The following is a 57,671-nucleotide window of genomic DNA, read 5'->3' as shown; positions in this document are numbered from 1 at the left end:
TTGGGGGCCATTGACCCTAACGATCCTAACTATTTAGGCATGTTAGGAATGCACGGCACAAAAGCGGCCAATTTAGCTGTTCAAGAATGTGACTTACTGATTGCCGTTGGCGCTCGTTTTGATGACCGAGTTACTGGAAAACTAAACGAATTTGCTCCTCATGCTAAGGTCATTCATTTTGATATAGATACAGCTGAAATTGATAAGCGTCGTAAAGCAAATGTCGCAATACTAGGCGATTTAAAGGTCAACCTTCCAGCATTGGAAATACCGTTAACCATTGATGATTGGCAGGCAAAATGTCAGCAAATGCAGGCTTATTTTGGCTGGCAATATGATCACCCAGGTGAAAATATTTTTGCTCCAGCGGTTTTGAAAGAAGTTAGCGATCGAATGCCGCGAAATACTTGTGTTACAACCGATGTTGGCCAGCACCAAATGTGGGCTGCACAACACATGAAGTTTGAAGACCCTACCAATTTTTTAACAAGTGGTGGCATGGGCACAATGGGCTTTGGTTTACCTGCAGCAATAGGCGCGCAAGTAAGTCGACCTTATGACTGCGTTATCGCGGTATCGGGCGATGGTTCAATCATGATGAATGTGCAAGAGTTGGCCACAATTAAACGTTTTCAGTTGCCGGTAAAAATTGTACTTATTGACAACAGTAAATTAGGAATGGTGCGCCAGTGGCAGGACTTATTTTTTAATGGTCGTTTAAGTGAAACGGACTTATCTGATAACCCTGATTTTGTGATGTTAGCGCAAGCGTTTGATATCAAGGCTAAACAAATCACTAAAAAGCATGAAGTAACTGGCGCAATTGAAGAAATGTTAGATCACAATGGCCCTTACTTACTTCAGGTAAAAATAGATGCTAAAGAAAATGTCTGGCCATTAGTGCCACCTGAAACAGCTAACGACAAAATGATGGAGAATACCTAATGAATCGTTATCAATTGAATATCACTGCAGATGATAAACAAGTTGTATTAGAGCGTATTTTGCAGGTAGCTCGCTACCGAGGATTTTTGATCAACGGTATTCATGCGCAAGTCAATACAAAGAATAGCGTCGGTATTATAGAATTATTGGTCAGCAGCGAGCGACCTATTGAGCTTTTAGTTGATCAAATTAACAAACTGATCGACATCAAGAGTGTCAAGGTAGACAATACGGTCATGCAATTAGAAAGCGCATAATTCAATCAAACAACAAGTAGTAAATTTCTGCTAATTCTGATGAATATCAGCACAATATTAGCGGGAAAAAAGATAAAAAATTAGGACGAAAAAATGGCAAAAGTAAATGCAGAATTAATTTGGTTTAACGGTGAACTCATGCCTTGGAAAAACGCAACTGTTCACGTTATGAGTCATGCATTACATTACGGCTCTTCAGTATTTGAAGGTATTCGAGCTTACAATACCCATAAGGGTACGTGTATCTTTCGCTTAGAAGAGCACATTAAACGTTTATTCGATTCGGCAAAAGTTTACCGAATGAACATTCCTTATACGCCAGAAGAAGTTACTCAAGCGTGTAAAGATGCAGTAGCACAAAATAACTTAGAAGCGGCATATCTTAGACCATTAGCATTTCTTGGTGACGTAGGTATGGGTCTTCGCCCACCTGCAGATGCAAAAGCAGATTTGATGGTTGCGGCGTTTAGTTGGGAAGCATATTTAGGTGCAGAAGCTATTGAAAATGGTGTTGATGTTGGTGTTTCTAGCTGGAATAGACTAGCACCTAATACTATGCCTACTGCTGCCAAAGCGGGTGGTAATTACCTTTCTTCACAGTTGATTTCTATGGAAGCTGGTCGCCACGGTTATACCGAAGGGATTGCTTTAGATGTGAATAACATGGTTAGTGAAGGCGCCGGTCAAAACTTATTTTTAGTACGTAATGGCGTAATTTACACGCCATTTAGTACAGCTTCAATTTTACCAGGTTTAACTCGTGACACGGTGATGCAGCTTGCTAAAAACCTAGGCTATGAAGTGCGCGAAGAACCAGTATCTCGTGAATCACTATACCTTGCTGATGAATTCTTTATGACAGGTACAGCAACAGAAGTTGTACCGGTTAAAACGGTTGATGGTATGCCTGTAGGTACAGGCTCTAGAGGCCCTATAACTAAAGCAATTCAAGAAGCCTTTTTTGGTATGTTTGATGGCAGTACAGAGATCCCGGAAGGTTGGTTAGAACCAGTTAAATAACAAACCCTAAACGTTAATTTTTTTGTTGGGAATGCTCACTTATGTTAGATACTGCGCCTTCCCACTTTGAACTTAACGTTTAATTTCTTGTTATTACGTCATCAATGGCCTGATTTGAACAGGTTAACATTGAATTTATAAAACAAACAAACAACGAAGATAGTAGGAAGAAAAATGCCAAAACTTAGATCTGCAACCTCCACTCAAGGCCGTAATATGGCAGGTGCTCGTGCTCTGTGGCGTGCCACAGGTATGACAGACAATGACTTTGGCAAACCTATTATCGCGGTGGTAAATTCATTTACTCAATTTGTACCAGGTCATGTTCATTTAAAAGACATGGGGCAGTTAGTTGCTGGTGCTATCGAAGAAGCTGGTGGTGTTGCCAAAGAATTTAATACTATTGCGGTTGATGATGGTATTGCAATGGGTCATAGCGGTATGTTGTATAGTTTACCTTCGCGTGATCTAATTGCAGATTCAGTTGAGTACATGGTAAACGCACATTGTGCTGATGCCATGGTCTGTATTTCAAACTGTGACAAAATTACACCGGGCATGCTAATGGCGGCAATGCGATTAAACATACCGGTTATCTTTGTTTCAGGTGGTCCAATGGAAGCAGGTAAAACTAAGCTTTCAGATCAAATTATTAAACTTGATCTAGTTGACGCCATGATTCAAGGTGCCGATCCGACCGTGTCTAATGAGCAGTCTGATCAAGTAGAACGCTCAGCGTGTCCTACTTGTGGATCTTGTTCAGGCATGTTCACCGCTAACTCAATGAACTGTTTAGCCGAAGCGTTAGGTTTAGCATTGCCAGGCAATGGTTCTATGCTTGCCACTCATGCTGATCGTGAACAATTATTCTTAAAAGCTGGCAAGCAAATCGTAGAATTAACTAAACGCTATTACCAAGACAATGATGAGTCAGCATTACCACGCAACATTGCCAACAAAGACGCGTTACACAATGCAATGTGTTTAGACATCGCAATGGGTGGTTCTACCAATACCATCTTACATTTGCTCGCTGTAGCACAAGAGGCTGATATAGATTACACCATGGAAGACATGGACAAATTATCACGCATTGTGCCGCAACTATGTAAAGTTGCTCCTTCAACACCTGACTATCATATGGAAGATGTGCATCGTGCAGGTGGTGTTATTGCAATATTAGGTGAGTTAGCACGTGCAAACCTGCTAAAGACTGACGTAACTAATGTGTTAGGTACAAACCTAACAGAGCACTTAGCGCAGTACGATATCAAAGTGACTGAAGATGAAGACGTTAAAAAGTTCTATCGAGCAGGTCCAGCTGGTATTCGTACTACCAAAGCCTTTAGCCAAGATTGCCGTTGGGACACGTTAGATGACGATCGTGAAAATGGCTGTATACGCTCATATGAAAATAGGTTTTCTACCGAAGGTGGTTTAGCAGTATTGTCAGGTAATATTGCTCTTGATGGCTGTGTTGTCAAAACTGCAGGCGTAAGCGATGACAACTTAACCTTTACCGGCCCTGCCCATGTCTTTGAAAGTCAAGATGATGCGGTAGCTGGTATTCTTGATGGCAAAGTTGTTGCGGGTGAAGTGGTTGTTATTCGTTATGAAGGACCTAAAGGTGGTCCAGGCATGCAAGAAATGCTTTACCCAACAACGTATTTAAAATCTATGGGTTTAGGCAAGGCATGTGCGCTATTAACTGATGGACGTTTTTCTGGTGGTACATCGGGTTTATCGATTGGTCATGTGTCTCCAGAAGCGGCGAGTGGTGGAGTTATCGCACTTGTAGAACAAGGCGATATTATCGAAATTGACATTCCTAACCGCTCAATTGTCTTGAAAATTTCTGATGAAGAACTCGCTGCTCGTAAAGCAGCAATGGATGCTTCACCTAATGGATGGCAGCCGAAAAATCGCGTTCGTCCAATTAGTTACGCACTAAAAAATTACGCAATGTTGGCGACTAGTGCTGACAAAGGTGCGGTGCGTAATCGTGAACTTTTAGATGGTAATAGCTAAACGAGGCTAAAAATGACATCGCCAAAACCCGAAGACAAACAGCAAAACCAAGAAGAGATAGCACTCGACTATTTACGTCGTATTTTGCTCGCTCCTGTTTACGATGTAGCAAAAGAAACTGAATTAACCTCGTTAACAAAACTATCGACCCGTTTAGGCCAGCAAATATACCTAAAAAGAGAAGATCAGCAGCCAGTTCATTCGTTTAAGTTACGTGGTGCATACAATAAATTAGCCAACTTAAGTGAAGCGAAATGTATTCACGGTGTTGTTGCGGCTTCTGCTGGTAATCATGCACAAGGTTTAGCTTTAGCGGCAAGTAAACTAGGCATCAAAGCAACGATATTTATGCCGATCACGACACCAGATATCAAAGTCGATAATGTCCGCCGATTAGGTGCAGAGGTGCGCTTAGTAGGTAAAAGTTATAATGACGCGCAATCAGCCTCTATTGAATGCGCACAACAAGAGCAGAAGACTTTGATTCATCCGTTTGATGATCAAGACGTTATTGCTGGGCAAGGCACTGTTGCAAAAGAATTACTGCAACAACAGTCTAAATTGGATGCAGTCTTTATCCCTGTTGGTGGCGGTGGGTTATTGGCGGGAATGGCTGTTTATTTAAAGCAGCTGCGACCTGATATCAAAGTAATTGGTGTAGAAGCAGAAGACTCGGCTTGCTTAAAAGCCGCCCTTGATGCAGGTGAGCCTACGGATTTAAGTCATGTCGGTTTGTTTGCTGATGGTGTGGCAGTTAAGCGCATTGGTGAACACACGTTTGATGTTATTAAGCATTATTGTGATGAAGTGATTACCGTCTCAAGTGATGAAATATGTGCGGCAATCAAAGATATCTTCGAACAAACGCGAGTGATCGCAGAACCTGCCGGAGCATTATCGCTTGCTGGTTTAATAAAATATTGTCAAACCAGCGAAGGGAGTGAGTCTTTAGCGGCGATACTTTCTGGCGCGAATATGAACTTTCATAGCTTACGCTATGTATCTGAGCGTTGTGAGTTAGGGGAACAAAAAGAAGCCGTGCTTGCCGTTACTATCCCAGAAGAAAAAGGTAGCTTTAAACGTTTTTGTAAGGCGCTTTCAGGGCGAGGCATTACCGAATTTAACTACCGTTATGCTGGTGCAAATGAAGCAAATATATTTGTAGGGGTTAAGCTCGGTGGAGAAGTTGAAGAACGTGTTGCGTTGCAACAAGCCTTAACGAAAGCAAACTATAAGGTTTGTGATTTTACAGACAATGAGTTAGCTAAACTTCACGTGCGCTATATGATCGGCGGCCAGAGCCCTGCTAATGTTGATGAACGAATCTTCCGCTTTCAGTTCCCCGAATATCCAGGTGCATTAGAGAAGTTTTTAGACACCTTAGGTGAGCACTGGAATATTACGCTGTTTCACTACCGCAATCATGGTGCAGCCTTTGGACAAGTGTTAGCAGGCTTTGAAGTAAGCGAGGAACAACAGTTGGCATTTTTCCGCCACCTTAAGGACTTAGGTTATGAATGGCAAGAAGAGACACAAAACCTTGCATATCATTCGTTTCTTAAAAACTAAATTAGATATAAAGTGAGGCCAATCCTCACTTTATATCTCAATACTGAACAATGAAATCTATTTTAATTGTCTTACTTTCTCTCTATATGTTGATGTCTTCGTCAGGACACGCTCAGCAATTATCGGCGAATGTAGAGCAGCTTGCTCAGCAATATTTTACGCTTTATACCAAGCGTGAAGACTTTGACAGCTTTATGGCATTTTATGATGACAATGTAGTACTCGAAGATATTGTGTACGGAAATCACATCGCGGATAAAAAAGCATTAAGACGGTTTTTTAACTGGACAGATCCAAAGTTTTCTATGATATCAGAGCATAACTTGGTACTTGAAAAAATGATTGTTGATCGCTACGAAGTTGTCGCAACGGGTTACTTTCCCGTATTTAACTATGACGATAAACCACTTGGCCCATGGCGGTTTATCATTCATTTAACTTTCAATGAACAGGGTAAGATTATTCATCAAGTCGACTGGATAAATTACACACCTAGATCGCAATTTTTAGGTGGCGATAACTTAAATAAACTAATCAATTAATGTAAACCTCTATCGCCTCTTATAGCTACAAGTTATTTAAATAGATTTGCAAAAAACTAAATCGCATGACATATTATGTCTTGCGATTGCAAAATCGTGTAAAAACAATCAAGAGGAGAGTTTTTATGTTAAATAACGGATTAACTACTAAAGCAGAAATAAATACAGATAAAATTGCCAAAAATATCAAGATAGGTGGCGTATTAGTTTTTGCGCTATTCATCGTTTGGATGGTGTTCTACACCATAGATGAAGGTCATGTTGGTATTGTGAAACGTTTTGGTGAAGCAACGACTCAAGTCAACCCTGGTTTGCATTTAAAAGTACCCTTTGCAGACTCAGTTGAAGAATTAGAAATTCGTACCCGCAAAAATGCTGAGGCACTGAAAGCGTCAACATTTGAGCAAATGCCGGTTCAAGCAGAAGTCTCAGTAAACTGGACTGTAATTCGTTCAGAAGCTTTCGAACTATATAAAAACTATGGCGGCTTAGATCAATTTGAAAACCGTATTCTTGATCCCCGTTTACGTTCTGCTGCAAAAGATGCATTAGCGCGATTTAAAGCAGAAGAAATTGTTCAAAACCGCGGGAAAGTGATTCAACGAATTGAAGAAACGTTGTTAGAGACCATGGCAGAGTTTCCTGTAAAGCTTGATAGCGCCCAGATTGAAAACCTAGTGTTACCTGCTAAATATTTACAAAGTATTGAAACTAAGCAAACCGAGAAAAACTTAGCAGCAGCAGAAAAACACCGCCTAGAGCGTCAGAAGCTAGAAGCGCAACGAGAAGTAAATACGGCCGAGGCGAAGCGTGATGCAGAGAAAGCTCGTGCAGATGGTTCTGCTTATGCAATAACGACAGAAGCAAAGGCTGAGGCTGAAGCCATTCGCATGAAAGGTTTAGCAGAAGCAGAAGCTATAAAGAAGAAAGCGGAAGCGATCAAAACGAGCAAAGTACTTGTTGAATATGTCAAAGCGCAACAGTGGGACGGTAAAATGCCTACAACTGTAATGGGACAAGGCCAAGATATTCTTTGGAATATGAAAGAAAAATAGTCACATTTAGTGCGCTATTGTATTTAAAAGCCAAGCGTTCGCTTGGCTTTGTATTTTCTAAATATCTTCTGATTTCATAGATAGAAAAATGTATTAACCGTTTAGTTACAATTTCAATTTTATCGCAAATTTACTACTTTCTAGCGAGATTATCTGACACATTCAAATTGATGCACTAGTCTGTTTAGATTCGAATAAATTAAATAGGCAAGATATGAGTAGAAAGTTAATTACAGTGTTACTGGTGTTCTCTTTTTCATTCGGTATTAGTGCGAGTGAGCATCTACGTCAATTGGAGATAGATAGCAGCAATACCACCAAGCATTCGACAAAAATCAACGGTAAAAAAGTTAGCTATTCAGCCACTACTGGCACCCAACCAGTGTGGGACAAAGAAGGTCACCCAACAGCTAGCCTGTTTTATACTTATTATCAGCGCACTGATATCAAAGATAATAGTACTAGGCCATTGCTAATATCTTTCAATGGTGGTCCTGGTTCAGCATCGGTTTGGATGCATGTGGCCTATACAGGCCCTCGCGTACTCAATGTTGATAATGAAGGTTTTCCGCTTCAGCCATATGGTGTTAAAACCAACCCTTATTCTATTCTAGATGTAGCTGACATTGTTTTTGTAAACCCAGTTAATACCGGTTACTCAAGAGTGTTACCAAACAAAGAAGGCAAGATGCCAAGCAAAGAACAACAAAAGAAAATGTTCTTTGGTGTTAACGCTGACATAAAGTACTTAGCAGACTGGGTTAATACTTTTGTATCTCGAACCAACCGATGGCGCTCTCCAAAATACTTAATTGGTGAAAGCTATGGTACGACACGTGTGTCTGGCTTAGCATTGGAGTTGCAAAACCGCCAATGGATGTATTTAAATGGTGTAATACTCGTTTCGCCAACGGATATTGGTATCGACAGGAAAGGCCCTGTAAAAGCGGCAAATCGTTTACCTTACTTTGCTGCCGCGGCTTGGTATCACAATGCGTTAGCAAGTGAATTACAAAGCAAAGACTTACTCGAGCTATTACCTGAAGTCGAAGGTTTTACCATAAATGAATATATACCGGCTTTAGCAAAAGGCGGCTTTATTAATGCAGAAGAAAAACAGGCAATCGCGACAAAGGTAGCGCACTATTCAGGGCTTTCAATTGATGAAGTTTTGGGTAGTAATTTAGATATTGCCACCAGTTATTTTTGGAAAGCATTATTGCGAAATCGCAAACAAACCATAGGTCGTTTAGATTCTCGCTATTTAGGTATAGATAAAAAAACTGTCGGCGAACGACCTGATTACAACTCGGAATTAACTTCCTGGTTGCACAGCTTCACTCCTGCAATTAACTATTACCTACGCGAAGAATTAGACTATGTAACTGATATTAAATACAACATGTTTGGCCCTGTTCACCCTTGGGATCGCACTAATAACAAAACCGGTGAAAATTTACGTCAAGCAATGGCACAAAACCCGTATTTAAATGTCATGATTCAAGCGGGTTATTACGATGGCGCAACGAATTATTTTGATGCGAAATATACCATGTGGCAGCTTGATCCTAGTGGGTTAATGAAAGAGCGGTTATCATTTAAAGGCTATCGAAGTGGACATATGATGTATCTTCGACATGATGATTTGCGAGACGCTAATCAAGATATTAGAGCCTTTATGAAAGCAACTTTGCCTAGTAAAGATAAAGCCGCGAAATACTAAAAATGCAAAAGGCACCTCAATGGTGCCTTTATAAATTGTTAAAGCTAAGCTTTAAGTTATTCAGCTGTGCTTTTGTTTTCAACTGCAGCTAATCGTTGCTCTAGCGCAACAACAGCAGCTTCTAACGCAGTGATTTTTTCACGTGTTTTAATTAATACTTGGGTTTGTACGTCGAACTCTTCACGTGTTACTACGTCTAGCTCAGATAATTTACGCTGAATAACGGTTTTAGTTTTTTCTTCTATTTCATTGGCTACTGACTTTACACCTGGTGGAATAGCATCGGTAACTTGCTTAGCAATTTCTTCTATTTTTTTTGCGTTAATCATTTGGGCTAACCTCTTTGTTGATACTGGCTATTGTAAACAAAACGTCGGATGATCGCATAATTTTTACTATCAAATACTGTTGTTGTTGGCAAAACAAGGTAAAATTTGCCGCCCGGTTTTATTAAGAGATTGAAATGAAGTTAAACCCTCGCCAAGAAGAAGCAAAGAAATACGTCAGTGGGCCTTGCCTAGTGCTGGCTGGCGCGGGTAGTGGTAAAACCGGTGTAATTTGTCAGAAAATAGCGTACTTAATTCAAAAGTGTGACTATAAAGCAAGAAATATAGCGGCAGTAACCTTTACCAATAAAGCGGCACGCGAAATGAAAGAGCGTGTGGCCAATATGTTAGGTAAAGATTTAACACGTGGTTTAACGGTCTCTACATTCCACTCTCTTGGTCTCGACATCGTTCGCCGTGAAATTAAAACACTGGGCTACAAGCCGGGTTTTACGTTGTTTGACGATCAAGACTCTTTGTCTTTACTAAAAGAGCTTACCGAACAAGAGCTTGATGGTGACAAAGACTTATTAAGTAAACTGCAAATGATGATTTCTAACTGGAAGAATGATTTGCTACTGCCGGATCAAGTGCTTAAAAACACTACAGATGCAGATACCGCAGAGTTTGCAGAATTTTACCAGCGCTATCATTTACACATGAAAGCCTACAATGCGTTAGATTTTGATGATCTAATACTTATCCCTACCTTGCTATTAAAGCATTACCCAGAAGTGCGTGCTCGTTGGCAGAAAAAAATTCAATATATGTTGGTGGATGAATACCAAGACACTAATGCCAGCCAATATGAGTTAGTTAAGTTAATTACTGGAGAGCGAGGAAGGTTGACCGTAGTTGGCGACGATGATCAATCCATCTATTCTTGGCGTGGCGCAAAGCCTCAAAACCTAGTGTTGTTGGGTGAAGACTACCCAAATCTTAAGTTAATTAAATTGGAGCAAAATTATCGCTCTAGTGGACGTATTTTACATTGCGCGAATATCTTAATTGCTAACAATCCGCACGTATATGACAAAGCGTTGTTTAGTGAACACGACTACGGTATGCCAATTCGTATTGTGCAGACCCGTAACGAAGAGCATGAAGTCGAAAGGGTGGTAGGTGAGCTAATTGGTCACCGTTTTATGAACAAAACGCATTATAAAGACTATGCAATTTTGTATCGTGGCAATCACCAATCGCGCTTATTAGAAAAGGCGCTGATGACCAACCGTATTCCATACAAAATTAGTGGTGGCACATCGTTTTTCTCTCGCTCAGAAATTAAAGATATCATGGCATATTTACGCCTGTTAGTTAATCCAGATGACGACAACGCCTTTTTAAGAGTGGTAAACGTGCCTAAGCGCGAGCTAGGTCCTGCGACGCTAGAAAAATTGGGTAACTATGCTAACAAGCGCCAAATAAGTATGTTTGCCGCTAGTTTTGAACTTGGATTAGAACAAACTTTATCGGGTCGTGGTTTACATAACTTACAGAAATTTACTCGTTGGCTTGTCGAGACATCGGACAATGCTGAGCGCGGTGAAACGCCAGCAATATTACGTTCTATGATCCGTGAAATGAATTATGAAGATTATCTTTACGATAGTTCACCAAGTGCTAAAGCAGCCGAAATGCGGATGAAAAATGTTACTCAGTTATTTAGCTGGGTGACACAAATGCTTGAGGGTGACGAGCTAGATGAAGCCATGACTTTGCCACAGGTCGTCTCGCGCTTAACTTTGCGAGATATGATGGAGCGCAATGAAGAAGAAGAGTTTGCTGACCAAGTTCAGTTGATGACGCTTCATGCATCAAAGGGCCTTGAATTTCCCTATGTGTTTTTGATTGGTATGGAAGAAAACTTATTGCCCCATCAAACTAGTATTGATGAAAATAACGTTGAAGAAGAGCGTCGTTTAGCTTATGTAGGCGTTACTCGGGCAAAGCGAGAGTTAATTTGCACGTATGCCAGAGAACGTCGCCAATTTGGTGAAGTGGCTCGAACCGAACCTAGTCGGTTTTTATATGAAATGCCGCAAGATGATCTTATTTGGGAAACTGAAAAATCAAAAAAATCGCAAGAGCAGAAACAACAAACAGCGAAAGCTGGTGTAGCTAACTTAAGAGATTTGTTAAAGAAAAAATAATTAAGAAGAGAAATTACGAGATTTTATTTCGCTAAAAATTTATTAAAAAAGCACTGATGCAATACTCAATGCTTTTTGGATTAGCTGAATTTATGATTTAGATTTATTTTTTTAATTTACGAGTAGTTATACCCAGCAAACCTAGTGCGAAAATAGCTAAAGTTGTAGGTTCTGGAATTCCTTGTCCGCCACTACTGGCACTGTTTACATTTAATGTGAGGCTATCTGAAACGCCTTGATTTTCCCAGGCCCACGTATAGCTTCCAATATTAAACCCCGCAGAAGCAATATTAGTATTAAGAAAAGTCATGCTTCCTATAATAGAACTATTTGATATATAGCCATCTGATAACCACAATTGATTTGTGGAGGAGCTAGGGCTTGAAGACTGTTCAAAAAATAGGCCTTCACCTGCAACAGTCCCGCTCAAAAGTGTAACGTTAGTACCTATTGAATCCCAATTAGGGATCGATGTGAAAAATAGGTTATAGTCGTCAAGCCCGCTTTGGTCTTGGCCTGCAATTCTAAAAAAACTCTGGCGATCATATCGAGTACTAAAAGACCTATTGCTATCTTGCAAGCCTAAAGTAGAGTCTAGATTTACTGAGCCAGACCAGCTAAAGACAAGATTAGATCCAACATTATCTACATTAACTATTAGCCCTGCGTTCGCAATTCCACTAATGGCTAGTATTGCACCGGCAACTAGGCCTTTTAATATTTTATTTTTCATTTGAGTTTCCTTTTAAACGCGTGTCCCAAAAAAGCCACTAATTTTGTGAGTTAGCTGAATCAATCAAATTACATGCCAATAAATTAATTAAGCTATAAAACAAATGCTTATATTGTTATTGGAATTTTAATATGGACGTTTGTAAATTATATGGACATTAGAATGTTACTAAAAAACTAGAGCTACTTAAAAGTAGCTCTATAGATAGATATTTGAAACGGCCCCTTAGCCGAATTCTGGTAGTAACTTTAATCAGCCATCATCGAAGCAGTTTTAGGCAATGCCAGTAACTCTGCAAATACTTGCCAGCGTTTTTCTGCACCTTCGGTGCCTGTTAAACGATCAACATATTGGCGTACTAAATCTTGACCTAAATTGTAATTTATAACATAAGCACGATTTGCCTCAATGAAGCCAATACGCTGAGTCGATTTTTCTTTGCTAGACAGGGCATATTTCATGAGTAATTCGATAGCTGCTTCTTTATCGATTTCGCCGTCCAAATAGCGCTTTGCCACCATATTATCTGCATAAGATAGTTCAGCAAGCTTGTCTTGAATTTGATAGTAACGTTCGGCTTGCTCTTTATCTAAGCCCGCGAGCGGAAATAACACGTCTTTTTCAAATGCCAAGCGCTCAGTTTTTGGAAATGCCACGTCAATGCCATAATTTGCGCTACCTTCTGCTAATAGCGACATTGGTGAATAGAGTGGATAAATGCTGTATTCAATCCAGCCCATTTTATCGACAAGATGTTGTTCCATTTGAGAATTGAAAACGTGATGGCCTGGGTAGCCCTCATGGCTTGCTAAATCAATGGCACGTTCAATATAGATAGGGAAGTCGGTGTTAAATTGAATTAGACTAAAATTGTTGCCTTGGTACCAGTTATAGCCACTCCATACTTTATCGGTAACATATTCGATGGTGAAGTTTTCATTACTTGGGAGAGCAATATAGTTTTTAGTACGCTTTCTCGCTTCATCAATTGCAGCAACAAATACTGTATCTAGCTTATCTAGTGGGATAATAAATTGTTTTTTATAGGCGTTTAAGCGTTCATTTAATGTACCTTTCCCAGGCACTAATAACTCTAGTTCTTGGAGTGATTTATTTAGCTCTACTTCTGTGGTGTTTGGAGAAATGGCGTCATATAAACCAAGTGATTCGTCATCGAATGTGATTTGCTCACCTTGTTGCAATCGAATAAACATGACAATAGAGTTGAGCTGAATTGCTAAGAATTGCTTTCGTAATGCTTGGCTAGCTTCTACTTGTGTTGAATTGAGTTTATTAATAAGATCGCGAGTCTCAGTCAAAAGCTCTGCTAATGGTTTCTTATGACTTTCTGCTTTCCACTCTTCTGGACCGTAATAGGCGTCAATGTAGGCACTATGGTGATGACCTACATCAAGCACTAACTTGACATATTTCTCTGCTATTGTATTAATTTTGTTCATGTTTTCTTTATTTTTATTAGGTTCTGTACAAGCTGAAAGCAATATGCTGAAAGCACATATAAATAGCATTAACTTTTTCAAAAGCTACTCCTTAGTAGCATTAAACTTGGCTTCATAGTAATGAGTGAAAGGTAGAATGTTAATAGCTAAAAATAAAAAAGCCGACATTTCGTCGGCTTTTTTATTATAAGTAATTTAATAGATATTAAGTTTTCTTAAATCGTTTACCTGCTAATAAGGTGCAAGCTAACAACATTAATACTATTGAACTAGGCTCTGGAATAGTTGGTGGTCCAGGCTGATCAAAGCCAAAGGTAACGATTTCCCATAGGTATGGGTTTACATCTGGAGCTGGTAATTTCACAGCATAGCTTCCGAAGCCACTAATAGCGGGATTAGTGATATCTACAAAGTTAAACGGGGCTACAAATGGCACACTTTCGTAAACGGTAAATTCAATTCCAGTAATGTTGTAGTCACCATCTAAGGTTAAACGAGGGCTGAACATAAAATCATCTGCGCCAGTAAATAGCTGGCCGAAGATATTTAAATTCATTGTAATGCCTGACAACACATTAAAACCTGAGCCTTGTACGGTCGCGGATGAATCATCGAAGGATATTTGTACAGAGCCTGTAGTCCCTAATTCAGGAACATCTTCAGGAGAAAGGCCGTTAACAACGACTACTTCTAAATCATGAGTAATTAATGTAGCGGTACTCGTATAGCTAACCAAAGAAAAGGCAAGCATTACTACTGAAATTAATAATTTTTTCACTGAAACCTCAACTAACATACATCTAAAGTTTTCGTATTTACGTAAATAAAAGCAAAAAGCATGCCTTCTATAATTTAGTATACAAAACAGGGTGTTAGTAGGCGCTGTAAAATAAACCGTCTATTAGTGTAAAATATTTCAACACTTTGCTGTTGATAATTGTAAAGAGTTAATACAATAAGAAGTGTTCTTCTAATACTTTACCGTTAAGTAAAATACTCAGGCTATTGATAGTCGTGTTGGCGATGGTCGAGATGGCTTCTTCAGTAAAGAAGCCTTGATGGCCAGTAATCAGTACATTGGGGAAGGTACTAAGTCGCGCAAAAATATCATCTTGTATAATTTCGCCCGATAAGTCTTCAAAAAATAAATTGCTTTCTAGTTCGTATACATCAATACCCAAATAGCCCAGCTTTTTGCGCTTTAATGCGGTAACGACTGAGTGACTATCAATAAGTCCGCCACGACTGGTATTAATTAACATGGCGTTGGGTTTCATATAGTTTAGTGATTGCTCGTTAATAATGTGGCGAGTTTCAGAATTAAGAGGGCAGTGCAAACTGATGATATCTGACTTAGAAAAAAGCTGCTCAAGTTCAACAAAATTAACACCTAAATTTACCGCTTCTGGATTAGGGTAAGGGTCGTTTGCAATGAGTTTACAACCAAAACCTTTTAATATTTTTAATGTCGCTAAGCCGATATGACCTGCACCTATAATACCAACTGTTTTTTTGTTCAAATTAAAACCCATTAAGCCGTCTAGCGAAAAGTTGTCTTCTCGTATGCGGTTATAGGCTTTGTGAAATTTACGGCTAAGGGTGAGCATTAAGCCTACAGTATGTTCGGCAACAGCTTCGGGTGAATATTCAGGTACGCGGCAAATTTTCATACCTAAAGATTGAGCACATTCAATATCAACGTTGTTAAAGCCAGCACAGCGAAGAGCAATAGTCTTAATCCCTAGCTCCGTTAGTTTATGGAGTACTTGAGTGTTTGCTTCATCATTCACAAAGATACAAATAGCATCAAAGTTGTGAGCAAGTTCGACTGTTTCGGCGCTTAACTTACTTTCAAAAAACTCAAACACTAAATCAGTGTTCTGGTTGAAGCGATTGATAAATACCTGATCGTATTTTTTGCTACTAAAAACGGCGACTTTGAACATATGAGTATTCCTTTTGCTTATGCAATAGTGTGGCGTAGGTTTGCCTAAATATCCATGAAACTAGTTTGAATGAAGGTGTGCTAATTAGTTAAGTTATTCCTCTAATAAATTACATAGCCAACTAGATTTATGCATTAGAGTAATGTTCGCGGTTTCCTAACCAACGCATAATAATAGCCTCGGCCTGTTTGGGGTGTTGTTGCCAAAGCAAGTATGCATGCTGTTGGACTTCCGGAATAATGTCTTTATCTCGAACTAGGTCGGCAATTTTTAGATCGGCAAGACCAGTCTGCTTAGTGCCTAACAATTCACCAGGACCTCTAATTTCTAGATCTTTTTGAGCAATAACAAAGCCGTCATTGCTTTCTCTTAAAACGCCTAAACGTTTAGTGGCTGTTTTAGATAGCGGTGATTTGTACATCAAAACGCAGTGTGATGCGACAGAGCCTCGACCGACACGGCCACGTAATTGGTGTAATTGCGCAAGCCCTAAACGTTCTGGGTTTTCAATAACCATCAGGCTTGAGTTAGGTACATCAACACCGACTTCAATTACGGTAGTTGCTACGAGCAAGTGAAGCTCAGCATTTTTAAATGCTTCCATTACTGCCTGCTTCTCAGCAGGTTTCATTCGGCCATGTACTAATCCAATACGTAGCTCAGGTAATACTTCCTGTAAATAAGTTGCAGTATCTTCTGCGGCTTGGCACTGCAAGACTTCGGATTCTTCAATTAAAGTACACACCCAGTATGCTTGGCGGTCATCTTGTGTACACCCTTGACGAATACGTTCAATAACGTCATCTCGTCGGGTGTCGGGTAGGGCAATGGTATTAATCGGCGTACGGCCAGGTGGTAATTCATCAATCACTGAAGTATCTAGATCAGCGTAAGCAGTCATCGCCAGTGTTCGTGGAATTGGCGTGGCGGTCATAATCAGCTGATGAGGGTACATATTATCGAAAGCGCCTTTCTCCCTGAGTGCCAAACGTTGATGAACACCAAAGCGGTGTTGTTCGTCGATGATAATTAAGGCGAGCTTATTAAAAGAAACCTGTTCTTGAAATAGCGCGTGAGTACCGACTGCCATTTGCATAGTACCATCGGCAATGCTGGTTAGTGCTTCATTTCTGGCTTTTGCTTTAGTTTTACCCGCTAACCAACCCACCGTGATACCAAGAGGTTCAAACCATTGTTGAAAATTGATGGCATGTTGCTCGGCAAGAATTTCAGTCGGTGCCATTAGTGCGACTTGGTAGCCTTTGCCTATCGCTGTTATCGCCGCAAGTGCTGCTACTAACGTTTTTCCTGAACCAACGTCACCTTGCACTAGCCTCATCATCGGTAAGTTTCGATTGAGATCAGTTCTAATTTCTTCGACTACCCGCTTTTGCGCATTGGTAGGGCTAAATGGCAGACTGTCTAAAAATGCACTGTTGAGTTTACTATCAAGCGATAATGACACTGCATCGTGTTTGTCTGCAGATTGTCTTAGCTTAAGCATACTAAGGTTATGAGCTAATAACTCTTCTTTAATTAGTCGTAACTGTGCGGGATGCTTACCATTTTCCAATTGCTCTGTAGAAACATCTGGTGGTGGTCGATGTATCAGTTTTAATGCTTGTGCCAAAGTATAGGGTTCGTTAGAAAATTCAGCCGGTAATAGTTCTTCGACACTACCGTGATCTAATCGCTTTATCGCTTGTTCGGAAATGTTACGAAAAGTAATTTGCCTCAAACCATCAGTGGTGGGGTAAACTGGCGTTAATGTTTCTTCGACAGCCGTTAATTCATTATCTTTATCGAGTTGCTTATATTCAGGATGTACAATTTGAAAGCTTCTAGGGCCGCGTTGCACTTCACCATAGCAACGAATTTCTGTACCAATAGATAGTGCATTTTTTTGGGCCGCAGAAAAATGGAAAAACCGTAAGTCGATAGAGCCGGAACCATCATTAAGGGTAATGACCAGCATTCGTTTACGGCCAAGCACGACTTGATTATTGGTAATCTCACCAATGATATTGGTATAGATTCCAGGCATAAGGTCACGAACAGCGGTTATTCTGGTGCGATCTTCATATCGCAAGGGTAAGTGAAAAAGTAAGTCTTGGACAGAGTTTAGCCCTAGTTTTGCAAATTTATCTGCCATCGCAGGTCCCACGCCTTTCAGTGAGGCGATGGTGACTTTTGCTAAATTGGTGAGTCCTTTCTCTGCCATGGCACTAGATAAATTATTCGTCGTCAATATCAGCCCAAGCTTCCTGGCTCATTTGCATTTTTTGCCACCAATCATCAGAGGCAATAATTTCACCGTCATCATTGATATGTGGGTAAGGTAAGCCTTTAGTGTTACATACTTTGGCGAAAATTGGGTGGCCACCTTCAAATAACATGCGCTGACGAGTATCTTCGTCAATGGTTGATTTTCCGTACATTCCTGCAAGTTCACGCTGGCGCTGCGCTTCATATAGCACAACGGCATTAGCTACTGAAACATTTAAAGACTGCACCATTCCTACCATAGGAATAATAATATCTTGGTCGGCCATTTCTTTGGCAACATCAGAAGCGCCAAACTTTTCTTGGCCTAATATTATTGCTGTTGGCTTAGTGTAATCAATCTCGCGAAAATCGACGGCTTTGTCAGATAGGTTGGTTACCAGAACTTGCATACCTTGTTTTTTGATTTCGGTAATAGCATCTTTCGTGTTGGTGTAATTGTGAACATCAACCCAGTTTTGGCTGCCAGCAGCAATGCCGCCAGATGCGCGCATTTGTTCGTTTTTCCATACTGCATGTACCGCACTAACACCAATGGCATCACATGTACGAACAACCGCGGCTAGATTGTGAGGTTTATGAACACCTTCCATACAAACCGTTAGATCAGGCTGGCGGTGGGCAAGCATAGAGAGAATTCGTTGGTGTCTTTCTGGTGTCATTTTATTCGTCACATTTCATATTAACACGGCGTTACTGATAGTTTCATTCGAAATCACATACTGGTTGTATGCTCATACGTTTAAAACTTTCAGTGCCTGTCTAATTACGAACTATATAAAAAATTCGCACTTAAACGGTTCAATTTTCGTTTGTCTAAATTGAATTTAGACAGTTGTAGATCAAGCCAAATTTTAGGCGACGTTTGGAATTTCCATGACACCGTCAATTTCAATATCTACACCTTTAGGGAGAGCCGACACTTGAATTGCAGCACGTGCAGGGTAAGGTTCTTGAAAATGTTTTGCCATAATTTCGTTAACTGTCGCAAAATTAGCGAGATCAGTCATAAAGATATTCACTTTCACCATGTCATTTATTGAACCACCAGCCGCTTCACAAACGGCAACAAGGTTTTTAAATACTTGCTCTGCTTGTTCGGCAAAACCACCCTCTATAACTTCCATCGTTTCTGGAATAAGAGGAATTTGACCAGAAAGGTATACAGTGTTGGTCACTTTTACTGCTTGGCTGTACGTGCCAATGGCGCTAGGTGCGCTGTCTGTTGATACAATAGTTTTCATAAATATCCTGCTATTTTCTATTTATTTCGAAGTACTTTTTGTACATCAACCATTACTTTAATTTTGCGAATAATATCGGCTAAGTGAATACGGTCGCGACAGGTAATTTCCATGTCGATGACATAAAGCCCAGTATCTTTTTCACCTGAATTTAATGAATGGACATTTGATTCACTTTTAGCGACTACATTGGTCAATGCGGCTAAAGCACCTTGATGGTTAACAATTTCTACACGAAGCTTAGCGATAAATTCTTTATCGATATCAGTATCCCATTTTACTGGGAATAATTTTGCTTCATGCGCTTTTACGTTCTTACAGTTAGCTTGGTGAACAATTAAGCCTTTACCTGGGCTCAAGTATGCAAGAATACTATCACCAGGGATAGGACGACAACATTTACTATAGGTAACTAGCATCCCCTCTGTGCCTTTTATTGGCATTTTGGTTTTTGTATTTGTTGCTTCTGTACTGTCTTCGGTAAATTCATCCGTTAAGCGGCGAGCAATACCAATACTTAACGCATTACCTAGGCCAATGTTAACGAGTAATTGATCAAACGTATCGTTACCTGTTTCTGAAACTACTTGATCAATCTTATCTTGTTCGATGTCTTCTAGTTTTGTTGTACCTAATGCATGACTAAGTAAACGAAGACCTAGCGCTTGTGACTCGTTTTCCTCTTGTGATCTCAAGTAGGTGCGAATTTGTAATCGTGCTTTTGCTGTTACCACGAAGTTTAACCATGTTGCATTAGGTCTTGCTGCCGGTGAGGTAATGATTTCGATGGTTTGACCTGAATCGATTGGTTGACTTAATGGGTATGGCTTACGGTCAACTTTACAACCGACACAAGAGTTACCAACATCGGTATGTACTGCATACGCAAAATCTACGGCAGTAGCACCCATAGGTAGTTCAATAATTCGCCCGTCAGGGGTAAATACGTAAATTTCTTCTGGGAACAAATCTGATTTTACGTTTTCAATAAATTCAAATGAACTACCGGCACTTTGTTGCAGTTCTAATAAGCTTTGCATCCAACGGCGTGCTTTCATTTGTGCTGTGGTGCCGCTGTCATCATTGTCTTGTTTATAGAGCCAATGAGCAGCTACGCCTTTGTCGGCCATCTGATCCATATCGTTGGTACGAATTTGAATCTCAACAGGAATGCCGTGTGGGCCAATAAGCGAAGTATGCAATGATTGATAACCGTTGGTTTTTGGGATTGCGATATAATCTTTAAAGCGAGTTTCAATTGGCTTAAACAAGTTGTGTACGGCGCCTAAAGCTCGGTAACAGTCATCTAATTTTTCCGGTACGATAACCCGGAAAGCGTAAATATCCATCACTTCGTTGAACATCAGTTCTTTATTCAGCATTTTGCGGTAAATCGAATAAAGGTGCTTCTCGCGGCCAATAACTTCGGCTTTAATTCCTACCTCTGATAAGCGTTGCTCAATTTCACCTTGGATATTGTTAATGATTTCTTTTCGGTTGCCACGTGCCTGCTTAACAGCGGAAAGTAATGCGCGAGAACGCATTGGGTAAAGTGCTTCAAAACCTAAAACTTCTAGCTCATTTTTAATATTATGAATACCAAGACGGTTGGCAATTGGCGCATAAATTTCTAATGTCTCACGGGCAATTCTGCGGCGCTTTTCAGGTCGAAGGGACTCTAAAGTTCGCATGTTATGTGTGCGGTCAGCAAGCTTGATCAGGATAACGCGAATATCTTCGGTCATCGCTAATACCATTTTACGGAAGTTCTCCGCTTGCATTTCTTCTTTGTTGTCAAATTTAAGCTTATCGAGCTTACTCACACCTTCAACTAATTCTGCGACAGTAGAGCCAAATAATTCAGCAAGCTCATCTTTTGTCACTTCAGTATCTTCAATTACATCATGAAGTAATGCAGCCATTAGCGTTTCATGATCAAGATTCATTTTCGCTAGATTCAGCGCAACAGCAACAGGGTGAGTAATATAAGGGTCGCCACTCGAGCGCATTTGACCATCGTGAGCATCGCGCGCCACGATATAAGCTTCTTTGAGTAAATCAATCTGTACTTTTGACAGATAACTAGAGACAAATTCTTTTAACGGCTCAAATAGATACACTCATTACTCCCAAATTTAAATGAAGTGATGTTAAAGAAAAGCGGGAATACTCGTAGGATACGCATTATTGGCGGGAATGCCAATACAGGTATAAAAAAACGCGTAAACGACTTAAGGCGTGAACGCGTTTTCTAGCAGAACAATGCGGGATTAACCTTGTTGGCCACCAACGATTGCTGCTACAGCTGCTAATTCTGCTGACTCTTGTTGAACCTGCTCGTGACGATCAGCTTCATCCATAAGGTCGTTAGAGATTAAGTCTGCTTCAATTTCACGTAAAGCCAATACTGTTGGCTTGTCGTTTTCTAATTCAACTAAAGGATCTTTACCGCCAGTGGCGATTTGACGAGCACGACGTGATGCAACTAACACCAAGTCAAAGCGGTTGCCGATTTTATCTACTGCATCTTCAACAGTTACGCGAGCCATTTAGCTACTCCACAATGATTAATTTCAAAAATAGCCGTCTATTATATACCCATGAGACTTTAAAGTACAAGATTTCAGCGAGAATTAAACAGGACTTGAGCAAGGCATTAATTGCCGATAATGGTGCACCCTTGTCAAAATTAATAACGCTGCAAAACCCTGTTAAAGCTCGCGGTATCGAGCATATCCATAAGCCCAAATCATCGTTGCGTTAACTAGAAAGGTACCTACATTCCTGCATTAACTCGCCTTGAGTTGTGCTTACTTAGAAAGCTCTGAAATATGAAGTTTCCTGGGTATCAAGTTCAATCATTAGCCAATAGGTCGTTGAATAAATCTTGATAAACAGTGGTTTGTTGGCTGCGTTTTAGCCTTTGATTGTTCACTATGGTGACTAAATCCGTTAATGCTGTATCAAAATCATCATTGACGATAATATAGTCAAACTCTTGATAATGTGAGCATTCTGACTGTGCTTGTGCCATGCGGTCAGCAATAACTTCATCGCTATCTTGGCCACGACCACGCAAACGGTTTTCTAATTCTTTTCTTGAAGGCGGTGCGATAAAAATTGTCGTGACATCAGGCTTCTTCATGCGAACTTGTTGTGCGCCTTGCCAATCAATATCTAAAAATACATCGATTCCTTGGCTCAGTTGTTCATCTATGGCTGCCGAAGAAGTGCCATAATAATTACCAAATACTTCGGCATATTCATAAAAAACATTTTCTGCTATTTGTTGTTCAAAGGTCTTTTTTTCAACAAAATGATAATGAACTCCATTTTCTTCGCCTGGGCGAGGATTTCGTGTCGTTGTTGATACTGACACCTGCATAGGGCGAGATGATTCGTGTTTGAGTAGGGCAGATATCAAGCTAGATTTTCCTGCTCCACTAGGGGCAGATAAGATAAAAAGGTTGCCTTTAACCATGTCATAAACTCGCAATAGAAAGAATGCAGCGCACTATACCTAAAACCTAAACTTTTGTCTTTAACGGGAACAAAAAAGCCGGGCAAGCCCGGCTTTTTTAAAAACATATGTTTTAAAGTACTTTAGCGATAGATTGAGCTAAGTAATCAACATTGCTTTGTGCGATACCAGCAATACTCATGCGGCTCGACCCTACCATGTAAATGCTATATTCATCTTGAAGTTGTTGCACTTGCTCAGGTGTTATTCCCAGGAACGAGAACATACCTTTTTGACGAACGATATGGCTAAAGTCACGAGTTACACCACTTTCAATTAATTTTTCAACTAAAAGCTGGCGATTACCGTTAATGCGATCGCGCATATCTTTAAGTTCACCATACCATTGGTGGCGTAATTCATCAGAGCTTAAAATTGTCTCAACAAGCGCTGCACCATGTGCTGGAGGCATAGAGTAAATACAACGAACTACAGACAATAATACTGAACTCGCAATGTCTGCTGCAGTAGTTGATGACGCAATAATGGTCGTTGCGCCAATACGCTCACGATACAAACCGAAGTTTTTAGAACAAGAGCTACAGACAATCATTTCTTCAACGCTGTCAGCCATTAAACGAAGGCCGTAAGCATCTTCGTCTAACCCGTCACCAAAGCCTTGGTAAGCCATATCAATAACAGGTAAGAAACCATTAGTTTTCGCAACTTCTGCTACTTGTTGCCATTGTTCTTGGCTTAAGTCCATACCACTTGGGTTATGACAACACGCGTGCAGTAGTACAGCGTCATCAGACTTAACTTCTTTAAGCGCAGCTAACATGCCATCAAAGTCTAGTTGTTTATTTTCGTAATCATAGTAAGGGTAAGTTTTTACTGTTAATCCCGAAGCGCTAAATAAACCTGTGTGGTTTGCCCAAGTTGGGTTGCTTACCCAAATGGTTGTGCCTGACTTACATGATTTAATAAATTCTGCGGCAACACGTAAAGCGCCAGTACCACCTGGTGTTGATACCGTACGTGCACGATTCGCCGTTAAAACATTGTGATTACCAAAAATTAGCTTTGCCATTTCCTCGTTAAACAAAGGCGAGCCAGTAGGGCCAATGTATACTTTGGTATCTTCGTTATCGTGACGGTATTTTTCTGCTTGTTTAACACAATCTAAAATAGCGGTGTGACCAGCTTCGTCTTTATAAACACCTACACCTAAGTCGATTTTTTGCGGATTCGCATCTTCACGATATTTTGCCGACAACCCTAAAATTGGATCGGCTGGCAAAGCCTTTAAGCTACCAAACATGACTCCATTTACCTTTTTGTTGGAGGAAGAAAAACGCCATCAGAAATTGATAGCGCAACTAAAGCATAAGCATAGCTATTTAGATGGCTAAATTAAAGACATTACCGTAAAAAATTAAAGCAAACTGTAAATTTAATTTGCCCTAAAAATTTACAGGGTTAATTACATCTTCAGTAATCGAAAATAATTCGTTAATTTCTCGTATTACAGAGTGTTGGTTAGCGCCGCAGCTAAGCCAATTAAACCGCCGAATACACCACCCCAAACCACAAGCCAACCCAAATGAGTCCGTATCATTTCTTGAATAATTTCTTTAACGAGTTGTGGGGTTAATTCATTCAAACGTTGTTCAATAATATCGCTTACCTTGTCTTGCATATGGGCAATATTGCTATCACCTTCTAAAGACTCTCTTAGATTTTGATTAAAAGTATCTGTTTGAGTGATTTCGGTTACAGCTGTTTTCATTCGCTCGATAAAAGGTTCTCGCATGGGTTGTAAAGCTTCACTACCCCCAACCATGGCTAACATACCCCCAAAAGAAGAGTTTTCAATTACTTCGATCATGCCGTCAAAAGCAGGATTTAAATCGACTTTTTCTATAACGGGTGCTAAATCGATGCTGGCCGCGCCGCCTTTATCATCCGATAAAAAGCGATCGATATTCTCTTTAGTGAAAAACTGATTCATCATGAGCTGGCGGATACCTACTTTAAAGTCTTCAAATCGAGCAGGAATTACACCTGAACCATACAGTCCTGGCACTTTCTCAAATAGCATATGTACTGCTAGCCAATTGGTTACGGCACCTGATAAGGCAAATAGTCCAACGGTAAAGAGTATGGGGTTTGAAAAAAAATGCCCGCAAATCACGAGTAATAATGCGATTAAATTGGTAATGGTGCTTTTATTCACCTTAGGCTCCAGCAGCAGTATTTTAGCAAAAGCAATGTTAGCAAGTCTTAAGTTCTAAAGACAATAGGGCAAAATACCGATAGAGTGCCTATAATCATTTAAAAAATTAAAATAAGACAATGAAACAACTAACGAAATTAGCAATTTGTTTAGCGTCGGTGTTAATGCTAAATAGCGCTTGTGCTGAAAACAAAACGCAGTGGCGGACACCAAACCTTGAAAACCTTGCGGTGATGACCCTACCGCAAGGCAAGGTTGTGATTGAATTGGCTCCCGAATTTGCGCCAAATCACATAGAACACTTTAAATCATTGATAAAGTCCGGCCATTATCAAGGAAATAAATTTTATCGCGTAATAGATGGCTTTGTAGCGCAGGCGGGGCCAGCAGCATACGTCGGGCAAGAAAAAGAAAAAACATTAAAAATTGAGCCAGAAGTCAGCATATTTCCTAATTGGGAGTATACTCAAGTACAAGCACCGGATATGTTTGCAGAACATACTGGTTTTAAACAAGGTTTTGCAGTTGGTGTTAGTGCAAGTGAAAAAAAGGCATGGTTAACCCATTGCCCTGGTGTGCTAGCTATGGCACGCGGTAACAAGCCAGATACCGCAACCAGCCATTTTTACATTACTAATGGGCAAGCGCCGCGATATCTAGATCGGATAATGACGGTTTTGGGCCGAGTAATCTATGGCATGGAACATGTCCAGTCAATTGTCCGCACTTCGGTAATTGAAGGGCAAGAGCCTGTTGATAGTGCTAGTTTCACTCAAATCGCCAGTTTTACATTGATGTCAGAATTACCTAAAAGTGAGCAAATAAATTTGCAGGTTGAAGATACAGAAAGCCCTGCATTTGAAGAAAAGTTGGCTAAACGTCGATCACGGCCAAGTGAGTTTTTTTACAAGAAACCACCGCCAGTATTAGATGTCTGTCAAGTGCCAGTAAAAACACGAATTAAAAGCTAGCTTAGTTTTAAAAAATAGTCATATAAAGGTCTTGTAGTCGTTATTTACATTGTTGATAAGATAGAAGAATGTTATTTGGGGAGTAGTAAAATAAATGTTTGTTTTAAAATCAAAATACGAACAATTAGCACAAGAAAACGAATCGTTAAGAGCATCAATGCATGATTTGCAGCAAGAGCATCAGCAATTAAAAGCTGAAGTTGAAGCAATGTCTGCAATTGAAGCACAGGAGACTTCCGTGCACAGTGGAGGTTTTGTGCAGGAAATGCTGGAAAATGCCGTAAGCTGTATTAACCAAGTAACGGGCATTCGTGAGTCGGTGCTTGTTGCTTTTCAGGCAATCGATGAAGAACGAAAATCTTCTGGTGCTATTCATGATACGTTAGATAGTTCAAGCAGTGCTATTGCTGAAATTGTTACTGATATGCAGTCACTTACTAGCAAAATGGGCAGTATGTCAGAACAAATCTCAGGCCTTTCCGACCGTGCCGATAGTATTAATAAATTTGTTGCGACGATTTCGAGTATTTCAGATCAAACTAATTTATTGGCACTAAATGCTGCAATTGAAGCAGCACGTGCCGGTGATGCTGGACGAGGGTTTAGCGTGGTAGCTGATGAAGTTCGCGCATTAGCAAATAATACCAACACCTCGGCAAAAGATGTTCAGGATTTAGTGGGTGAGATCATTCATTCAACCACAGAAACAGTCGATTCGGTAGAAAATATCCAGAATAGTAATAGCCAGTTATCCGACGGTGTTAATCAGTTAAATACAGATTATCAATCAATAATTAGCCAGTGTAGTTCAATGTCATCGACTATCGCCCAAGCGGCTATGGCATCATTTATTCAAACGGTAAAGCTCGATCATATTGTTTGGAAAGGTGATATTTATGCCGTTGCCGCTGGTTTGAGTTCTAAAGCGATAAATGAATTTTCGGATCATACGATGTGTCGATTAGGGCAATGGTACAGCAGTGAAGGTCGAGAACAGTTCAGTCAACATAGTTCATTTAAGCAGTTGGAGTCGCCACATCGCTCTGTCCATGAAAGTGGTGTAGCAGCCTTACAGGCTTTAGAAAATGGTGATCAAGCTTCGGCTTCTAATTACTTAGCGCAAATGGAAGCAGCAAGTGAACAAGTCATGCAGCTACTTGATAACTTAGCATCTTCTTAACAGTTATTTAGTTTGGCTAATGAATAAAAAAAGCGCGCGTTACTCGCATTAATTCGTGCGTGCGCTTTTTTTATAGCAGCAACCCCTCATCAATTGCAGTAAATCTTGCCGCCGATTCAATTAAGGAGTTCGCCGTTAGCTGCTCAACGCCAAAGACCTGAGTTTCAATGCCATGCTTAGCGGCAACATGTCGCAACAATAAATCAAAATCGCCATCACCAGAAAGCAATATAATTTTATCAACTTGCGCCGCTGCTTCCATAATATCTATGGTAATGCCGACATCCCAGTCACCTTTTGCTGAACCATCGCTGCGTTGAATAAAAGGCTTTAACTTCACATTAAAACCAATATGTTTTAACGCTTTTTGGAATTTATGTTGTTGGTCGTCACTACGCTGAATTGCATAAGCATTGGCGATAGCAATATTGTCGCTTTCTTGTATTGTTTGCCAAAACGCTCGGTAGTTAAATTGCCGGCCAAATGCGTGGCGCGTGGTGTAATAAATATTTTGTACGTCGACAAAAATAGCAACAGATTTCATTTAAATATCCAAGCAGAGGAATTACCACAGCTAATTAGGGCGCTAGCTGCTACAATACAGCCATTATCATATTGCTTTCCCTACCATTTATTAAGAGGTTTCTTTTGCAATCGTCTAAATTCTCTATCCTTACGCTGAAAAAGCCGTTACTCGACAACTTAACAACACTTGGTTATAGCGAAATGACCGAAATTCAATCGCAAAGCTTGCCATCAATTCTTAAAGGTAAAGACGTGATCGGCCAAGGGAAAACTGGTTCAGGTAAAACCGCAGCATTTGGTTTAGGTTTATTAAATAAGCTTGATGTGAAGAAATTTCGCGTGCAATCGTTAGTGTTATGTCCGACTCGAGAGTTAGCTGACCAAGTAGCAAAAGAGTTACGCAAATTAGCCCGTGCCATTCACAATATCAAAATTCTAACGTTATGTGGCGGTATGCCAGTTGGTCCGCAAATAGGGTCGCTAGAACATGGTGCGCATATTATTGTAGGAACACCAGGGCGTATTGAAGATCATTTACAAAAAGGCCGTTTAAATTTAATGAACCTAAATATGCTAGTGCTTGATGAAGCCGATCGCATGTTGGAAATGGGTTTTCAGAACTCTCTTGATGCCATTGTTGGCCAGTGCCCTGATGATCGACAAACCTTACTATTTAGCGCAACCTTTCCTGATAAAATTAAAGCCATATCAAGCAAAATATTAAAACAACCAGAACATGTAAAAGTGACTTCCGTTCACCAAGAAAGCACGATTGAACAAGCGTTTTACCGTGTAGACAGTAATGAAGACCGACTTGATGCCGTACAACGTGTATTGCTAGAACATCAGCCAGAATCAGCGGTTATTTTCTGTAATACCAAAATAGCGGTACAAGAAGTGGCTAACGGTCTTGCAGACTTGGGCTTTAGTGCATTGGCGCTGCATGGCGATTTAGAACAACGTGATCGCAATGAAACATTATTAAAATTTGCCAATAAAAGTGCGCTTATTTTAATTGCTACCGATGTGGCTGCTCGTGGTTTAGATATTGATGACTTAGAAGCAGTAATTAACTACGACATTACCCCAGATCCGGAAGTTCATGTACATAGAATTGGTCGAACAGGTCGTGCAGGCGGCAAGGGAATTGCGTGTTCAATTTATTGCGACAAAGACTCTCGCCGTATTGCTGATATTGAAACTTATCAAAATATGGAAATTGAAGACTATGTATTGCCAGACAACAGCGTATTTTCAAAGCGTCCGCCAAAACCTAAAATGACCACCTTACAAATTGACGGTGGTAAAAAACAAAAGTTACGTCCAGGTGATATTGTAGGTGGCCTAACGGGTAAAGGTGGCATCCAAGGAAATCAGGTAGGAAAAATTCAAGTATTTGATGTAAAAGCCTATGTTGCGGTAGAAAGTAAAGTGGCTAAAACTGCCGTGAAGAAAATTATGGATGGTAAAATGAAAGGGAAAAACTTTAGAGTAAGAATCTTACCCTAAAGCTCATATCTAAAACCCGGTTATAGAGTTTCGATTGTCTATATCAATGCAAAAACTTAGCTGTTGGTAACACCAAATCATCAACAGCTAAGGATACAATTAAGCCTTAAATATATGCGCTTTATCAGTCAGTTTATATTGACTTAAGTATTGGCGTATTGAACCAAATGAGGTCGTTCTAATTTTACCTCTATGGTCTTTAGTTGTTATTCCGTCTGAAAACATTCCACCTAACGCTAGTTTAAAACCACTTACCTTTACTCGTTGCGGTGTGAAGTACGCTTTGGTATTTGCTTTTAGCTGCTTCATATTGGTTGTGTCATAAATTGCGGCGTTAATAATATTTAGCGTATGTTCGGTACAGTTTTGGTATTTATTATTAAATGGGTTAGCAATTAATGAATACTTAGGGTTATGCATTTGTTTATCTTTACCATTGGCAATAACCTCAATAATTTTTGCTTGAAGCTCTGGGGTTGGTATTACAATGCCTGCTTTTAATTCATGAGCACCCCAGAAAAAATCTACTGGATAGTCTGTAACTAACGAGCTTTTACCGCTATTTTCAGCGTCTTGATAAAGGTTATGTATGGCGTAACCTTTCGCTTTTTTGCCGTCACTTAAGGTAATTTCTGAATACACAGCAATCGCGGTATGGGTAAATTCGATACCTTTTGGTAGTTTTGATTTTGGCTGACCAACTCTAGCGATGATGAAAGCGCGAGCGCCTTGCTGTGCCGCGTATTTTTCGACGTCCTTGGCAAACTTCGCAATTTCTTCTGGTTTAAATTTTGATTCTGTTGCTTGGTTACTGCCAGCATGTGAAAACGCTGACAGAACACAAAATACGAGTGTAAAAATATACTTTTTCATCATGATTCTCCTTATCTGTTGTTAGTCTATGGCAGCGTTTTTACTGATTCGCTTTCATGGCTTGATCAGGAGAGCGATCAACAGTAATGGTAATTTCAGTTACTTCTAGCGCTACTTTCTTCGCTGGTTGTACATTACGTGCTTTGCTTGTTGTAGCATCTGATAAGCCATCTGCAACCGCTACGCTTGCAGCACCTGCGCTTAAGGCAACACTGCCAGTCACTACAAGCGGAATAGCTACGGCAGCACTTGCTACTTGAGCACTACCTACAGCACCATGTGATACTGCTAAAGCAGAATGCTTACTCGCTTTACTGGAGTGGTTTGCTGATGGCTCAGCAAATGTCACAAAAGAAGTTAATAACACGCTTACACAAGTTAAATAAGTAAATGTTTTCATCATATTTTCCTTCACAGTTGAATTGCTATCTACCTTAGTGGTGCGTATTTAATGTGTAAACTAAGTTGGTTGATGTATTGTTTGAAAACACTTAAGGTATTAAAAAAATATACTTTCTGGCGAAAAGAGGGTAGCTATAAAAAATGAGTCAGATAAAACAAATCACTGAAACGCTCAAACAACTACTGAAACAGCATAAAGTCACTTACCGGCAAATTGCTGAGTCTTTAGAGTTAAGTGAAGCGAACATTAAGCGGGTTTTTGCGACCAATAGTTTTTCGTTGGAACGCTTGGAGCAAATTTGTAGCATTATCAATTTATCGTTATCTGATTTGTTTGCAATTTCGGAAAAACAGCAACAACAACTGACCGAACTTACGTTAGAGCAAGAGCAAGAGTTGATAGAAAACCCAAAATTGTTATTGGTGGCTGTACTAGTACGAGATTATTGGAATTTTGAAGAAATTACCGAGCACTATGAAATTGATCAGCATGAAGGCATACGGCTTATGGCAAAGCTGGATAAGATAAAGCTGATACAGTTACTACCCAATAACGATTATAAATTGCTGATCGCTCAAGATTTTCGATGGATCAAAAATGGTCCACTTGAAAAATTTATGGAAAAAGAAGTGCTTAATCGTTTTATGGCCAGTAAATTTGATGATGAAGACAGTTTTCGCTTCTATTTACGCGGGCGATATTCGCAAGCGTCAATTGATATTATTAAGCGCAAGCTCAATCAAATTACTAAAGATGCTGCAGAGCTAAATATTGAAGACAGTAGCTTACCGCTGGAAAAACGTAAACATATGGGAATGCTGTTTGCCATGCGCCCATGGGAACCGTCATTGTTTGAACAATTCAGACGACAAAAATAACGCAAGGAAGAAACTATATAATGCGAAAATTTACTTTTTATCTCGCCACTCTTTTTATCGCAGTTAATAATCCGGTCAGTGCTGAGCAGCATGATTGTGTGACCTTAAATCAGGATGTAGCGCATATTGAACAGCTAGCGAAAAGTGGTCAATATCGAAAGTTAACGTCTTCAGCAACGTCATCAAAAAAGCCCTTAAGCTTTGATTATCAGCTAAGCCGCAGTTTTGATGAATACTTAAAATTTGCCAAACAAAAAATCGTTAATGAGAATCCAAAAGCAGGCTTAACATGTCCAATTGAAACAGGCGTTACCAAAGCACTAAATAAATCTGTAGAGTCATTAGTCGTAGCAGATTTGGTTGCGCCTTTTGAATTAACGGTAACCGACAATAATAAAGGGGTTTTATTAATTCATGGCTTAACAGACTCGCCGTATTTATTTCATGATTTAGCCAGCTTTTACTATTCACAGGGTTTTAATGTTCGAACATTACTGTTGCCAGGACATGGCACTGCACCAGATGCATTGACGGACGTTGAGTATCAGCAGTGGCAGATTGCCACCGAGTTTGCCATTAATAAAATGCAGCAAGACTTTAAACAGGTCTATTTAGGCGGCTTTTCAACAGGTGGTGCATTAATTCTGGACTACTTGCTTACTAACTCAACAAAATCGGTATCATTTAAAGCAGAACAATTGAAAGGTGTCATGCTTTGGGCGCCTGCAAGCAAAGCTAAATCAAAATTTGCTTGGGCAGCAGGCGTTGTTGATTGGTTGCCGTTTTTAGATTACACCCATAAAGGTGCCGATATAGATTTTGCCAAGTATGAATCTTTTCCATTAAATGCGGGTGCACAAGTACACGCTTTGATGAATGCGCTAACGGATAAACTCGTTGTTAACAAAAATATTCCTGACATTCCGTTGCTAACGATTACTTCTGAAGTTGACTCAACGATAGAAACACAATCAACAATTGAGTTATTAACTGCGTGGCATAATGCACCTAATAGACAGTCTAGCGCATTAGATGAACTGTTTTATTTTGGACAGCCAAATTCGCTCAGCCAATTGCCTAAATCGTATCAGCGTGTATTAGCTCAATGTGACTCAACAAAGCATAATTATTGTAGCAATATAGTGAACGTGGCTCATACTTCAGTGACTAACTCGCCAACTAACCCTCATTATGGTTGGCAGGGCAGTTACCGTAATTGCGAAACTACGTTTGGCAGTGAACATTATCAAAGCTGTAAAACTACTAAACAAGTTACCTTAGGTGAGACCACGGCAGAGAACTTAACGAAATACCCCAACTTGCAGCGTTTAACCTTTAATCCAAACTTTGAACAAATGACTCAAGTGATCACGGAATTCATCCATAAAACGCAATAAAGTTTAGTTTAAGTATACTTTTGGTTTAAAAATCGTATCCTTTGCACAACTTAGTTTACATATTTAAACCAAAAGTAAATACTCGTTCTCGTCAACGCTACACGGTGGTAGCAAAATTTTTAAGGAGAAACGAATATGAATACTAAACCAACTAAAGCTTTTACTCTTACGTCAATCGCTATGTTAATTGCAGGAATTGCGGCATTTTGTGTTGGCTTAATGAATGCAGAAATGGCGCTAAACGAGAAAGGCTACTACTTAGCTATTTTGATTTTTGGCCTGTTTTCATTCGTTTCTCTACAAAAAACAGTACGAGACAAAATTGAAGGTCAAGATATTTCAAAGCCTTATAGCATTATGTGTTGGGTGGCGTCAGCTGCGGCAATCGCGTTATTAGTCGTAGGTTTAATAAATGCTGAATTGCTATTAAGTGAAAAAGGCTTTTATGCCATGGCTTATTTGTTAAGTGGCTTTGCCGCAATAACCGTGCAAAAAAATGTACGAGACAACCTAGCGATTGCCGCAGAGTAATTGCCAAAAAAGAAGCGACTAAATGTCGCTTCTTTACGTTTCACTGTTATAAATGTTTTTCTTTTACATACAATTTTGCTGTAGCCAATGAGTCGTTTCTTTTGCCAATTTTATTCTATTCCAAGAAAACACATGATCACCTTCTAACTCAAGATACGTCGCTTTTTTCGCGCCATTGTTAATGGCTTGTTGTGCTAAGTTATTACTGTCTTTCGGTGAAATAATAACAAGTTCACCGGCTTTAAAAACATCTTGTTTCCCTTGTATGATCATCAATGGTTGTTGCTTAAATTTACCCATTTGTGGCGCTAAATGAAACGCAGTTAAATTGGCTTTAGCTTCCTTTACCGCATCAACGAACGAATAGCCTTTTAACGGAAGTAATGGGTGGCTTAAATAAGGGTTGCCTAACACTTCATCGATATCGACCAAGTTGGCAACTGCCCCGCCAAGATCAGTTGGAGCAATAGCTAGCGTACAAGCTGTTTTTTGGTGCATACCTGAATATAGGGCGTTAAATCCACCTAGGCTGTGACCAACCAAAGTAATTTTGTTTTTATCAATAAACTCACTTTGTGGAAATTTACCGTCACGTATTAGCTGAATGACAGATGCAGTATCAGCGAGTTGATTGCCAATGCCATACTCTCCTTCAGCGCCCCAAGCGCCTCGATAATGAAAGAAAATTACATTAAAACCGGCCCGGCGGTAGCTTTGTGCTAAATCGAGGTTTTTCTCATTGCCAGGAAAGCCGTGCAATAGCACTACGGTTGGGTGAGGACCTTTACCATTGGCTTTATACATTATGGTTGGTAATGATGAACCATGTGACTTTATGGTGGCTTCAAACATTGACGGCGGCGAGCTAAAGTCTATTTTTGCTAAATCGTCGACAACAGGGGTGAATGTATTTGCTGAACTAGCGGCTGCCAATAACCAAAGCAAAAGTATAAAGCGCATAGTAAATTCCTTATTTTTATTACATAACACTGTAGGCTAATAATTGAGGAGCAGCAACGAGCAGGAAACTGGTAGCTGGCTTATTTACCGGTGACAAAATGACATTTGTTAAATAATTGTTAAAAGACGTTCCACTTTCTAGCGTGCATGTGGCATATTAGCCGGGATATTATTACCTCGGAAAATAAGAATGATAACTAGGAAAACCAACAAAGTAACACGCTTACTTACGTTACCTATTACAGCATTAGCTTTAATAGCCTCACTAGCTACAGTGGCTAAAGAAGGTATGTTTACACCAGAGCAGCTACCACTAATTAAGAAAGATTTAGTGGCAACTGGATTAGAAATTCCACCAGAGTCATTAACTTCATTAACTAAGTTCCCAATGGGCGCGGTTGTATCTTTAGGCGGCTGTTCAGCGTCTTTTGTTTCAGAGCAAGGCTTAGTAGTGACTAACCATCACTGTGCGCGTGGTTCTGTGCAATTTAATAGTACAGCGGAAAATAACTATTTGGAAAATGGCTTTGTGGCCAAGTCGTTTGACGAAGAGCTACCTGCAGCTCCGGGCTCACGCATTTATGTAACCGTTGACTTTAAAGATGTGACAAACGATGTGGTTGGTTCGCTAAGCAGTAAATTAACGGGGCGTGAACGTTACGATGCAATTGATCGCAACAAAAAGCGCATCATAGCCGAATGTGAGAAAGACGAAGGGCATCGCTGTTCAGTACCATCATTCCATCAAGGTTTAGAATATAAACTTATCAAGCAACTTGAAATTAAAGATGTTCGTATTGCTTATTCACCAGCAGACTCTGTTGGTAAATATGGCGGTGATATCGATAACTGGATGTGGCCACGTCATACTGGCGACTTTGCTTTCTACCGTGCCTATGTAGGTAAAGATGGCAAGCCAGCAGATTTTTCAAAAGATAACGTACCATTTAAGCCTGAGCACACGTTAAAAGTGTCTGCTGCTGGTTTAGATGACGGTGATTTCGTAATGGCTGCTGGTTATCCTGGAAGAACACAGCGTTATCAACGTTTAGTGACAGTAGAGCATGTTTTTGGTTGGTCATACCCACAATGGGTATCGTTAATTGAACAGTGGATTGGCACGATTGAGCGTGTAGCGCCAGAAGGTAGTGACGCTCGCGTAAAATATGAATCATTGCTTGCTGGTCTAAATAATTTTATGAAGAACACCAAAGGCCAGTTAAAAGGGGCTAAACGTGTAGGTTTAGTAGAGCGACGTGCACAACGAGAAGCCGAGCTATTAACTTGGATTGGCGACAACAAAGAACGTCAGCATTACCGTAAAGCTATTTCAGCGCTAGATGAATTAGAAACTGAAATCAGCAAGTTTAATAAGGCATCGTTCTTATATGACAACGCCACACGTTCACAAATGTTGAGTGCTGCAAAGCGTCTTTACCGTTTAGCTATTGAAAAACAAAAGCCTGATGCAGAGCGCGAATCTGGTTATCAAGAACGTGATTTTGATCGTATTAAGCAAAGCTTACAACGTATTGACCGTCGTTTTGATGCGGGTGTTGAACAAGCACTTTGGTTAATGTTTATCGAAAAATACGCTAAGCAAGATAAGTCACAACGTGTAACAGCCTTTGATAAACATATTGGCTTAAATGCAAAAGCATTTAACAAAGATAAAGTCGCTAAGCGATTAGCATCGTTTTATCAAAAAACAGAACTAAATAATGTTGATAAGCGTATTGCGTTAATGGATGCGTCAGTTGCTGATTTAGAAGCCAGCAAAGACCCGTTTATGCAATTAGCTGTGGCAACATTTAAGCATGGCCAAGAAGTTGAAAATACGGAAAAAGTACATGCTGGTAAACGCGCTAGCCTTCGTCCGCAGTACATGAAAGCGATTATTGCATGGCAAGATTCTTTAGGCTTATTAGCCTACCCTGATGCTAACTCAACGCTTCGCGTTACTTACGGTAATGTAATTGGTGGTTCACCGAAAGACGGTATGATTTATGAACCGTTTACCCGCGTTGAAGGTATTGTAGAAAAAGATACCGGTGAAGAGCCATTCAACTCACCTAAGAAGCAACTTGAGCTAATCAAAGATAAGAAATATGGCGACTATGCCCTGAAAACCTTAGGTACAGTGCCAGTTAATTTCTTAACTGATCTAGACTCTACTGGTGGTAACTCAGGATCGGCTACCATGAATAGTAAAGGTGAACTGATTGGTCTGCTATTCGACGGTACCTTTGAAAGTGTTAATTCAGACTGGGATTTTGACCCAAGAACAACACGTACTATCCATGTTGATTCACGCTATATGTTATGGGTGATGGAATATGTTGATGATGCAAAACACTTAGTCGATGAAATGGATATCGTTAAATAAAAAGCACTAAGCACATTTAAAAAAAGCTGAGTAATGGCAACGTCATACTCAGCTTTTTTATTTTGATTACTTGTACCAAATTTTAATAATCTCTAAATAACGCTCCCCATCGGGGGTTTTGACCACTATTTCATCATCAACTTGTTTGCCGATAAGGGCGCGAGCAACCGGTGAATCAATGCTAATTTCACCTTTTTTTACATCCCATTCATCAACGCCGACAATGCGATAAGTAAACTCGTTATCGTCTTCATCAATCACAGTTACCCAAGCACCAAAATAGGCTTTGCCTTCTTGTTGTTTTTCCGGATAGACAATTTGTAAGTCTTCTAGGCGTTTATTGAGAAAGCGTACACGGCGGTCAATTTCTCTTAAGCGTTTTTTACCGTAAATATACTCTGCATTTTCGCTACGATCGCCTAAAGCTGCCGCTTCCGATACAGCCTTTGTTACTTTCGGGCGCTCGTCTTTCCACAAATATTTCAATTCACGATCAAGCCGTTCATAGCCTTCACGCGTTATGTAGTTACTTTTTTTCATTTGATAACAAAATTAACTAGTCACTAATCTTTCGCAAAAGTATATACTTTGCCTCCATGTATATCTCAAGTTTTATCTTGCTAGAAAATTTCAAAGGTTAACTATGAGCCCAATTGCTCAACAAATTGCTCAAGAATTAAATGTTAAAACACCCCAGATAGAAGCGGCTATTCAATTACTGGACGATGGCTCTACCGTGCCATTTATTGCTCGCTACCGTAAGGAAGCAACACAAGGTTTAGATGATGGTCACTTGCGCACCTTGGCAACTCGCTTAGGTTACTTGCGAGAACTGGAAGAGCGAAGACAAGTCGTGCTGACCAATATTGCTCAGCAGAAAAAATTAACCGATGCTTTGAAAAAAGCGATTGAGCAGGCCGACAGTAAAACGCGATTAGAAGATTTATATCTACCATACAAACCAAAGCGCCGAACGAAAGGGCAAATTGCCATCGAAGCAGGGTTGGAGCCTTTAGCAGATAAACTATTTGGCGACTTACAGCTTAATCCAGAATTGGAAGCAAAAGCTTTTATCAATCAAGGTGCTGGTTTTGAAAATGCAGAAGCCGTACTCAATGGCGTAACGAGCATTTTGGCTGAGCGTTTTGCTGAAGATGCAGACTTGCTTGCTAAAATTCGTAGCCACTTAAAAAAGCAGGCGCATTTATCGAGCAAAGTGGTTAAAGCCAAGCAAAATGAAGCCGGAAAGTACAAAGATTACTTTAGCCATCATGAGGCGCTTAAATCTGTACCAGCTCATAGAATGCTTGCTATGTTACGTGGCCGAAACGAAGGCTTCTTACGTTTAAGTATTGATGTTGATCCAAATTCTGATAGCAAAAGCTATTGCTCAGCACACGATATTATTCAACAGCATTACCGATTGCGTATATCTCAACAAACCGGAGCTAAATTTATCGCTAGCGTTGTCCAGCAAGCGTGGAAACAAAAGCTATTGGGCCATTTTGAAACTGAGTGCTTTGGCGTATTACGTGATAAAGCTGAGCTTGCGTCAATTAAAGTGTTTGCGAACAACTTAAAAGATTTATTAATGGCAGCTCCAGCTGGAGCAAAAGTGACCATGGGTATTGACCCTGGACTGCGTACCGGTTGTAAAGTTGCGGTAGTCGATGGAACGGGTAAATTGCTACATACCGCAACTATATTCCCACATGAACCACAGAAAAACTGGGATAAATCGATGCGTACGCTAGTCAACTTAGCGCGTCAGCACAAAGTTGAGCTTATCGCCATAGGAAACGGTACAGGTTCGCGAGAAACCGATAAATTAGTTGCAGAAGTCATTGCACAGTTTGAAGAGAAAAAGCCAAGTAAAATTGTGGTCAGTGAAGCAGGTGCTTCGGTTTATTCGGCCTCTGAATTGGCAGCGGCCGAATTCCCTGATTTAGATGTTTCAATTCGTGGAGCGGTATCAATTGCTCGCCGTTTGCAAGACCCGCTCGCGGAACTTGTGAAAATAGACCCTAAAGCGATTGGTGTTGGCCAATATCAACACGATGTTAGCCAAAGTCTATTAACCGCATCGCTCGATGATGTGATTGAGGATTGTGTAAATGCCGTTGGTGTCGACCTAAATAGTGCCTCTGCATCATTACTGGCGCGAGTTGCTGGCTTATCTAAAACAATGGCGCAAAATATTGTCAATTACCGCGATCAACATGGCGTTTTTACTGAGCGAAAAGAGTTATTGAAAGTAGCTCGTCTTGGTCCCAAAGCTTTTGAACAAGCAGCAGGATTTTTAAGAATTCGTTCAGGCAACAACAAGTTAGATAATACCGGTGTTCACCCAGAAAGTTACCCCGTTATTGAAGCTATGATTAAGCAGCTCAATGTTGAGGTGGATAACTTAATTGCCAATGAGTCAGTACTGTCAAATACGCAATTTAGTGATTATCAAACCTTGTCAGTGGGACAACTTACTTTCGATGACATTATCGCCGAGCTTAAAAAGCCTGGGCGTGATCCGCGTCCAGAATTTAAAACAGCAAGTTTTAAAGAGGGTGTTGAATCAATCAACGACTTAAAACAAGGGATGATACTTGAAGGCGTTGTGTCTAATGTTGCTAATTTTGGTGCCTTTGTTGATATTGGTGTTCACCAAGACGGCTTGGTTCATATTTCGGCACTAACGAATAAGTTTGTTAGCGACCCTCGAGAAGTGGTTAAAGCTGGCGATGTGGTAACCGTTAAGGTGCTTGAATGTGATGTTGCTCGTAAGCGTATTAATCTGACTATGCGCTTAGATGATAAAGCACCTGCAGCTAAGCATGTTGGCAATAACAAAAATAAGCCAACTCAACATAAAGCATCAAAACCGAAAAATCAGGGACAAAAACCTCGCAAAGATACATCGCCAGCGAATGCCGCTATGGGGAATGCTTTTGCCGATGCGTTTGCTAAATTGAAAAAATAAAGCGTAGTGATAATAAATGAAGAATGGATTTACGGTAACCACTGATCTCAATGACATGGATTTTCATGTAATCCATCAATTTATTAGCCATAGTTATTGGGCTAAAGGTATGCCCGAACAAACGCTTAGAAAAGCGTTAGCAAACTCACTATGTTTTGGCGTGCTTAATGAAAATGGCGAGCAAGTCGGTTTTGCTCGCATGATCACCGACAGCGCCACGTTTGCTTATTTAGCCGATGTTTTTATACTCGAGGCATATCGAGGAAAAGGGCTAAGTAAGTGGTTAGTTGCTAACATAATGGACCATGCTGAGCTACAAGGTTTACGAAGAATAATGCTGGCCACGCGTGATGCTCATGGCTTGTACCGCCAGTTTGGTTTTAACGATGTTTCGCAAGAAGAGGCGAGTATGTTGATGCAGATTCGCGATCCGGATGTCTATTTAAGGTAGCTATCCTAACACTAATTTATTCAGTAGAAGGCTTTGAAATAGTCGGCTTTTCATTGCTAACGTCGTGCTGAGCAGTGTCTTGTTGCATTTCCGCTGTCGCTTCGGTTTCTTTAGTTGTCGCTTTTGCCTCTTGCCCTTGGTTGCCTTTAATCAATAACTCCTCTACTTTCTTAACGTAGGTGTCTGACGTAGTTCTATTGGTGTTTGAATGCTGGCCGTAAGTCCCAAATAAATTAAGCCATCGGTCGGTTTTATGGCCAAATGCCATCAACTTTCTTAAGTAATAGTCTGGTGTCGAAGGGGTAAAAATCAATCCTGCTAATGCCGCAACTATCGACACAGGGCTAAGAAAAACATCCCTAAGCCCATCACCAAATAGTTTCACCTGAAATACCAAGGTGTCTTTAACAACTTGTGTTTTAGTGGTTGATGTCGCAGCTTGAGCTGTTGCCTGGTGCTCTTCTTTTTCTTTCATGTATTTAGGAATCACATGTTGAGTTTGATAAATACTAGTTTATTGCTCTTTCTACCAATGTTCCAAGCTATTTATCTGGCTACAAAGTATTACGGCCGTTCGTACCAAAATAGCTAGAAGCAGGCTAGAGATGTGATGAAAAGGTCGGTTTTGAGCGAAGATCGGACTGTCATTCTCTAGCTAATCTAGGGAGTGCTTTTCTAATACCTGCCAAGATGTTGCTCCAACCAATTCGCTTTTTCCAAAGTTTTCCGTCGACAAAAACTTTATAACAATCGATCCGATCAGTTTTATACAGTTCAAGTTTATGAGTAATTGGTTCACCACTATCGTAATCAGTGATTTCGATAACTCTTCTTAGTTCAGGAATACTTTGTGGCTCTACAAAGCTTTCTTGTTCTATATCAGAATTTCGATTAGTGTATGATTTACGATAATTTTTTGAAGCTTTATTAGTTTTTCTATACATAGGTAATCCCCTACCTTACAAGGTAGCATACCTTGCAAGGTCTCACTAATAAGCTGTTAGGTATACAAGGAGTGTAATTTGAATTTCAGGCTTATTTTTATAGTGTCCCTGTTTTCCTCATTTATGGTGCAAGCAAATGAAGATAAAATTTGTTTAGGGGACACTTATGATGCAGTTAAGGAAATTAAAGGTTTTCCTGAGAAGGTTAGCTTCATTAAAATATCTGAACCTAATACAAATGAGGCCGAGGCTTTAACGTTCGAAGCAGTATCATTTTATGATGATGATATGTTATATATTTTTGAGTCTGCAAATAGCCGACTATGTTTAATCTCCGATGGTGCAAAGGATCTCAGCCATATAACTTGTAAAGAAAGTTCTGATAAGCGTCAATGTTCGTAGAATATACCTAACAAGCTGTTTAAGGCATGGACGTCTAATGCGTGGCTGGCGTTCGTTCCTCACGATTATAGCCATGCATTTTCCGCCCCTTAACAGGGCGTTATATACCTAGGAGTCGACATGGAGTTTTCGACCACATTAATTTGGTTTCTAGCAACTCATTGCTTAGTTTCCTTTATTGTTTCCATATCTATCATTAGTTGTCCTTTTAGATTTGGTAATGAAAAACTAGGGTTGCTTCTACTAACTTGGTTACTTCCATTCATTGGCGCAATTTATTCACATCATCGCATAGGTTTTCTTGGTTTAGCCTCTAAAGGTAGTAACTCTGGTGGTGGCACAGCGGTAGATATTCCGCCAAGTAATAGTGGCGGTTGCGACGGTGGTGGAAGTGGTGGCGGTTGTGATTAGAGACAACGGTATATAACAAGCCATTACAGCAACGGGACTGCTAACAGCTTGCTCGGTTCCGCTTCGCTTCACTATTTTAGCAAGCTATTATCAGCCCCTGAATGGGGCGTTATATTTTTAAATAGGGTTCAGTGTTTGTTACCACCAAAAGAGTACGAATTAGCTCAGAAAAAGAAAACTAGAATCCCTTTGTGGTTAATTGCCATTATTATTATCTATTGGGTAATCAAAGTAGCTAATCAAAGCTTTACAACACAAAACGATTTAGAAACATTCAAATCAAATTTTTTAAACTCCGATTTAGAATTATCGTATGAAAAATTTGGAGAGTTATTTGATAGTTATGAAGTAGCTCCTTTAAGTAGTGGCACTCTTTCTAATGTTCAAATAGATTGCCTTAGCCAGGGAGATACATTTTGGGAGCATATGCCTAGTGTTAAAAATAAAGATACAAAGCAGTTTTTCTTAAAAATTAATGCTAGTCAAACTACTTTAGTTTTAGAATTAAGGTTATATAAAGACAAGGTGTATTTTTCACCTTGGAAAAAAGCTGAGCTTGGGTTTAACGGTGGTTTTTCTGCCAAAGCAAAATGTCCAGATGCTGGCTTTAACAAAATATAACAAGCTAATTAATAAGGACAAAAACCAGTTGGCGGTTTTCGTTCCTCAACATTTTAGCCAACAACGTTTTGCCCATTATTAGGGCGTTATGTTTACAGGAAGGGTATATGGAAGCTCCATGGAATGGCGAAAAAGTTAATTCATTCGTTCGAATTTTAGCAATCGTATTTATTATCTGCGGAATTTTTGCATTTAGTAGTCTAGTGAATGCATTATTTGAAACTGGAGAATTTGGCTTTAGCAACTTAGATTTTCGAATGATAATTGGTATGTTAGCAGCCCCATACTGTTTTCTATTATTCTTAAAAGTTGCAGTTACAGGCTATGCACCAAAGTCATGGGTTCCATGGGAGTAATGTAAACATAACAAGCCATTTCAGTAACGGGACTGCTAATAGCTTGCTCGATTCCGCTTCGCTTCACATTTTAGCCAAACATTAATCAGCCCCTTAACAGGGCGTTATTTGCGCGGGTAAATTTAACTAACATTCAAGCTAATATAGGGAAATAGAAAATGGGTAAATATAATTTTGTCGCAGGTTTAGCACTTTTATTTGTCATCACAAATGCAAAAAGTGTTTTTGCAGAATCAGTTGATAAAGATGCTGTTTGGCATGCTGTTCACAATAACTCCTTCCGTACAGCAGAAGAAATCAAACGAGACAAATATCGTAACCCTGAACAAGTGTTACGTTTCTTTGAAATCAATGAAGCATCTTCTGTAGGTGAAGTCGCACCTGGTGGTGGGTGGTACACGCATATACTTGCACCCTTATTGAAAGAGAAAGGAAGGTATGTGGGTTTACAACACAATCCAGCTTATTATGGTAAATGGCCTGAGTGGGCAAAAAAACTTTCCGCATATCCTGAGAAAATTAAAAACGAACAAGAACTATACGGAAATAACGCGATTGGCACTTGGTTGCCAGCCGTTGAAGGGTTGCCTGTAGAGGCGGCGTCATTAGATTTTGTATTTATTACACGTACGATGCATAACTGGCAAAATCAAGGAAGGTTGGAAAATGGACTCAAGCAATCTTGGCAAATATTAAAAAACAATGGTGTTTTGGCCATCGTGCAACACAGAGAAGATGAAAGTTCTAATAGCGATCGTGAAGCTTCTTCGAAACGTGGACGTTGGAAACAATCAGATCTTATCAGTGTAATTGAATCATTTGGGTTTAAATTAGTGGCTAGCTCAGAAATGAACTCAAATCTTAAAGACACAAAAAACTATGAGAAAGGCGTTTGGACATTACCTCCAAGCCTTGCACTGAAAGAAAAAGACAAAGATGTTTACACAGAAATCGGTGAATCAGATCGTATGACTCTAAAATTTATTAAAGTTTCATCATAGTTAGTTACAGTATAATCAACGCAATATGTAATGCGCATATTGCAAGTCAATCAAGCAGGACAACGCACGGCTGTTGCTCCTGCGTCGCTATTTTAGCAAGCAATTAACAACCTCTTATTGAGGCGTTACCACCGTATGCTTATGGCACTAAGCAGCCTTAAATTTTTACCAATACAGAAATAAAAAAGGGGAAGCTTGCGCTTCCCCAAAAAGTGCCTCGAGTGGGAGGCTAACTTATGACAGGGTATTGGTTCATTTAAACGCCGAAGCGTTAAAATGAGCCCAATGAGGTTGTAAGTTTCTAGGTTAAGTAAGCTTTACGTGTTTTTTATAAAACGTACTTTGCAGAAACTTGTGCGTATACAGAGTCTGCATCAGCATCTTTCATTTCAAATTGGCCGACTTCAAAACCGAACGACAACTTAGGTGTATAGTTTTTAAAGATATTTACACCGTATTGTACACGTTCGCGATCTGACTCTTCCGTTTCAATATAGCCGTAGAATACTGAACTACGTGTATCTTCCGTCCAGTAATGACGATAAGCAGCCATGTATGAGGTACTTTCTTCAGCTTCACCGTTATAGACATCTGGCGCTGCGGTTACACCCACATAACGACCTGTGTTGCCGGCGTGTACTTGGAATCGAAAATCATCTTTACCAATGGTTTTAATTTTACCAGCAACAGAAACACCTACAGCTGTTTCTGAGTCGCCATCATTAAAGTTTAGCTCGCGGAATAAACCAGCGACTGATACGTTACCCCAGTCACCTTTGAAGGTGTATTTCGCTACGATATCTGGCATATCATCACTTGCTGGGTCAGCATCTGGCGAGTCATCAATCCCGTCATTACCCCAAGACTCAGGGTTTTCTAATGCTACTTCAAGGCCGCCCATTTTATAGCGAACCATTGTATTACGAACGAATGCTTCACCTACCATAGGGCCAGCAAAGTCGGCTGTTTCGGCTAGTGCACTGGTGTTCATAAACGTTGTCCAAGTTTGACCGAAGGTGAAATCTTGGTACTTAATAAACGCATGGCGTAAACGTGGATGAGAAGAGTTAGAAATTATCTCGTTACCGCCGCCGCCGTAAAAATCCATTTCTACAAAACCAGTTACTTCGCCATGAACAAACTTCATATTGATGCGAGACTCGTTTGCAAAGAATTTAGTCTGTGATTTGTCTTCAGCTAATACGCTACCACCACCGATCCAAAAATCGCGGTAGCCCACGTTACCATCAACATGGCGATAATCGACCTTGATAAAACCACCAAAGGTAATTTTATCTTCTTCGGATAACTTAATTTCGTAAGCAGCGTTTGCTAGGCCTGTAAAAGCCAACATGCTCGTTGCTAACAAAGTTTTCTTAAATGTTTTCATCATTCTCTCCCGTTTCATTAGCACCGAGACTTTTATTCTTACTGCATCTTCTGGCTAATACGCTTGTTGTAATAATTGTATTTATGATTGTAATTGTAAAAGTAGGGCATCAAAGATGCCCCGTATTGGTTTTCTATTCTTCTAAGGTACTTAAGTCACCTTCGTCTTGACCTAATGCACGTGCTTTTAATACACGGCGCATAATTTTTCCTGAGCGTGTTTTCGGCAACGCATCGACAAATTCAACGGCTTCCGGTGTCGCAATTTTGCCCATTTCATTACCAACATGAGCGCGAAGTTCCATAGACAATTCTTTGCTTGGCGCTACACCTTGTTTCAAAATCACGTAAGTGTGAATTGCATTACCTTTAAGTTCATGTGGTAGGCCAACAGCCGCAGCTTCACTGACTTGTGGGTGACTTACTAAAGCACTTTCGATTTCAGCGGTACCTAAGCGGTAACCACTTACTTTAAGTACTTCATCCATGCGACCAATTACCCAGATGTAGCCATCTTCATCTTTCTTTGCGCTGTCGCCAGCTAGGTAACGCCAGTTGCCGTTATCGTCTTGCGACCAATACAACTCTTTGTAGCGCTCAGGGTCTTTAAATACGGTACGCGCCATACCAGGCCAAGGATTGTTAACAATTAATTTGCCTTCTTCATTGGCAGGTACTTCATTACCGTCGTCATCAACTATGGTCATAACATTGCCGAAGAATGGTTTAGTAGCAGAGCCCGGTTTTAACGGTGTTACTGGCAGTGGACAAATCATGAAACCACCGGTTTCTGTTTGCCACCAAGTATCGATAATTGGACACTTGTCTTGGCCAATGACATGGTGATACCAACGCCATGCTTCAGGATTAATTGGTTCACCCACACTACCGAGTAAGCGTAAGCTTGATAAATCATGTTTTTGCGGCCAACGATCACCGAAGCGCATTAAGCCACGAATAGCGGTAGGCGAGGTGTACAAAATGTTAATTCCGTAATTCTCAATAATTTGCCACCAACGGTTAGGGTAAGGGTAGTTTGGAGCACCTTCATAAAGCATGATGGTAGCGCCATTAATTAGTGGGCCATAAACAATATAGCTGTGGCCGGTAATCCAACCTGGGTCAGCGGCACACCACCATCTGTCTTGTGGCTTAATATCAAACGCCATACGATGGGTTGTTGAGGTATAAACAGAGTAACCACCATGCGTGTGTACCATTCCTTTAGGCTTACCTGTTGTTCCTGACGTATAAAGAATGAATAGTGGATCTTCTGCATCAGTTTGTTCAGTGTCACACTTGCTACTCGCAATTGGCAATGCTTTCAAATCATGTAGCCAAAAGTCACGTGCTGGCTCCATTTCAACGTCAAGCTCGTTGTTTTTAACACAAATACATACTTCGATACTTGGCGAGCGCATCATGGCGTCGTTTGCAATTGATTTTAGATCAATTTGCTTACCGCGGCGCCAGCCACCATCTGCAGTAATTAATACACGAGATTGTGCGTCATCGATACGAGAAGCCAATGCTTCTGTACTAAAGCCACCATAAACCACTGAGTGAATGGCACCAATTTTTGCACAAGCAAGCATCGCAAATACGAGTTCAGGGATTTGTGGCATGTAAATCGTAACGATATCGCCTTTCTCAACCCCCATACTTTTTAGTACGTTAGCGAATTGGCAGACTTCTCTGTTCAAGCCGTTGTATGAAAAGTTACGAACTTGGCCGTTTTCACCTTCCCAGATAATCGCCATTTTGTTGCGATTAGCATTTTCTAAGTGACGATCAATAGCGTTGTGAACAATATTGATTTCGCCACCATCGAACCATTTATAAAATGGAGCGTTCGATTCATCTAGCACCGAATCCCATTTTTTATACCAGCCTAAAGTGTCGGCTTGCTCTGCCCAAAACTCTTCACGATTTTCGACAGAATGCTGGTAAAGCGCTTCATATTCTGGAACGTTCGCTTGGTTAATGACTTCTTCGCTCGGATAGAAAATGTCAGCTTGTTTAGATTCAGTCATTGTATTTCTCCAGCTGTTAGGTACAGCAAATTAACTTTAATGAGTTAAAGGTAGAGATAAGTGACTATTTATTAAATTAGACCTAAGTCTATATCGTAGTTTTTTAGGGGTAGACTTTAGTCGTAATAGAAGAGGAAAGACCTTAGCCTTTCCTCTTTTGATTGGTAAATACTATCGATTGTTTGCTTTTTCTTGTTGCCATGCCCAAATAGGCGGCTTAACCAATAGTTTCATGCGATAACTCCAATTCGGCGCATGCCACAATTGTTTGGCTAATTTCACATAACCGCTAAAGAAAATTTTAATTGGGTTAACGCTGTTTACCGGTGGGTAGATGCCATAAGTAACTTTTTCTTCTTCTTTTGCAAAGGTGCCGAACATGCGATCCCAAATGATAAAAATGCCCGCATAGTTTCTATCTAAATATTGCTTGTTGGTCGCATGGTGCACTCGATGGTGTGAAGGCGTATTAAAAATCGCTTCAATGGGACGAGGCAGCTTTTTCACCGTTTCAGTATGTAATAGTGTTTGATATACCTGCACTATCACTTCAGATAGGAAAATGATAAATGGATTGAAGCCAAGCACCGCTAACGGTAAATGAAAAAATAAAGGGAATAGCCAGTCTAATGGACCATGGCGGTAAGCTACCGAAATATTGAAATGAGGTGAGCTATGATGCACGGTGTGTGTCGCCCAAGCAAAGCCGTTTTTATGAAGAAAACGGTGCTCCCAGTAATACGCAAGATCAGCCAATACAATGCAACAAAGAATAGTCCATGGCGTTAATGGTAAGTCAACTAACCGAAAGTTTTCATAAACATAGAAAAACACGCCAGCATAAGCCGCAGCGACTAATGCCACTAACAAGATAAATGCCCCTAACGTAATAAAATTAGCGACACTATCGCCCAGCAAATTTCGTGTAAACTTTTTCTTAACGGCATAGCGAATCATTTCAACGACAAAAAGCGCTAATGCGATCACTAAAAACCAATCATCGATAAAGGCTTCTAACCACCAAATATCATCAGTACTGAAAGTAGATGTTAAGAATTCCATCATGTGCTCCTAAAGATATTTAACCAGTACTTCGGCAGATATTGGTTGGCTGTTTTTGTCTAAGTAGTGAACTTCTACCACTGAATGAACACGTTGTCGGTAATCGATTTTTTGCCAAGCGGTAGCTAGTTCAGCTGTTGTATAAGTATTTTTTGCTAACAATTGTTGGTATTTACCTGCTATCTGCGCGGTAGCTTTAGACGATGGTTTAACCATATTGGCTAAATAACCGATAGAAACGTCAGCTGACTGATAATTTTTACCGAAGTTACGATAATAAACATAGACCTTGTTTGGTTGATTTATCAACCTAGCATGTAATAGTGTTTTATCGTCAAATGTTTGCCAAAGCTGGGCGATATTATTTAAAGCTATACGCTCGCCAACGCCAGTTATATTTAAATTAGTCAAGCTGATTTCAGTGCTGCTGTCTTTTGGTTTTTGTACGATAAACTCAGACGATCTAATTTTTACATTTGAATCGATAGTTTGTTTTACTGGCTTAGTGACTTTCTCCTGCGCTGATTGCGCTGGCGCTGAATTAGCTTCAGGTATTTGCAATAGGGCGATACTCCAAACAGAGCCGATAATTAAACCCGTAGTAAGTAAAGAACCAAACAACTTCATGACTACTCCACATTAAATTGGTGACTTGATTGCGGAGTAGTTTATTTTAAAGATAATAAATTGTCAATATGAAAATTTATAGGGGTTAGTTATTCGATAGTGTACTGCACAGTAATTTGGTACTGAGTTTTAATTGGTGAACCTGTTCAATAAATTTTAACGGCAATAAGGATTCAGCCATTAAATAACTGGCATAAATGCCATGGCTAACAAGGCTAACCTTGTCGTCGCTAGCATCAGGATAATCGACCTTAAGTGCGTCAGATACATGTTGATGGAACTCTAGCATGATGTGCTGTTGATCCTCTTTAATTGGAGAGAGTCGTTTGGCTTCGGAAAATATTGCTTCACCAATAATTGTCGCATTCACTCTGTCAGCCGAACCCACTGTAAATAAAGCATCTATCATAGCTTCACTTCTATTTGTAGCGGGCAGCCAGGCGACAATTTGCTGCCATTGATCACTGTATTTATCGCGCCAACGTTTACTTAACGCACAAATAATATCGTCTCGATTACCGATATAGTGGCGTAAAATAGTACGCTTCATTCCGGCTGTTTCTGCAATGCTTTCCAGAGACGTTGCCTGAATGCCGTGCTTCAGAATACACACTTCTAGTGCATCGAGAATTTCTTCAATTCTCTGTGGTGCCAAACTTGGCCGAGCCATAATGAACCCCTTCAGTTGTCATTTTTTGAAACTATAGCAATTTCTTTTTAAATTGTCATGTTGACAATTAATGGGTTGTCGATCTAAAGTATAAATTGTCAATGTGAAAATTTACTTCTGCTTGTCTAAAAACGTTATGCAGATGTTGAGGGAGTATTATGAGTAGAGCTTTTTGTTATTTATTAGGTTTAGCGCTGATAGGGTGCGGAAGTAGCACAACTAAAAGTGAAAATGAGCAGCCGGTAGTAGAACCTAATCCGCCAACTACGGTTACACCACCAGAGCCCAAGGCCGATTTTATTGGCTTTGAATCAGCGCCAGTTCGACCAATTGCACAAACGAAAGATGGTAATACCTTACTAGTGACCAATACGTCTAATAATACGCTTGAGCTATTCGCGATGAATGAAGCTGGCGAACTTGACTATATAGAGTCGGTTGACGTTGGCTTAGAGCCTGTAGCGGTTGCTGTTCATGAAAATCATGCTTGGGTAGTAAACCACTTATCTGATTCAATCAGTATTGTCGACCTATCTCAATCGCCGGCTAGAGTTATTCGTACCTTACTTGTCGGTGATGAGCCAAGAGATATTGTTTTTGCGAAAAATAAAGCGTTCATTACAACTGCGCATCGTGGCCAGCAAAGGAATAATCCAAAACTTGCTAATGTGAAAGGTGCTGGCGATCCACAGTTACATACTGCTGGAATTGGTAGGGCAGATATCTGGATATTCGATGCTCAAATGTTAGGGGAAAACTTAGGGGGTAAACCGTTAGAAATTACTTCTATGTTTGGTGACACACTAAGAGGGCTGGTGGTATCGCCTGATCAAAACACGGTATATGCTGCGGTATTGAACTCTGGCAATCAAACGACTGCGGTGCATGAAGCTGTGATGTGCTATGGCTATGAAGATGATGAATATGGTGCTTATCCTTGTCAGGTTCTAGACGGTAAAAGCTCGCCAAATGGTTTAGCCGATGGCTATTTGCCAGGTGGTAGAACGGCTCCAGGTGTTAACGCCGATGGTGAGTATCAACCGTGGACTAGCATGATAGTGAAATACGATCGTGATTCTGGTCAATGGCGAGATACCAAGGGCCGTAACTTTTCTAACGGTATTCGGTTTCATTTGCCAGATAACGATGTGTTTGCAATAGACACTGACAGTCACAACACTATCGCTTCGTATCAGCATGTTGGCACTACATTATTTAACTTAGCGGTTAGCCCGACAACGGGCGAGCTTTTCGTATCAAATACCGACGCAAATAATGCGACTCGATTTGAAGGTCCAGGTGATTTCGGTGGCTCAACTGTTCAAGGTAATATCGCCAAAAGCCAAATTAGTGTTATCACCCCGCAAACAGGCGCAGTTAAAGCAAGGCATTTAAATCGCCACATCAATTACCAAGACTTAAAAGGTAATGGCGATATTAAAGCACACAGTTTGTCTACACCGTTGCAATTAGCGGTAAGCAATGATGGACAATGGCTATACAGTGCCATTATTGGTTCCAACAAAGTGGCCGTTATACCTACCTCTCAGCTTACAAATGATAATTATTGGGACGGTGAAGGAGAAGAATTCGACCCGTTGCAACTGAGCAGCGATTATTTGTCGATTATCGGCGGGCCAGCTGGGTTATTACTTAACGAGGAAAAACAGTCACTTTATGTGTTTACCCGCTTTGATAATAGCCTTGTACGTGTTGATTTAGCGAGTAAACAAGAAACGCAACGAATTGCGATGGCGACAACCGAACCAGAAGACTATATGGCAGGTCGCGCGATGCTTTATGATGCTAATCGCTCTTCTTCAAATGGCGAGTCGTCATGTGCAAGCTGCCACATTTTTGGCGATACCGATCATTTAAGTTGGAACTTAGGCAATCCAGATGCCAGCAATGGTGCAAATCCGCAACCTTTCCCAACCGAGAATTTGTCTGAATTAGGCTGTTTATTAGTGGGTCCTGATGAGGCAAGCTGTCAGTTACTAGAAATTATCAACGGTAATGGTAATAAGCGCAGCTTTGCTTCGATGAAAGGGCCGATGGGCACCCAAACCCTACGTGGTATGCAGCATCATGGGCATATGCATTGGCGAGGCGACCGTTCAGTTGGATACTTTGGTGACGATGTTGCACAAACGCTAGATGAGCGTAAGTCTTTCAAAAACTTCATCGTCGCATTCGAAGGCCTACTCGGCTTAGATATTGAATTACCTGCAACGGTCGATGCAAATGATAAATCTGCACAAGTTGTTGCGCTTGAACAGGATATCGATAAGTTTGCCGACTTTATGTTGAAAGTTGCTCTGCCACCTAACCCAGTTCGTGGCTTAGATAATTCGCTTTCTGCTTCCGCTCAGCTTGGTGAGCAGTTCTTCCATGGTGAACGTCGTGCAGATGGCGCCGCAGAAGATACATCGCTTAACGGCGATAGCGTTGATGGCGTAAATTGTCAGGGATGTCATGGTGTGGATCATGCCAAAGGCTTTTATGGTAGTCGCGGTGAAATTGCTCATGGTGGTGAAATTCAAATCTTAAAAGTGCCGCAACTTAGAAACTTGTATACCCGCGTCGGTATGTTCGGTCTACCTGATAGAGAAGGCTTCCTTCCTTCGCATACTAAGGAACATCAAGGCGATCAGATCCGTGGCTTTGGCTTCCTACATGATGGCGCTACCGATCAACTACTTAACTTTCTAAAAGGCGGCGTATTTGATAACGGTGAAATTGGTTGTCCAGAAGGTGCTGACGAACGCTATGGCTGTCACTTTAACGATGGTGAAATTGGTATTCCAGATGAAGAAACTCGCCAAGGCTTAGTGGATTATATGATGGAGTTTGACAATGACTTGGCACCAATTGTTGGCCAACAAGTTACGCTGAATAGCCAATCCGTAGATCAGGTAGAGGTAAGAGTGCAATTACTTGAGCAGCGGGCCCAAACACCGTTTGTTTCTAAGCTATTAGGCGGAGAAGTGACTGAATGCGATTTAATTGCGCTAGGTGTGATTGACAATGAGAAACGAGGCTTCTTTTTTGATGTAGCGCAGCAAAAATATCGCAGTGATAAAGCGTCTGAGGCACTTTTATCTTCAGATGAACTGATTACCTTGGCGATATCTGAACAAAATAGCCTAACCTTAACTTGTACAGTACCTGGCAAAGGCTGGCAAGCTGCGCTAGACAATAATTTAGATGGTATTTTAAATGCCGATCAATCTTTGTAAAAGAGGCTGGAAAGTAGAGGAGACTGAATATGTTGATGGATTTACCTTATAGCTATTGGTTAGGTTTTGCTCTGGTGCTTTGGTTGTTGGTCGATTTGGTAAGAGGGGTTGCCTATATTTGGCAACCTTACAGTCGAGCAGAGCAACCCGGTATGTATTGGCTAACGATGTTGGTTTGGGGAATAGTTGCTGCTTCTTGCTTTATCTACCCTCATTGGCCATTTGCTTAACTATTCATTTGTCTAGGAAAAGGGAGCGAGATCATGAATCAAAATCTACTGTCTGCACAAGATTATACCGATGAGCAAACATTTGCCTTAGAGCAGCAAAAGTTGTTCTCGAATACGTGGCACTTTTGCGGCTTGGCTGAAGATTTAAGCCAGCCTAATGAGTATTTAACTGTGCAAGCTGGTAATAACAATCTTTTGGTTTATCGCAATGAACAAGGTGAATTAAACGCGCTGCACAATATTTGTCGTCATAGAGGAATGCAGTTAGTTGAAGGTAAAGGTAAGTTAAAGCGCACCATTTCTTGCCCTTATCATGATTGGACCTACAGCCAAACGGGCGAACTAAAGTCGATGCCTAAGCAAAAGCAAGACTTTGAAGGTATAGATAAAAAATGCTTGTCGTTAAAGCAGGCGCAAGCAGGAATATGGCGAGGAATGATCTGGGTACACCCAGATCCTAAGGCAATTGCTTTAGCTGAATTTTTTGCGCCGATGAATCAACACCTTGCGCCATACGAAGTGGAGCAGCTGATTGAAGCCAAGGATTATGTCATTGAAGAAACTATCCATGCCAACTGGAAGCTAGTGGTAGAAAACTATATCGATCATTATCACCTCGCACAGCTTCATGCTGGCACGTTAGCCATGTATGACCATCACCAAGCTGAGTTTGGTTTTGCTGGCGAGCATTTTTACTTTTGGGAGCCTTTAACTAAAGACTATCACACTGATATTGCTAAAAATTCACCTTATCCGATGCTAATGGATAAAGATGATATGAGACTAGGCGCTTGGGTACCTATGTTATTTCCATGTATAGGTTTGGCTGAAACTGAATCGAGTTGGTCGGTATTTCAGATTATTCCGTTAGCGGTTAACAAAACTAAAGTGGTGATTCGTAGCAAAGTAAAAGATTGTTCAATGATGGAATACCTTAAGCAAGCAAGTTCCTCGTATAGTTACTGGCAACGAAAAGTGAAAGGCAAATACCAAAGCTATGATGAAACACACGCTTTAGGTAGCGGTGATTTCATGAAAGAAGATATCTATGTTTGCGAGCACTTACAAAAGTCACTCGCTAGTCCTTATTTTGAGTTTGGCCCGTCGGCAAGTCATGGCGAATTGCCGATTCGGGAGTTTCAAAAACGGGTATTAACATGGCGTAGTTAACAGCTAGCTGGCTTGTCTATGGCGCTTTTTGTAGTTTGATGCGGTGCAATTCATCTGCTCTTTAAACGCTTTATTAAATGTCACTCGATTGCTAAAGCCTGACTCTAGTGCAATACGTTCAATGGACCAATTAACTTGTTCACTTTCCAATAAGTGCGTAGCGTGTTGCACTCGATACCCGTTAACTAGCTTATAAAAGTTTGTCTTCATTTGTTGGTTGATCACTTGAGAAACGGTGTGCGATTTCATCTCTAGTGTTTTAGCTAGCTCTGTTAATGTTAATTTATCATCTAAAAACAATTGCTGACTTTCCATCGTTTGCTCTATGAGTTTAGCTATTTCATTGGCGGCACTTTCTGGTAGCGCTGAGTGAATGTATTTAACTTTTTCTTGCTGAGGTACATTGGTTTTGACAGCATTCCCGACAGGTTGCTCAACAGAGGTTAAAAGACGTTCCTCTTGAGTGAAAATCATATTGGGTTGTTGCAAGCCAGCAAAGCCCATTGCTAGCACTAATCCCGCGATAAATAACAGCCATATTTGGCTTACTTGATTTAAAGTACCAAGGTCAAAGTACTGATTAGCGATAAACAATGAAACCCAAGTCGCTTCTAGAAAAATAAATGCGATAGTCAGCAAACGAAGTTGCTTAACAATGTCGCCACTATTGTCGCTGCGTAGATTGTCTACTGTTTCTGTGAATTGTCCTAATGCCCGCCAAGATAACCATAGATAAGCGGTTAGGTGTGCTTTGATTGCCAACAATCGGAAGACAATTTCGGTAGGTAATTTTCGATAACTTCCATCAGAATTTGCAATCATTTGCCACATAGCAATTTTTGCTTCGGCATCTCTAAAAACACTAGGGCTATTGAGAAAGAACCAAACGGCTAACCATGGCGTTAAATGCAGTAACCATTGCTGCCAGTTTAGCGCTGGTTGACCGGATACTTGGCGTACATAGCCATAAAATACTGGACCTAAAACCATCACCATTGCCGGCATTAAATCGAGAAGGTGAGGGACAAAGCGATATAAACCTGAATATGTCGCGCCGCCTTCGAAAAGTTTATAGGCGAGTATTGCAACTACCATTGATAAAACGCGGCCAGGTTTTGCTTTTTCACTCCGCATCCATAGCGCAACTGCCAACATTGCTGCATGACTACAGGCGATAAAATAAATAACGCTTAGTAAGGTGTTGTCCATTAATCTCTCAAACTTTGTGAAATAAAGTGCGTTAAGCTGCGCAGTTATTTTGGCATAGCCCAAAACGCATAGTCTAAATCATGTGGTTAAAGTGTATTAGCTATATAAACAGCAAATGTAAACTTCGGCTTAGTTTATCAAGTTGTTACGTATTTGCATCTGCACAATTGGTAAGTCTTAATCGAATTTATCATTATTCTCTTTCTCTCCATTCACACTTTACAGAACAACAGATAATTGGAAAGAACATGGAAAGCGTAAAACACTACCTGAGCTTACTGACACAGAGCTTACTGATATTATTGAGCATAGCTTTTTGTTCGATAAGTGCAGCTGAGCCTGCTGGCGAACAACAAAATTTATTAACACATTCACCTTCAACTTCAACGTTAACTCGAAGTAGCTTTCTTGGACTAATCCCGCAATCTGCTCAGCTAGGTGATGCCGTAGTGATTGACAACTTGCATCCGCAAGGCACTGCTCAAGCACTAGAATTAAAGCAAGGAGATACGCTGTTATCAATTAATGATAAGCCAATAGCAGACTTTCCTGAACTTGTGGCTATTTTAAACACTATTGATGCTGGAATGGATATTTCGGTAACCGTTAAACGAAATGAAAAGCCAATCACATTAACCGCAGTAGCTCAGTCTCGCCCATTAGAGACTGGAAAAGACTATGATGTTGAATATGGCGAATTTGGTTGGCAACAAGAACGTATTCGCACCATCACATATCACCCAGATAAACGAAGAAAAGACAATGCAGCGGTCCTATTTATACAGGGGTATACCTGCGGCTCAATTGATTATGGCATGCTGCCAGATGTCAGCCTTACACAGTTACTTGGTCGTTTTGCCGATGCTGGCTTTACCGTAATGAAAATGGAGAAGCCAGGTGTCGGTGATAGTCAAGGCCAATTGGATTGCCAAACTTACGATTTTAATGTTGAAAATGCGGCATTTGTCGCAGGATTAAAACACTTAAAACAACAAGCAAATGTTAACTCATCCAATGTTTTTGTTTTTGGTCATTCTTTGGGGGTATTACATGCCTCAATAATTGCCGAGCAAGGTTTAGCAAAAGGCGTTATTGGCTATGGTGGGGTGGCAAAACCTTGGATTGACTATGTGCATGATATCTACAGCAAACAATCCACAAAATATTGGGGTGTTTCAAATGAGCAAGCTAAAAAGAATCTAGAAACCATCTCGCCATTTTTAAATCTGTGGTTAGGCACCGATCAGTCGTGGGCCCAGATTGCCTCGTCACCAGCGGCAAAGAAAGTTGTCGCAGAAGACCTGCTAGCGTTGGGCGATGAGCAAATATTAAATCGTCATTTTAGTTTTTTTAGAAGCGTTAACCAACATAACTTCCAACAAAAATGGGCTAATACCAAAGCGCATGCGCTGATGCTGCACGGTGAGTATGACGTGCAAGCAATATCAGGTGATTGGATACAGCAGGTTAAGCGGCTTGTGAACGAAAATACTGCCTTTTCTAGTCAAACGTATGCATTTGAACGAACCGACCACGGGCTGATGCAATACCAAAATAAAGAAGAACTGATGAAGGCCACTCGTGGTCAAGCAAGAGGTTTAGGGCGCTTCAACCAGAATATCGCCTCCAAGTCGCTGCGCTGGATGGAAGATTTACTAGCGATAAACGCTGATTAATACCACGCCACCAAATTAATAGGAAAACTCTATGAAAAAGCTACTAGTTGCGCTAGCGATTGCTAACACATGTATGACATCGCACGCCTTTGCTGAAAATGAAAAACACTTTCGTCACATCATGTTTCGCGAAACGCCTTTTGCACCTTATCGCGGCATTTACCCAATTAACGAACAAAAAAGTGAAGCGGTGACTCACTACGAGTTTAAATACGATGACAAGCAACGTGTCACACAGATTACTCGAAAAATTGACGATCATGTCATTGATAGTATGGGGGTTTGGGATTCGTTTATTTGGTTTGCACCGCAAGTCAAAATCAGTTATTTGCCAGGCAAAGAGGTACACACCTATTTCAACACTAAAGGTGAACAAATATCGGCTCATGGTGCTGTTTGGCAAGCGATATATCAGTTAGGTACTAGCGGCAACCGCCAATCACTTGAGTTTTTTGATAAAGCCGGTAAAGCGGTTGAGAGCGAATGGCATGTTCACCGCTACGAATGGCGACCAAGTGAAGATGGTCATGTTTTTGAGAAGCGCTTTAATCTTGCTGGTGAGCAGGTTACCTTGCGTCCTGAGTTTAAGTTTCATGAAGTTAAGCTTGAATAT

The 57,671-nt window shown here is 40.5% G+C and carries 54 protein-coding genes (2 of these 54 running past the window's edge); 28 read left to right on the top strand and 26 right to left on the bottom strand.

All coding sequences use genetic code 11. The features are described from left to right. The 8 genes from ilvG to HII17_RS16545 all read left to right on the top strand — a co-directional run. Nucleotides 1–945 carry the 3' portion of an acetolactate synthase 2 catalytic subunit gene (gene ilvG, locus HII17_RS16580; protein WP_169076483.1) on the top strand. The gene continues 720 nt to the left of window position 1, outside the view, so the window shows 945 of its 1,665 coding nt (coding positions 721–1,665); its start codon lies off the left edge, out of view; the stop codon is at nucleotides 943–945. Then, on the top strand, nucleotides 945–1,202 hold the full coding sequence (ilvM, locus tag HII17_RS16575) for an acetolactate synthase 2 small subunit (protein WP_169076482.1): 258 nt from the start codon (nucleotides 945–947) through the stop codon (nucleotides 1,200–1,202). Before ilvG ends, ilvM begins: the two co-directional genes overlap by 1 nt. A 93-nt stretch (nucleotides 1,203–1,295) precedes the next feature. After that, complete coding sequence (locus HII17_RS16570; protein WP_169076481.1) at nucleotides 1,296–2,222, top strand: branched-chain amino acid transaminase; 927 nt, start codon at nucleotides 1,296–1,298, stop codon at nucleotides 2,220–2,222. A 174-nt stretch (nucleotides 2,223–2,396) separates the two neighbouring features. Then, nucleotides 2,397–4,250, top strand: coding sequence for a dihydroxy-acid dehydratase (gene ilvD / locus HII17_RS16565; protein ID WP_169076480.1), 1,854 nt, complete (start codon nucleotides 2,397–2,399; stop codon nucleotides 4,248–4,250). A 12-nt stretch (nucleotides 4,251–4,262) separates the two neighbouring features. Beyond that, nucleotides 4,263–5,819 (top strand): threonine ammonia-lyase, biosynthetic, encoded by a 1,557-nt coding sequence (gene ilvA / locus HII17_RS16560; RefSeq protein ID WP_169076479.1) that lies wholly within the window; start codon nucleotides 4,263–4,265, stop codon nucleotides 5,817–5,819. Between the two features lie 50 nt (nucleotides 5,820–5,869). Next, complete coding sequence (locus HII17_RS16555; protein WP_169076478.1) at nucleotides 5,870–6,361, top strand: nuclear transport factor 2 family protein; 492 nt, start codon at nucleotides 5,870–5,872, stop codon at nucleotides 6,359–6,361. Nucleotides 6,362–6,486: 125 nt separating this feature from the next. Beyond that, entirely contained in the window at nucleotides 6,487–7,416 is a 930-nt protein-coding gene (locus tag HII17_RS16550) for an SPFH domain-containing protein (RefSeq protein WP_169076477.1), read from the top strand. A gap of 214 nt (nucleotides 7,417–7,630) precedes the next feature. Continuing rightward, entirely contained in the window at nucleotides 7,631–9,139 is a 1,509-nt protein-coding gene (locus HII17_RS16545; RefSeq protein ID WP_169076476.1) for a S10 family peptidase, read from the top strand. A gap of 56 nt (nucleotides 9,140–9,195) precedes the next feature. On the opposite strand, the gene ubiK is transcribed toward HII17_RS16545, so the two are convergent. Next, nucleotides 9,196–9,468, bottom strand: coding sequence for a ubiquinone biosynthesis accessory factor UbiK (gene ubiK / locus HII17_RS16540; protein ID WP_169076475.1), 273 nt, complete (start codon nucleotides 9,466–9,468; stop codon nucleotides 9,196–9,198). Between the two features lie 134 nt (nucleotides 9,469–9,602). Here ubiK and rep point away from each other — a divergent pair, with 134 nt between their 5' ends. Further along, entirely contained in the window at nucleotides 9,603–11,618 is a 2,016-nt protein-coding gene (rep, locus tag HII17_RS16535) for a DNA helicase Rep (RefSeq protein ID WP_169076474.1), read from the top strand. A 103-nt stretch (nucleotides 11,619–11,721) separates the two neighbouring features. Here the strand turns inward: rep and HII17_RS16530 are convergent, their stop codons facing one another. The 12 genes from HII17_RS16530 to HII17_RS16475 all read right to left on the bottom strand — a co-directional run bounded on the left by HII17_RS16530 (nucleotide 11,722) and on the right by HII17_RS16475 (nucleotide 24,980). After that, entirely contained in the window at nucleotides 11,722–12,351 is a 630-nt protein-coding gene (locus tag HII17_RS16530; RefSeq protein ID WP_169076473.1) for a PEP-CTERM sorting domain-containing protein, read from the bottom strand. Nucleotides 12,352–12,599: 248 nt separating this feature from the next. Further along, the gene (locus HII17_RS16525; protein WP_235938880.1) at nucleotides 12,600–13,892 is read right to left on the bottom strand and encodes a hypothetical protein; all 1,293 of its coding nucleotides are present in this window, start codon (nucleotides 13,890–13,892) and stop codon (nucleotides 12,600–12,602) included. A 124-nt stretch (nucleotides 13,893–14,016) separates the two neighbouring features. Then, a complete protein-coding gene (locus tag HII17_RS19350; RefSeq protein WP_169076471.1) occupies nucleotides 14,017–14,589 on the bottom strand; it encodes a PEP-CTERM sorting domain-containing protein in 573 nt (190 codons plus the stop codon). A 169-nt stretch (nucleotides 14,590–14,758) separates the two neighbouring features. Further along, entirely contained in the window at nucleotides 14,759–15,757 is a 999-nt protein-coding gene (locus tag HII17_RS16515) for a 2-hydroxyacid dehydrogenase (protein ID WP_169076470.1), read from the bottom strand. A 127-nt stretch (nucleotides 15,758–15,884) separates the two neighbouring features. Then, on the bottom strand, nucleotides 15,885–17,978 hold the full coding sequence (gene recG / locus HII17_RS16510) for an ATP-dependent DNA helicase RecG (RefSeq protein WP_169076510.1): 2,094 nt from the start codon (nucleotides 17,976–17,978) through the stop codon (nucleotides 15,885–15,887). A gap of 13 nt (nucleotides 17,979–17,991) precedes the next feature. Then, nucleotides 17,992–18,702 (bottom strand): tRNA (guanosine(18)-2'-O)-methyltransferase TrmH, encoded by a 711-nt coding sequence (gene trmH / locus HII17_RS16505; RefSeq protein ID WP_169076469.1) that lies wholly within the window; start codon nucleotides 18,700–18,702, stop codon nucleotides 17,992–17,994. Between the two features lie 192 nt (nucleotides 18,703–18,894). Further along, nucleotides 18,895–19,284 (bottom strand): RidA family protein, encoded by a 390-nt coding sequence (locus HII17_RS16500; protein ID WP_169076468.1) that lies wholly within the window; start codon nucleotides 19,282–19,284, stop codon nucleotides 18,895–18,897. A gap of 17 nt (nucleotides 19,285–19,301) precedes the next feature. Continuing rightward, nucleotides 19,302–21,404 (bottom strand): bifunctional GTP diphosphokinase/guanosine-3',5'-bis pyrophosphate 3'-pyrophosphohydrolase, encoded by a 2,103-nt coding sequence (gene spoT / locus HII17_RS16495; protein WP_169076467.1) that lies wholly within the window; start codon nucleotides 21,402–21,404, stop codon nucleotides 19,302–19,304. Nucleotides 21,405–21,554: 150 nt separating this feature from the next. Next, entirely contained in the window at nucleotides 21,555–21,833 is a 279-nt protein-coding gene (gene rpoZ / locus HII17_RS16490; RefSeq protein WP_169076466.1) for a DNA-directed RNA polymerase subunit omega, read from the bottom strand. Nucleotides 21,834–22,138: 305 nt separating this feature from the next. Then, the gene (gene gmk / locus HII17_RS16485) at nucleotides 22,139–22,765 is read right to left on the bottom strand and encodes a guanylate kinase (RefSeq protein WP_169076465.1); all 627 of its coding nucleotides are present in this window, start codon (nucleotides 22,763–22,765) and stop codon (nucleotides 22,139–22,141) included. 112 nt (nucleotides 22,766–22,877) lie between these two features. Beyond that, nucleotides 22,878–24,065, bottom strand: a complete 1,188-nt coding sequence (locus tag HII17_RS16480) for an amino acid aminotransferase (protein ID WP_169076464.1) — start codon at nucleotides 24,063–24,065, stop codon at nucleotides 22,878–22,880. A gap of 204 nt (nucleotides 24,066–24,269) precedes the next feature. Next, on the bottom strand, nucleotides 24,270–24,980 hold the full coding sequence (locus HII17_RS16475) for a DUF445 family protein (RefSeq protein WP_169076463.1): 711 nt from the start codon (nucleotides 24,978–24,980) through the stop codon (nucleotides 24,270–24,272). Between the two features lie 119 nt (nucleotides 24,981–25,099). Here HII17_RS16475 and HII17_RS16470 point away from each other — a divergent pair, with 119 nt between their 5' ends. Next, the gene (locus tag HII17_RS16470) at nucleotides 25,100–25,951 is read left to right on the top strand and encodes a peptidylprolyl isomerase (RefSeq protein WP_169076462.1); all 852 of its coding nucleotides are present in this window, start codon (nucleotides 25,100–25,102) and stop codon (nucleotides 25,949–25,951) included. A 94-nt stretch (nucleotides 25,952–26,045) separates the two neighbouring features. Next, nucleotides 26,046–27,131, top strand: coding sequence for a methyl-accepting chemotaxis protein (locus HII17_RS16465; protein WP_169076461.1), 1,086 nt, complete (start codon nucleotides 26,046–26,048; stop codon nucleotides 27,129–27,131). A 70-nt stretch (nucleotides 27,132–27,201) separates the two neighbouring features. On the opposite strand, the gene HII17_RS16460 is transcribed toward HII17_RS16465, so the two are convergent. Then, nucleotides 27,202–27,675, bottom strand: coding sequence for a LabA-like NYN domain-containing protein (locus HII17_RS16460; RefSeq protein ID WP_169076460.1), 474 nt, complete (start codon nucleotides 27,673–27,675; stop codon nucleotides 27,202–27,204). Nucleotides 27,676–27,779: 104 nt separating this feature from the next. Here HII17_RS16460 and dbpA point away from each other — a divergent pair, with 104 nt between their 5' ends. Continuing rightward, nucleotides 27,780–29,165, top strand: a complete 1,386-nt coding sequence (gene dbpA, locus HII17_RS16455; protein ID WP_169076459.1) for an ATP-dependent RNA helicase DbpA — start codon at nucleotides 27,780–27,782, stop codon at nucleotides 29,163–29,165. Nucleotides 29,166–29,264: 99 nt separating this feature from the next. Here the strand turns inward: dbpA and HII17_RS16450 are convergent, their stop codons facing one another. Together HII17_RS16450 and HII17_RS16445 are read right to left on the bottom strand one after the other, a co-directional pair. Then, the gene (locus HII17_RS16450; RefSeq protein ID WP_328824562.1) at nucleotides 29,265–30,041 is read right to left on the bottom strand and encodes a DUF2145 domain-containing protein; all 777 of its coding nucleotides are present in this window, start codon (nucleotides 30,039–30,041) and stop codon (nucleotides 29,265–29,267) included. 37 nt (nucleotides 30,042–30,078) lie between these two features. After that, nucleotides 30,079–30,441, bottom strand: coding sequence for a hypothetical protein (locus HII17_RS16445; RefSeq protein WP_235938878.1), 363 nt, complete (start codon nucleotides 30,439–30,441; stop codon nucleotides 30,079–30,081). A 140-nt stretch (nucleotides 30,442–30,581) separates the two neighbouring features. Between HII17_RS16445 and HII17_RS16440 the strand changes: the two genes are divergently transcribed. The 3 genes from HII17_RS16440 (at nucleotide 30,582) to yiaA (ending at nucleotide 33,247) form a co-directional block, all read left to right on the top strand. Continuing rightward, on the top strand, nucleotides 30,582–31,319 hold the full coding sequence (locus HII17_RS16440; protein ID WP_169076458.1) for a helix-turn-helix domain-containing protein: 738 nt from the start codon (nucleotides 30,582–30,584) through the stop codon (nucleotides 31,317–31,319). A 20-nt stretch (nucleotides 31,320–31,339) separates the two neighbouring features. Beyond that, entirely contained in the window at nucleotides 31,340–32,716 is a 1,377-nt protein-coding gene (locus HII17_RS16435) for an alpha/beta hydrolase (protein WP_169076457.1), read from the top strand. Between the two features lie 135 nt (nucleotides 32,717–32,851). Further along, complete coding sequence (yiaA, locus tag HII17_RS16430) at nucleotides 32,852–33,247, top strand: inner membrane protein YiaA (protein ID WP_169076456.1); 396 nt, start codon at nucleotides 32,852–32,854, stop codon at nucleotides 33,245–33,247. Nucleotides 33,248–33,310: 63 nt separating this feature from the next. Here yiaA and HII17_RS16425 read toward each other — a convergent pair whose 3' ends face one another. Continuing rightward, complete coding sequence (locus HII17_RS16425) at nucleotides 33,311–34,207, bottom strand: alpha/beta hydrolase family protein (protein WP_169076455.1); 897 nt, start codon at nucleotides 34,205–34,207, stop codon at nucleotides 33,311–33,313. 190 nt (nucleotides 34,208–34,397) lie between these two features. On the opposite strand from HII17_RS16425, the gene HII17_RS16420 reads away from it, so the two are divergent. After that, complete coding sequence (locus HII17_RS16420; protein WP_169076454.1) at nucleotides 34,398–36,593, top strand: S46 family peptidase; 2,196 nt, start codon at nucleotides 34,398–34,400, stop codon at nucleotides 36,591–36,593. A 66-nt stretch (nucleotides 36,594–36,659) separates the two neighbouring features. On the opposite strand, the gene greB is transcribed toward HII17_RS16420, so the two are convergent. After that, complete coding sequence (gene greB / locus HII17_RS16415; RefSeq protein ID WP_169076453.1) at nucleotides 36,660–37,133, bottom strand: transcription elongation factor GreB; 474 nt, start codon at nucleotides 37,131–37,133, stop codon at nucleotides 36,660–36,662. A gap of 103 nt (nucleotides 37,134–37,236) precedes the next feature. On the opposite strand from greB, the gene HII17_RS16410 reads away from it, so the two are divergent. Both HII17_RS16410 and HII17_RS16405 read left to right on the top strand, forming a co-directional pair. Next, the gene (locus HII17_RS16410) at nucleotides 37,237–39,567 is read left to right on the top strand and encodes a Tex family protein (RefSeq protein ID WP_169076452.1); all 2,331 of its coding nucleotides are present in this window, start codon (nucleotides 37,237–37,239) and stop codon (nucleotides 39,565–39,567) included. Between the two features lie 16 nt (nucleotides 39,568–39,583). Beyond that, nucleotides 39,584–40,018: a GNAT family N-acetyltransferase gene (locus HII17_RS16405; protein WP_169076451.1), complete on the top strand. Its 435-nt coding sequence runs from the start codon at nucleotides 39,584–39,586 to the stop codon at nucleotides 40,016–40,018. Nucleotides 40,019–40,034: 16 nt separating this feature from the next. Here the strand turns inward: HII17_RS16405 and HII17_RS16400 are convergent, their stop codons facing one another. Beyond that, nucleotides 40,035–40,493 (bottom strand): hypothetical protein, encoded by a 459-nt coding sequence (locus tag HII17_RS16400; protein WP_169076450.1) that lies wholly within the window; start codon nucleotides 40,491–40,493, stop codon nucleotides 40,035–40,037. Between the two features lie 169 nt (nucleotides 40,494–40,662). After that, complete coding sequence (locus HII17_RS16395) at nucleotides 40,663–40,962, bottom strand: hypothetical protein (RefSeq protein ID WP_169076449.1); 300 nt, start codon at nucleotides 40,960–40,962, stop codon at nucleotides 40,663–40,665. Between the two features lie 102 nt (nucleotides 40,963–41,064). Here HII17_RS16395 and HII17_RS16390 point away from each other — a divergent pair, with 102 nt between their 5' ends. The 5 genes from HII17_RS16390 (at nucleotide 41,065) to HII17_RS16370 (ending at nucleotide 43,753) form a co-directional block, all read left to right on the top strand. Next, the gene (locus tag HII17_RS16390) at nucleotides 41,065–41,364 is read left to right on the top strand and encodes a hypothetical protein (RefSeq protein WP_169076448.1); all 300 of its coding nucleotides are present in this window, start codon (nucleotides 41,065–41,067) and stop codon (nucleotides 41,362–41,364) included. Nucleotides 41,365–41,484: 120 nt separating this feature from the next. Beyond that, complete coding sequence (locus HII17_RS16385; RefSeq protein ID WP_169076447.1) at nucleotides 41,485–41,775, top strand: hypothetical protein; 291 nt, start codon at nucleotides 41,485–41,487, stop codon at nucleotides 41,773–41,775. 135 nt (nucleotides 41,776–41,910) lie between these two features. Continuing rightward, on the top strand, nucleotides 41,911–42,396 hold the full coding sequence (locus tag HII17_RS16380; RefSeq protein WP_169076446.1) for a hypothetical protein: 486 nt from the start codon (nucleotides 41,911–41,913) through the stop codon (nucleotides 42,394–42,396). A gap of 107 nt (nucleotides 42,397–42,503) precedes the next feature. After that, nucleotides 42,504–42,752: a hypothetical protein gene (locus tag HII17_RS16375; RefSeq protein WP_169076445.1), complete on the top strand. Its 249-nt coding sequence runs from the start codon at nucleotides 42,504–42,506 to the stop codon at nucleotides 42,750–42,752. A gap of 158 nt (nucleotides 42,753–42,910) precedes the next feature. Then, the gene (locus HII17_RS16370; RefSeq protein WP_169076444.1) at nucleotides 42,911–43,753 is read left to right on the top strand and encodes a class I SAM-dependent methyltransferase; all 843 of its coding nucleotides are present in this window, start codon (nucleotides 42,911–42,913) and stop codon (nucleotides 43,751–43,753) included. A gap of 328 nt (nucleotides 43,754–44,081) precedes the next feature. On the opposite strand, the gene HII17_RS16365 is transcribed toward HII17_RS16370, so the two are convergent. The 5 genes from HII17_RS16365 to HII17_RS16345 form a co-directional block, all read right to left on the bottom strand. Further along, the gene (locus HII17_RS16365; protein ID WP_328824561.1) at nucleotides 44,082–45,146 is read right to left on the bottom strand and encodes a DcaP family trimeric outer membrane transporter; all 1,065 of its coding nucleotides are present in this window, start codon (nucleotides 45,144–45,146) and stop codon (nucleotides 44,082–44,084) included. 130 nt (nucleotides 45,147–45,276) lie between these two features. Beyond that, nucleotides 45,277–47,175, bottom strand: a complete 1,899-nt coding sequence (acs, locus tag HII17_RS16360; protein ID WP_169076443.1) for an acetate--CoA ligase — start codon at nucleotides 47,173–47,175, stop codon at nucleotides 45,277–45,279. Nucleotides 47,176–47,346: 171 nt separating this feature from the next. Beyond that, nucleotides 47,347–48,240: a sterol desaturase family protein gene (locus HII17_RS16355; RefSeq protein WP_211185394.1), complete on the bottom strand. Its 894-nt coding sequence runs from the start codon at nucleotides 48,238–48,240 to the stop codon at nucleotides 47,347–47,349. 6 nt (nucleotides 48,241–48,246) lie between these two features. Beyond that, on the bottom strand, nucleotides 48,247–48,864 hold the full coding sequence (locus tag HII17_RS16350) for a hypothetical protein (protein WP_169076442.1): 618 nt from the start codon (nucleotides 48,862–48,864) through the stop codon (nucleotides 48,247–48,249). An 85-nt stretch (nucleotides 48,865–48,949) separates the two neighbouring features. Then, entirely contained in the window at nucleotides 48,950–49,534 is a 585-nt protein-coding gene (locus tag HII17_RS16345; protein ID WP_169076441.1) for a TetR/AcrR family transcriptional regulator, read from the bottom strand. A gap of 158 nt (nucleotides 49,535–49,692) precedes the next feature. On the opposite strand from HII17_RS16345, the gene HII17_RS16340 reads away from it, so the two are divergent. The 3 genes from HII17_RS16340 to HII17_RS16330 are packed head-to-tail and all read left to right on the top strand — an operon-like array spanning nucleotide 49,693 to nucleotide 54,173. Then, nucleotides 49,693–52,773 carry a YncE family protein gene (locus HII17_RS16340; RefSeq protein WP_211185393.1) on the top strand — a complete coding sequence of 1,027 codons (3,081 nt, stop codon included), beginning with the start codon at nucleotides 49,693–49,695 and terminating at the stop codon, nucleotides 52,771–52,773. 29 nt (nucleotides 52,774–52,802) lie between these two features. Then, on the top strand, nucleotides 52,803–53,003 hold the full coding sequence (locus tag HII17_RS16335) for a hypothetical protein (protein ID WP_169076440.1): 201 nt from the start codon (nucleotides 52,803–52,805) through the stop codon (nucleotides 53,001–53,003). A gap of 33 nt (nucleotides 53,004–53,036) precedes the next feature. Next, nucleotides 53,037–54,173: an aromatic ring-hydroxylating oxygenase subunit alpha gene (locus tag HII17_RS16330; protein WP_169076439.1), complete on the top strand. Its 1,137-nt coding sequence runs from the start codon at nucleotides 53,037–53,039 to the stop codon at nucleotides 54,171–54,173. A 3-nt stretch (nucleotides 54,174–54,176) separates the two neighbouring features. Here the strand turns inward: HII17_RS16330 and HII17_RS16325 are convergent, their stop codons facing one another. Then, nucleotides 54,177–55,382, bottom strand: coding sequence for a helix-turn-helix domain-containing protein (locus HII17_RS16325; protein WP_169076438.1), 1,206 nt, complete (start codon nucleotides 55,380–55,382; stop codon nucleotides 54,177–54,179). Nucleotides 55,383–55,630: 248 nt separating this feature from the next. Between HII17_RS16325 and HII17_RS16320 the strand changes: the two genes are divergently transcribed. Then, on the top strand, nucleotides 55,631–57,058 hold the full coding sequence (locus tag HII17_RS16320) for a PDZ domain-containing protein (RefSeq protein ID WP_169076437.1): 1,428 nt from the start codon (nucleotides 55,631–55,633) through the stop codon (nucleotides 57,056–57,058). A gap of 31 nt (nucleotides 57,059–57,089) precedes the next feature. Continuing rightward, nucleotides 57,090–57,671, top strand: the 5' portion of a protein-coding gene (locus HII17_RS16315) for a hypothetical protein (protein ID WP_169076436.1). Its footprint extends 546 nt past the window's final position; 582 of the gene's 1,128 nt are visible here — the first part of the coding sequence; its start codon is at nucleotides 57,090–57,092; its stop codon lies off the right edge, out of view.

Source organism: Thalassotalea algicola, from assembly GCF_012932965.1.
GTDB classification, from domain to species: Bacteria; Pseudomonadota; Gammaproteobacteria; order Enterobacterales; family Alteromonadaceae; genus Thalassotalea_F; species Thalassotalea_F algicola.
The sequence above is the reverse complement of the archived record's forward strand: the minus strand, read 5'-3'. Positions and strand labels throughout refer to the sequence as shown.

What these genes read in the sequence shown, in the direction of transcription:
- ilvM (WP_169076482.1), top strand. Translation starts at nt 945, where the DNA reads ATGAATCGTTATCAATTGAATATCACTGCAGATGATAAACAAGTTGTA.
- HII17_RS16570 (WP_169076481.1), top strand. Translation starts at nt 1,296, where the DNA reads ATGGCAAAAGTAAATGCAGAATTAATTTGGTTTAACGGTGAACTCATG.
- ilvD (WP_169076480.1), top strand. Translation starts at nt 2,397, where the DNA reads ATGCCAAAACTTAGATCTGCAACCTCCACTCAAGGCCGTAATATGGCA.
- ilvA (WP_169076479.1), top strand. Translation starts at nt 4,263, where the DNA reads ATGACATCGCCAAAACCCGAAGACAAACAGCAAAACCAAGAAGAGATA.
- HII17_RS16555 (WP_169076478.1), top strand. Translation starts at nt 5,870, where the DNA reads ATGAAATCTATTTTAATTGTCTTACTTTCTCTCTATATGTTGATGTCT.
- HII17_RS16550 (WP_169076477.1), top strand. Translation starts at nt 6,487, where the DNA reads ATGTTAAATAACGGATTAACTACTAAAGCAGAAATAAATACAGATAAA.
- HII17_RS16545 (WP_169076476.1), top strand. Translation starts at nt 7,631, where the DNA reads ATGAGTAGAAAGTTAATTACAGTGTTACTGGTGTTCTCTTTTTCATTC.
- ubiK (WP_169076475.1), bottom strand. Translation starts at nt 9,468, where the DNA reads ATGATTAACGCAAAAAAAATAGAAGAAATTGCTAAGCAAGTTACCGAT.
- rep (WP_169076474.1), top strand. Translation starts at nt 9,603, where the DNA reads ATGAAGTTAAACCCTCGCCAAGAAGAAGCAAAGAAATACGTCAGTGGG.
- HII17_RS16530 (WP_169076473.1), bottom strand. Translation starts at nt 12,351, where the DNA reads ATGAAAAATAAAATATTAAAAGGCCTAGTTGCCGGTGCAATACTAGCC.
- HII17_RS16515 (WP_169076470.1), bottom strand. Translation starts at nt 15,757, where the DNA reads ATGTTCAAAGTCGCCGTTTTTAGTAGCAAAAAATACGATCAGGTATTT.
- recG (WP_169076510.1), bottom strand. Translation starts at nt 17,978, where the DNA reads ATGGCAGAGAAAGGACTCACCAATTTAGCAAAAGTCACCATCGCCTCA.
- trmH (WP_169076469.1), bottom strand. Translation starts at nt 18,702, where the DNA reads ATGACACCAGAAAGACACCAACGAATTCTCTCTATGCTTGCCCACCGC.
- HII17_RS16500 (WP_169076468.1), bottom strand. Translation starts at nt 19,284, where the DNA reads ATGAAAACTATTGTATCAACAGACAGCGCACCTAGCGCCATTGGCACG.
- rpoZ (WP_169076466.1), bottom strand. Translation starts at nt 21,833, where the DNA reads ATGGCTCGCGTAACTGTTGAAGATGCAGTAGATAAAATCGGCAACCGC.
- gmk (WP_169076465.1), bottom strand. Translation starts at nt 22,765, where the DNA reads ATGGTTAAAGGCAACCTTTTTATCTTATCTGCCCCTAGTGGAGCAGGA.
- HII17_RS16480 (WP_169076464.1), bottom strand. Translation starts at nt 24,065, where the DNA reads ATGTTTGGTAGCTTAAAGGCTTTGCCAGCCGATCCAATTTTAGGGTTG.
- HII17_RS16470 (WP_169076462.1), top strand. Translation starts at nt 25,100, where the DNA reads ATGAAACAACTAACGAAATTAGCAATTTGTTTAGCGTCGGTGTTAATG.
- HII17_RS16465 (WP_169076461.1), top strand. Translation starts at nt 26,046, where the DNA reads ATGTTTGTTTTAAAATCAAAATACGAACAATTAGCACAAGAAAACGAA.
- HII17_RS16460 (WP_169076460.1), bottom strand. Translation starts at nt 27,675, where the DNA reads ATGAAATCTGTTGCTATTTTTGTCGACGTACAAAATATTTATTACACC.
- HII17_RS16450 (WP_328824562.1), bottom strand. Translation starts at nt 30,041, where the DNA reads ATGATGAAAAAGTATATTTTTACACTCGTATTTTGTGTTCTGTCAGCG.
- HII17_RS16445 (WP_235938878.1), bottom strand. Translation starts at nt 30,441, where the DNA reads ATGATGAAAACATTTACTTATTTAACTTGTGTAAGCGTGTTATTAACT.
- HII17_RS16440 (WP_169076458.1), top strand. Translation starts at nt 30,582, where the DNA reads ATGAGTCAGATAAAACAAATCACTGAAACGCTCAAACAACTACTGAAA.
- HII17_RS16435 (WP_169076457.1), top strand. Translation starts at nt 31,340, where the DNA reads ATGCGAAAATTTACTTTTTATCTCGCCACTCTTTTTATCGCAGTTAAT.
- yiaA (WP_169076456.1), top strand. Translation starts at nt 32,852, where the DNA reads ATGAATACTAAACCAACTAAAGCTTTTACTCTTACGTCAATCGCTATG.
- HII17_RS16425 (WP_169076455.1), bottom strand. Translation starts at nt 34,207, where the DNA reads ATGCGCTTTATACTTTTGCTTTGGTTATTGGCAGCCGCTAGTTCAGCA.
- HII17_RS16420 (WP_169076454.1), top strand. Translation starts at nt 34,398, where the DNA reads ATGATAACTAGGAAAACCAACAAAGTAACACGCTTACTTACGTTACCT.
- greB (WP_169076453.1), bottom strand. Translation starts at nt 37,133, where the DNA reads ATGAAAAAAAGTAACTACATAACGCGTGAAGGCTATGAACGGCTTGAT.
- HII17_RS16410 (WP_169076452.1), top strand. Translation starts at nt 37,237, where the DNA reads ATGAGCCCAATTGCTCAACAAATTGCTCAAGAATTAAATGTTAAAACA.
- HII17_RS16405 (WP_169076451.1), top strand. Translation starts at nt 39,584, where the DNA reads ATGAAGAATGGATTTACGGTAACCACTGATCTCAATGACATGGATTTT.
- HII17_RS16400 (WP_169076450.1), bottom strand. Translation starts at nt 40,493, where the DNA reads ATGAAAGAAAAAGAAGAGCACCAGGCAACAGCTCAAGCTGCGACATCA.
- HII17_RS16395 (WP_169076449.1), bottom strand. Translation starts at nt 40,962, where the DNA reads ATGTATAGAAAAACTAATAAAGCTTCAAAAAATTATCGTAAATCATAC.
- HII17_RS16385 (WP_169076447.1), top strand. Translation starts at nt 41,485, where the DNA reads ATGGAGTTTTCGACCACATTAATTTGGTTTCTAGCAACTCATTGCTTA.
- HII17_RS16375 (WP_169076445.1), top strand. Translation starts at nt 42,504, where the DNA reads ATGGAAGCTCCATGGAATGGCGAAAAAGTTAATTCATTCGTTCGAATT.
- HII17_RS16370 (WP_169076444.1), top strand. Translation starts at nt 42,911, where the DNA reads ATGGGTAAATATAATTTTGTCGCAGGTTTAGCACTTTTATTTGTCATC.
- HII17_RS16365 (WP_328824561.1), bottom strand. Translation starts at nt 45,146, where the DNA reads ATGATGAAAACATTTAAGAAAACTTTGTTAGCAACGAGCATGTTGGCT.
- acs (WP_169076443.1), bottom strand. Translation starts at nt 47,175, where the DNA reads ATGACTGAATCTAAACAAGCTGACATTTTCTATCCGAGCGAAGAAGTC.
- HII17_RS16355 (WP_211185394.1), bottom strand. Translation starts at nt 48,240, where the DNA reads ATGATGGAATTCTTAACATCTACTTTCAGTACTGATGATATTTGGTGG.
- HII17_RS16350 (WP_169076442.1), bottom strand. Translation starts at nt 48,864, where the DNA reads ATGAAGTTGTTTGGTTCTTTACTTACTACGGGTTTAATTATCGGCTCT.
- HII17_RS16345 (WP_169076441.1), bottom strand. Translation starts at nt 49,534, where the DNA reads ATGGCTCGGCCAAGTTTGGCACCACAGAGAATTGAAGAAATTCTCGAT.
- HII17_RS16340 (WP_211185393.1), top strand. Translation starts at nt 49,693, where the DNA reads ATGAGTAGAGCTTTTTGTTATTTATTAGGTTTAGCGCTGATAGGGTGC.
- HII17_RS16335 (WP_169076440.1), top strand. Translation starts at nt 52,803, where the DNA reads ATGTTGATGGATTTACCTTATAGCTATTGGTTAGGTTTTGCTCTGGTG.
- HII17_RS16330 (WP_169076439.1), top strand. Translation starts at nt 53,037, where the DNA reads ATGAATCAAAATCTACTGTCTGCACAAGATTATACCGATGAGCAAACA.
- HII17_RS16325 (WP_169076438.1), bottom strand. Translation starts at nt 55,382, where the DNA reads ATGGACAACACCTTACTAAGCGTTATTTATTTTATCGCCTGTAGTCAT.
- HII17_RS16320 (WP_169076437.1), top strand. Translation starts at nt 55,631, where the DNA reads ATGGAAAGCGTAAAACACTACCTGAGCTTACTGACACAGAGCTTACTG.